45 protein-coding genes and 1 tRNA gene (1 of these 46 cut by a window edge) are annotated in these 57,671 nt (G+C 63.0%); 10 read left to right on the forward strand and 36 right to left on the reverse strand.

Annotation, left to right across the window (positions count from 1 at the left end; translation table 11 throughout):
- The 6 genes in view from lnt to J0W34_RS16610 are tightly spaced (at most 41 nt apart) and all read right to left on the reverse strand, a layout consistent with a single transcriptional unit that may run on beyond the window.
- A protein-coding gene (lnt, locus tag J0W34_RS16585; RefSeq protein WP_321573661.1) for an apolipoprotein N-acyltransferase crosses the window boundary here: on the reverse strand, positions 1-1,304 show its 5' portion. The gene continues 163 nt to the left of window position 1, outside the view; only the first 1,304 of its 1,467 coding nucleotides appear in the window; its start codon is at positions 1,302-1,304; the stop codon falls past the left edge of the window.
- A gap of 5 nt (positions 1,305-1,309) precedes the next feature.
- Entirely contained in the window at positions 1,310-2,161 is an 852-nt protein-coding gene (locus tag J0W34_RS16590; protein WP_227816345.1) for an HlyC/CorC family transporter, read from the reverse strand.
- A 41-nt stretch (positions 2,162-2,202) separates the two neighbouring features.
- A complete protein-coding gene (gene ybeY / locus J0W34_RS16595) occupies positions 2,203-2,934 on the reverse strand; it encodes an rRNA maturation RNase YbeY (RefSeq protein ID WP_227816344.1) in 732 nt (243 codons plus the stop codon).
- Complete coding sequence (locus J0W34_RS16600; RefSeq protein WP_227816343.1) at positions 2,921-3,910, reverse strand: PhoH family protein; 990 nt, start codon at positions 3,908-3,910, stop codon at positions 2,921-2,923. Before J0W34_RS16600 ends, ybeY begins: the two co-directional genes overlap by 14 nt.
- A gap of 1 nt (position 3,911) precedes the next feature.
- On the reverse strand, positions 3,912-5,255 hold the full coding sequence (gene miaB / locus J0W34_RS16605; protein WP_227816342.1) for a tRNA (N6-isopentenyl adenosine(37)-C2)-methylthiotransferase MiaB: 1,344 nt from the start codon (positions 5,253-5,255) through the stop codon (positions 3,912-3,914).
- Between the two features lie 7 nt (positions 5,256-5,262).
- Positions 5,263-5,586, reverse strand: coding sequence for a hypothetical protein (locus J0W34_RS16610; protein ID WP_227816341.1), 324 nt, complete (start codon positions 5,584-5,586; stop codon positions 5,263-5,265).
- A gap of 199 nt (positions 5,587-5,785) precedes the next feature.
- Here J0W34_RS16610 and J0W34_RS16615 point away from each other — a divergent pair.
- Positions 5,786-5,862, forward strand: a tRNA-Met gene (locus tag J0W34_RS16615).
- A 50-nt stretch (positions 5,863-5,912) separates the two neighbouring features.
- Here J0W34_RS16615 and J0W34_RS16620 read toward each other — a convergent pair.
- The gene (locus J0W34_RS16620; protein ID WP_227816340.1) at positions 5,913-6,308 is read right to left on the reverse strand and encodes an HIT family protein; all 396 of its coding nucleotides are present in this window, start codon (positions 6,306-6,308) and stop codon (positions 5,913-5,915) included.
- 89 nt (positions 6,309-6,397) lie between these two features.
- Entirely contained in the window at positions 6,398-7,081 is a 684-nt protein-coding gene (locus J0W34_RS16625; protein ID WP_227816339.1) for a TetR/AcrR family transcriptional regulator, read from the reverse strand.
- Positions 7,082-7,138: 57 nt separating this feature from the next.
- On the opposite strand from J0W34_RS16625, the gene J0W34_RS16630 reads away from it, so the two are divergent.
- From J0W34_RS16630 to adeC, 3 genes are read left to right on the forward strand one after another with little or no spacing between them, the layout of a single operon-like run.
- Entirely contained in the window at positions 7,139-8,362 is a 1,224-nt protein-coding gene (locus J0W34_RS16630) for an efflux RND transporter periplasmic adaptor subunit (protein WP_321573660.1), read from the forward strand.
- A gap of 10 nt (positions 8,363-8,372) precedes the next feature.
- On the forward strand, positions 8,373-11,531 hold the full coding sequence (locus tag J0W34_RS16635) for an efflux RND transporter permease subunit (protein ID WP_230969519.1): 3,159 nt from the start codon (positions 8,373-8,375) through the stop codon (positions 11,529-11,531).
- Positions 11,532-11,544: 13 nt separating this feature from the next.
- On the forward strand, positions 11,545-12,981 hold the full coding sequence (gene adeC, locus J0W34_RS16640; protein ID WP_230969520.1) for an AdeC/AdeK/OprM family multidrug efflux complex outer membrane factor: 1,437 nt from the start codon (positions 11,545-11,547) through the stop codon (positions 12,979-12,981).
- 70 nt (positions 12,982-13,051) lie between these two features.
- Here the strand turns inward: adeC and J0W34_RS16645 are convergent, their stop codons facing one another.
- The 10 genes from J0W34_RS16645 to J0W34_RS16690 all read right to left on the reverse strand — a co-directional run bounded on the left by J0W34_RS16645 (position 13,052) and on the right by J0W34_RS16690 (position 25,059).
- Positions 13,052-15,379: an ATP-binding protein gene (locus tag J0W34_RS16645; protein WP_230969521.1), complete on the reverse strand. Its 2,328-nt coding sequence runs from the start codon at positions 15,377-15,379 to the stop codon at positions 13,052-13,054.
- 61 nt (positions 15,380-15,440) lie between these two features.
- Complete coding sequence (locus J0W34_RS16650; RefSeq protein ID WP_227816335.1) at positions 15,441-16,112, reverse strand: response regulator; 672 nt, start codon at positions 16,110-16,112, stop codon at positions 15,441-15,443.
- A 13-nt stretch (positions 16,113-16,125) separates the two neighbouring features.
- A complete protein-coding gene (locus J0W34_RS16655; protein WP_269144625.1) occupies positions 16,126-16,752 on the reverse strand; it encodes a biliverdin-producing heme oxygenase in 627 nt (208 codons plus the stop codon).
- 393 nt (positions 16,753-17,145) lie between these two features.
- Positions 17,146-18,384 carry a threonine ammonia-lyase gene (ilvA, locus tag J0W34_RS16660; protein ID WP_230969523.1) on the reverse strand — a complete coding sequence of 413 codons (1,239 nt, stop codon included), beginning with the start codon at positions 18,382-18,384 and terminating at the stop codon, positions 17,146-17,148.
- An 84-nt stretch (positions 18,385-18,468) separates the two neighbouring features.
- On the reverse strand, positions 18,469-19,137 hold the full coding sequence (locus tag J0W34_RS16665) for a phytanoyl-CoA dioxygenase family protein (protein WP_230969524.1): 669 nt from the start codon (positions 19,135-19,137) through the stop codon (positions 18,469-18,471).
- The gene (locus tag J0W34_RS16670) at positions 19,134-19,484 is read right to left on the reverse strand and encodes a DMT family protein (RefSeq protein WP_230969525.1); all 351 of its coding nucleotides are present in this window, start codon (positions 19,482-19,484) and stop codon (positions 19,134-19,136) included. Before J0W34_RS16670 ends, J0W34_RS16665 begins: the two co-directional genes overlap by 4 nt.
- Positions 19,485-19,794: 310 nt before the next feature.
- A complete protein-coding gene (locus tag J0W34_RS16675) occupies positions 19,795-20,814 on the reverse strand; it encodes an extracellular solute-binding protein (RefSeq protein WP_230969526.1) in 1,020 nt (339 codons plus the stop codon).
- A gap of 39 nt (positions 20,815-20,853) precedes the next feature.
- On the reverse strand, positions 20,854-21,537 hold the full coding sequence (locus tag J0W34_RS16680) for a Fe2+-dependent dioxygenase (RefSeq protein WP_230969527.1): 684 nt from the start codon (positions 21,535-21,537) through the stop codon (positions 20,854-20,856).
- The gene (locus J0W34_RS16685; protein ID WP_230969528.1) at positions 21,531-22,655 is read right to left on the reverse strand and encodes an alpha-hydroxy acid oxidase; all 1,125 of its coding nucleotides are present in this window, start codon (positions 22,653-22,655) and stop codon (positions 21,531-21,533) included. Before J0W34_RS16685 ends, J0W34_RS16680 begins: the two co-directional genes overlap by 7 nt.
- Before the next feature lie 46 nt (positions 22,656-22,701).
- Positions 22,702-25,059: a TonB-dependent receptor gene (locus J0W34_RS16690; RefSeq protein WP_230969529.1), complete on the reverse strand. Its 2,358-nt coding sequence runs from the start codon at positions 25,057-25,059 to the stop codon at positions 22,702-22,704.
- A gap of 1,421 nt (positions 25,060-26,480) precedes the next feature.
- Here J0W34_RS16690 and J0W34_RS16695 point away from each other — a divergent pair.
- Entirely contained in the window at positions 26,481-30,887 is a 4,407-nt protein-coding gene (locus tag J0W34_RS16695; RefSeq protein WP_230969530.1) for an NACHT domain-containing protein, read from the forward strand.
- Between the two features lie 354 nt (positions 30,888-31,241).
- Here J0W34_RS16695 and J0W34_RS16700 read toward each other — a convergent pair whose 3' ends face one another.
- From J0W34_RS16700 to urtA, 14 genes are all read right to left on the reverse strand, one after another.
- Positions 31,242-31,778 carry an AP2/ERF family transcription factor gene (locus tag J0W34_RS16700; protein ID WP_230969531.1) on the reverse strand — a complete coding sequence of 179 codons (537 nt, stop codon included), beginning with the start codon at positions 31,776-31,778 and terminating at the stop codon, positions 31,242-31,244.
- 19 nt (positions 31,779-31,797) lie between these two features.
- Positions 31,798-32,799: a PoNe immunity protein domain-containing protein gene (locus tag J0W34_RS16705; RefSeq protein ID WP_230969532.1), complete on the reverse strand. Its 1,002-nt coding sequence runs from the start codon at positions 32,797-32,799 to the stop codon at positions 31,798-31,800.
- A 14-nt stretch (positions 32,800-32,813) separates the two neighbouring features.
- A complete protein-coding gene (locus tag J0W34_RS16710) occupies positions 32,814-34,262 on the reverse strand; it encodes a hypothetical protein (RefSeq protein ID WP_230969533.1) in 1,449 nt (482 codons plus the stop codon).
- A complete protein-coding gene (locus J0W34_RS16715) occupies positions 34,262-37,258 on the reverse strand; it encodes a type VI secretion system Vgr family protein (protein WP_230969534.1) in 2,997 nt (998 codons plus the stop codon). Before J0W34_RS16715 ends, J0W34_RS16710 begins: the two co-directional genes overlap by 1 nt.
- A 291-nt stretch (positions 37,259-37,549) precedes the next feature.
- Complete coding sequence (locus J0W34_RS16720) at positions 37,550-38,209, reverse strand: DsbA family oxidoreductase (protein WP_230969535.1); 660 nt, start codon at positions 38,207-38,209, stop codon at positions 37,550-37,552.
- Positions 38,210-38,242: 33 nt separating this feature from the next.
- On the reverse strand, positions 38,243-39,115 hold the full coding sequence (locus J0W34_RS16725) for a DUF6279 family lipoprotein (RefSeq protein WP_230969536.1): 873 nt from the start codon (positions 39,113-39,115) through the stop codon (positions 38,243-38,245).
- An 84-nt stretch (positions 39,116-39,199) separates the two neighbouring features.
- Complete coding sequence (locus tag J0W34_RS16730) at positions 39,200-40,852, reverse strand: ABC-F family ATP-binding cassette domain-containing protein (RefSeq protein ID WP_230969537.1); 1,653 nt, start codon at positions 40,850-40,852, stop codon at positions 39,200-39,202.
- Positions 40,853-40,989: 137 nt separating this feature from the next.
- Positions 40,990-41,337 carry an FmdB family zinc ribbon protein gene (locus J0W34_RS16735; RefSeq protein ID WP_230969538.1) on the reverse strand — a complete coding sequence of 116 codons (348 nt, stop codon included), beginning with the start codon at positions 41,335-41,337 and terminating at the stop codon, positions 40,990-40,992.
- A 50-nt stretch (positions 41,338-41,387) separates the two neighbouring features.
- Positions 41,388-42,617, reverse strand: a complete 1,230-nt coding sequence (fmdA, locus tag J0W34_RS16740) for a formamidase (RefSeq protein ID WP_230969539.1) — start codon at positions 42,615-42,617, stop codon at positions 41,388-41,390.
- A gap of 26 nt (positions 42,618-42,643) precedes the next feature.
- A complete protein-coding gene (gene urtE / locus J0W34_RS16745) occupies positions 42,644-43,333 on the reverse strand; it encodes an urea ABC transporter ATP-binding subunit UrtE (protein ID WP_230969540.1) in 690 nt (229 codons plus the stop codon).
- Between the two features lie 14 nt (positions 43,334-43,347).
- A complete protein-coding gene (gene urtD / locus J0W34_RS16750; RefSeq protein ID WP_227816314.1) occupies positions 43,348-44,091 on the reverse strand; it encodes an urea ABC transporter ATP-binding protein UrtD in 744 nt (247 codons plus the stop codon).
- Between the two features lie 21 nt (positions 44,092-44,112).
- Positions 44,113-45,297 carry an urea ABC transporter permease subunit UrtC gene (gene urtC / locus J0W34_RS16755; protein ID WP_230969541.1) on the reverse strand — a complete coding sequence of 395 codons (1,185 nt, stop codon included), beginning with the start codon at positions 45,295-45,297 and terminating at the stop codon, positions 44,113-44,115.
- A 22-nt stretch (positions 45,298-45,319) separates the two neighbouring features.
- Positions 45,320-46,240, reverse strand: coding sequence for an urea ABC transporter permease subunit UrtB (gene urtB / locus J0W34_RS16760; protein ID WP_230969542.1), 921 nt, complete (start codon positions 46,238-46,240; stop codon positions 45,320-45,322).
- A gap of 92 nt (positions 46,241-46,332) precedes the next feature.
- Positions 46,333-47,586 carry an urea ABC transporter substrate-binding protein gene (gene urtA / locus J0W34_RS16765; protein ID WP_230969543.1) on the reverse strand — a complete coding sequence of 418 codons (1,254 nt, stop codon included), beginning with the start codon at positions 47,584-47,586 and terminating at the stop codon, positions 46,333-46,335.
- Positions 47,587-48,010: 424 nt separating this feature from the next.
- On the opposite strand from urtA, the gene J0W34_RS16770 reads away from it, so the two are divergent.
- The 4 genes from J0W34_RS16770 to J0W34_RS16785 all read left to right on the forward strand — a co-directional run bounded on the left by J0W34_RS16770 (position 48,011) and on the right by J0W34_RS16785 (position 53,047).
- Positions 48,011-51,385 (forward strand): hybrid sensor histidine kinase/response regulator, encoded by a 3,375-nt coding sequence (locus J0W34_RS16770; RefSeq protein WP_230969544.1) that lies wholly within the window; start codon positions 48,011-48,013, stop codon positions 51,383-51,385.
- Position 51,386: 1 nt separating this feature from the next.
- On the forward strand, positions 51,387-52,262 hold the full coding sequence (locus J0W34_RS16775; protein ID WP_230969545.1) for a response regulator transcription factor: 876 nt from the start codon (positions 51,387-51,389) through the stop codon (positions 52,260-52,262).
- A 66-nt stretch (positions 52,263-52,328) separates the two neighbouring features.
- A complete protein-coding gene (locus J0W34_RS16780) occupies positions 52,329-52,820 on the forward strand; it encodes a TIGR00645 family protein (protein WP_227816308.1) in 492 nt (163 codons plus the stop codon).
- Positions 52,820-53,047 (forward strand): oxidoreductase-like domain-containing protein, encoded by a 228-nt coding sequence (locus J0W34_RS16785; RefSeq protein WP_230969546.1) that lies wholly within the window; start codon positions 52,820-52,822, stop codon positions 53,045-53,047. The genes J0W34_RS16780 and J0W34_RS16785 overlap by 1 nt, the downstream gene beginning before the upstream one ends.
- Here the strand turns inward: J0W34_RS16785 and J0W34_RS16790 are convergent.
- Complete coding sequence (locus tag J0W34_RS16790; protein ID WP_230969547.1) at positions 53,031-54,431, reverse strand: FAD-binding oxidoreductase; 1,401 nt, start codon at positions 54,429-54,431, stop codon at positions 53,031-53,033. The two genes, J0W34_RS16785 and J0W34_RS16790, sit on opposite strands and share 17 nt — an antisense overlap.
- Before the next feature lie 122 nt (positions 54,432-54,553).
- Between J0W34_RS16790 and J0W34_RS16795 the strand changes: the two genes are divergently transcribed.
- On the forward strand, positions 54,554-55,027 hold the full coding sequence (locus J0W34_RS16795) for a tetratricopeptide repeat protein (protein ID WP_227816305.1): 474 nt from the start codon (positions 54,554-54,556) through the stop codon (positions 55,025-55,027).
- A gap of 12 nt (positions 55,028-55,039) precedes the next feature.
- Here J0W34_RS16795 and J0W34_RS16800 read toward each other — a convergent pair whose 3' ends face one another.
- From J0W34_RS16800 to fabI, 3 genes are all read right to left on the reverse strand, one after another.
- Positions 55,040-56,089: a GGDEF domain-containing protein gene (locus J0W34_RS16800; protein ID WP_230969548.1), complete on the reverse strand. Its 1,050-nt coding sequence runs from the start codon at positions 56,087-56,089 to the stop codon at positions 55,040-55,042.
- 115 nt (positions 56,090-56,204) lie between these two features.
- A complete protein-coding gene (locus J0W34_RS16805; RefSeq protein ID WP_331001525.1) occupies positions 56,205-56,795 on the reverse strand; it encodes a hypothetical protein in 591 nt (196 codons plus the stop codon).
- A gap of 19 nt (positions 56,796-56,814) precedes the next feature.
- On the reverse strand, positions 56,815-57,594 hold the full coding sequence (gene fabI / locus J0W34_RS16810) for an enoyl-ACP reductase FabI (protein WP_227816302.1): 780 nt from the start codon (positions 57,592-57,594) through the stop codon (positions 56,815-56,817).
- Between the last annotated feature and the right edge of the window lie 77 nt (positions 57,595-57,671).

The following is a 57,671-nucleotide window of genomic DNA, read 5'->3' on the forward strand; positions in this document are numbered from 1 at the left end:
CCATCGGGCGCAATGGCCGCCGTCATGCCGGTATTGGTCGCCCGCAGCATGGGGCGGCCGGTCTCGATGGCGCGCACCCGGGCCATTTGCAAGTGCTGGGGCTGAGCAAAGGAGTCCCCATACCAGGCCAGATTCGACAGATTGACCATGATCGTCGCCTCGCTGGCACGGCGACGAATCTCCTCACCGAACACATCTTCATAGCAGATGTTCAAGGCCAGGCGCTGGTCACCCACCTTCATCATGGGTTGATCCGGCGCCCCGGGCGTCTGGTCGGACAGGGGAATATTGGCCAGCTGATAGAACCAGCCGAAGGCCGGCGGTGAATATTCACCGAAAGGCACCAGATGGTGCTTCGCATACGCTTGCACTTGATCGCCGCCCAGCCCGAGGGCCGTGTTGTAGATGTGGTCACCGTCCCGGGTGAACACGCCGGCAATCACGGTCGCGCCGGGGCCGGCCGCCGCGCTCAGGCGATCGAGATAGTTCTCGGGCAAACGTTCGGCGAGCATGGGCAGGGTGGATTCGGGCAGCACCACCAGTGAGGACGGATGGGTGCGGACCAACTGCAGATTCAGATCCAGCCAGTCGCGCAGGCGCTGTGGCTGCCATTTGAGGTCCTGCTGGATATTGGTCTGCACCAAAGCCACTTGCAGCGGATCACCCGCCGGCGTCGTGAAACTCTGGCCACGCAGCATCGCGCCGGACGCCAACAGGACGAGCGCGGCAAAGCTCCATGGCCCGAGCCGCACCGCCCCTTTGCGCATCATGATGCCGAGCCCGGCGGCCAGCGCGACAAGGAGCGCCCCGGTGCCATAAACGCCCAGGTACGGGAAATAGCCTGCCATGGGGCTGGGTGGGGTTTGCGAATACGCGATGGACAGCCAGGGAAAGCCGGTGAACACCCACCCGCGCAACCACTCGAAGATCGCCCAGACCCCGCCAGCCATGAGCGCATCGCGCCACGCGCGACCACTGCGCAATTTCACGAATGCTGCGCCCGCCATCGCCGGCCAGAGCGCGAGATACAGGGCGAACAGGAAGATGGCCGCCGCCGCGATCGGGCCCGGCATGCCGCCGAAGCGGTTGAGCGCCACGTACAGCCAGGACACCCCCGCCACGAAAAAGCCCAAGCCCCAGGCCAGACCAATCGCAAAGCCCTCGCCCGCGTGACGACGTCCTGCAAGCAAGCCGAAGAGCAGCGCCAGCGACGCCAGCGGCAGGGGGAAGAGCTGAAACGGCGCAAACCCGAGCACTGTCGCAGCCCCGGCCAGCAAGGCCAGTGTGGGGTGACGCAGTCGCACGGAGGTCAGGCGGCTTGTTCGGGTTCGGGCTCGGGCGCCGGCGCCTTGTCCACCAGCAGGGTATGCACCCTGCGGCTGTCGGCACGCAACACCTGGAAGCGCAGCCCGTCGATCAGCACAACCTCGCCTCGCTTGGGCAGGCGCCCGAGCTGGCGTATGACCAGGCCACCGACGGTGTCGTACTCTTCGTCATCGAACTGCTTCTCGAAGGCAGCGTTGAAGTCCTCGATTTCGGTGGTGGCCTTCACCCGATAGCGACCGGCATGGTCGAGGCGGATATTGTCTTCCACCTCATCGAAGTCGAATTCGTCTTCGATGTCACCGACAATCTGTTCGAGCACGTCCTCGATGGTGACCAGACCGGCCACGCCGCCGTACTCGTCCACCACGATGGCCATGTGATTGCGACTGACCCGGAATTCTCGCAGCAACACGTTGAGGCGCTTGGACTCAGGCACGAATACGGCCGGTCGCAGCATGTCGCGCAGGTCGAATTCACGCCCGGCAAAGTAGCGCAGCAAATCCTTCGCCATGAAGATGCCAAGCACATCGTCGCGGTTCTCGCCAACGGCGGGGAAGCGGGAGTGGGCGGCATCGATCACCGCAGCGGCAATCTCTTCCATGGCGTCGTCTACATGGATGACGTCCATCTGGGCGCGGGGCACCATGACATCGCGCACCTGCATCTCGGATACCTGGAGCGCACCTTCGATGATCGACAAGGCGTCGGAATCGAGCAAATTGCGTTCAAAGGCCGAGTGCAACAACTCGATGAGGTCTTCACGGTCTTCCGGCTCGGGTGAAAGCAGGGCGGAGAGCCGGTCAAGCAAACTAGGTCGACTAGGGGAACTATCCATTCAGGGTCAGGCGTCCGGGGGCAAAAACCCACTCGCGCGAATCAATTGTCCTCGTAAGGGTTGGGGATGCCCAGCCGTGCCAGGATATCCACTTCCAGCGCTTCCATCAGCGCTGCTTCTTCATCGTCCTCGTGGTCAAGCCCTTGCAGATGCAACATGCCATGCACCACGAGATGGGCAAAGTGGTCAGCCACCGGCTTGCCCTGATCCTTCGCTTCCTGCATCACCACCGGCAGGCAGATGACCAGATCACCATTGAGCACGCCATCCGTCTCATCGTAGACGAAGGTCAGCACATTGGTAGCGTAATCCTTGTCGCGATATTCGCGGTTGAGGGTCCGTCCCTCTTCCTCGCCCACCAGGCGCACACCCACCACCGCGTCCTGACCGAGCGCGGAGCGCGCCCAGGTTCGGATCTGGCTCTTCTTCGGCCGTGCCGTCTTGTCGTCTTCGTCCTTCGGGACGCAGTTCTCGATGGGCATGTCGAGCGTGGCCGGCGCCGGGGGCGCTTCATCCGCCTCGTCTTCAACCGTATCGTGAATGGTCGCAAGACGCAGGTTGAGCAGATTGCACGACGCCGATTGCATCTGGATGACAGGCGTCCCGTCGGGCGCTTCAGCCATCAATTCCACGTCGCCCCAGGCCCGCAACAACAGGTTCAGGGACAGCACCCGGCCATCGGGCCACTGCACTTCAATCGCCTCTGCCTTCAGTTCGCGACGGCGGCCGCTGGCATCGATGGCAAAAAAAACGGGAGACTCAGTTTGAGCCATGGTTGTGCTTGTCCTCGCGCTTTTGCGCCTCTTCGCGCCGCTTGGCGCTTTGCTCATAGGCGTCGACAATGCGCGCCACCAAGGGATGGCGCACCACGTCCTCGCGCAGGAATTTCGTGAAGGCGATACCGCGCACATTGGACAGGATGTCGACCGCTTCGCGCAGGCCGCTGCGATTGCCCCGGGGCAGATCCACCTGGGTCAGATCGCCGGTCACCACCGCCTTGGCCCCGATGCCGATGCGGGTCAGGAACATCTTCATCTGCTCGGGCGTGGTGTTCTGCGCTTCGTCCAGAATGATAAATGAATGATTCAGCGTGCGCCCGCGCATGAAGGCCAGCGGCGCAATCTCGATGGTGCCACGCTCGAAGAGTTTGCCGACGCGATCAAAGCCGAGCAGCTCGTACAGCGCGTCGTAAAGCGGCCGCAGGTAGGGGTCCACCTTCTGGTTCAAGTCGCCGGGGAGAAAGCCCAGGCGCTCCCCGGCCTCGACGGCCGGTCGGGTCAGTATGATGCGCTCGACGTACTCACGCTCCAGCGCATCGACCGCACTGGCCACCGCAAGAAAGGTCTTGCCCGTGCCCGCCGGTCCGACGCCGAAGGTGATGTCGTGCTCCTGAATCTGTCGCAGATACTGCACCTGCCGCGGCGTGCGCCCATGCAGGTCGCTCTTGCGCGTGAGCAGCGCCGGCGCGCTCGCATTGGCCTGATTCAGATTGGCCAGTTCAACCAGCCCGAGCTGGATGTCATCGACGGTCAGATGATCGTCGGCCTGGTCGTAGAAATGGCGCAAGGCCTTGTGAGCCAATACCGCCTGAGCCGGATGCCCACGCAGGGCGAAGTGCTCGCCACGGCGCGAGATCGAGATATCGTAGGCCGTTTCGATCTGGCGCAGATTCTCGTCCAGCGCACCACACAGGTTGGCCAGACGTTCGTTGTCGGCCGGATCGAGGACGACGTCCAGGGTTTTAGGCAACTCAGATTTCCCGCGTCTGGATCTCGCCGCGCAGGCTGTGCGGCAGAGCCGAGGTGATCACCACGTCCACGAACTGACCGATCAGCCGCGGATTGCCGGCGAAATTCACCACGCGATTGTTCTCGGTGCGCCCCGCCAGCTCTTCGGCGTTCTTCTTGGACGGTCCTTCGACCAGAATGCGCTGGGTGGAACCGACCATCGACTCACTGATGACGGCCACCTGCGCTTCAATGCGCTTTTGCAGGCGCGACAACCACTTGAGCTTGTCCGTCTGCGGCACATCGTCTTCGAGATCCGCCGCTGGCGTTCCCGGTCGGGCGCTGTAGACGAAACTGAAAGAGGCGTCGAAACCCACCTCGTCAATCAGCTTCATGGTTTTATCGAAATCCGCTTCCGTCTCGCCGGGGAAACCGACAATGAAGTCACTCGACAGGGACAGATCCGGCCGCACGGCGCGCAGCTTGCGCACCAGGGATTTGTATTCAAGTGCCGTGTAACCGCGCTTCATGGCTGCCAGCACCCGGTCGGAGCCGGACTGTACCGGCAGGTGCAAGTGGGAGACGAGCTTCGGGATCTTTGCATACGCATCGACAATGCGCTGCGTCATCTCGCGCGGATGCGAGGTGGTATAGCGCAGGCGCTCGATCCCCGGAATCTCGGCCACGCACTCGAGCAGAAAGGCAAAGTCGCCCGTCTCCTCGCCGCCCTTGGTGATGGCGCCGCGCCAGGCATTCACGTTCTGCCCCAGTACGGTCACCTCCTTCACGCCCTGGTCGGCGAGCGTCGCCACCTCGGTGAGGATATCGTCGAGCGGACGAGACACCTCTTCACCACGAGTGTAGGGCACGACACAGAACGTGCAGTACTTCGAACAGCCTTCCATGATCGACACGAAGGCGCTGGCACCTTCGACACGTGCCGGCGGCATGGCGTCGAATTTTTCGATCTCGGGGAAAGAAATATCCACCTGCGAACGGCCAGACGCGCGACGCTCGGCAATCAGCTGGGGCAGCCGATGCAGCGTCTGCGGCCCGAACACGAGATCGACATACGGCGCACGCTGCACGATGGCATCGCCTTCCTGGCTGGCCACGCAACCGCCGACGCCGATGATCAGGTCCGGATTGGTCTGTTTCAGGTGCTTGACGCGCCCGAGGTCGTGAAACACCTTCTCCTGCGCCTTCTCGCGCACGGAACAGGTGTTGAACAGGATGACGTCGGCCTCTTCGGGGTTGTCGGTCTTCACCAGACCTTCCTGCGCCCCGAGCACATCCACCATCTTGTCGGAATCGTACTCGTTCATCTGGCACCCGAAAGTGCGGATGAAAACCTTCTTGTTGCTCATGAACTCATTACTTGGAAGTCAGGGCCGTATATTCGTCGTCGGTGAGGAGCCAGATGCGGTGGACCATGCCCTGGAGATCCTGCTTGAACCCGACGCGATGCTTGCCGTAGAGCGACGCGGGCTGGATGATCAGGTTGTCCTGGCCGCGCACCTGAGCCGCCGGCGACAACTGGACCTGTCTTTCACCCAGCACAACCACGGCGCTGCCATTGGCGGTCATTGTGGTCACCACCAGATCAGCGGGCAAGGGTCGCACCACTTGCGCCACGGCGAGGGAAGACAGCAACAGCGCCAGCACGGTGCTGACGAGCGTGAGTATTCGACGAATCAACTCGAGCCCTGGACTGTTTCGCGCGATGCGAAACCATTGGTTGAGAGGCGCAGATATTCGCCCAAACCCCCTGAAAAGTCAATGCAATAGGGCCATTACCCCCCGCATCGAACCCATTCAGACTGGCGCGAAAAACAACCCGAGGCGCAGGAGGGTATTGACGCAACGCCATAAACCTTCTTATCATGCCGGGCTTCGTGGTGATGTAGCTCAGACGGTTAGAGCGATGGATTCATAACCCATAGGTCGGCGGTTCGATTCCGCCCATCACCACCAGAACACAAAAGGGCCCGTCGCTTGACGGGCCCTTTTCCGTTTCGGAGTGATCATCTGTTCCAGTAGGGCGCCGTTTCCGGCAGCACCCAGCGGACGCCGCCTCTGGGGTCGGGCACATCGCCGGCACGTCTCGGGATGAGGTGCAGATGCACGTGCGGCACTGTCTGGCCCGCCACTTCGCCGTCATTCAGGCCGATGTTGTAGCCGTCCGGGCGGTAACGCTCATCGGCAACGATCTTTGCTTCATTGAGCAGCGCCAGCATGCCGGAACGCTCCTCCGGCACCAGCTCGAAGAATGAAGCCACATGGCGGCGAGGAATGACCAGCGCATGACCGGGCGCACTGGGCGCGATGTCGTGCACCCAGAAAGCGAGTTCGTTCTGGCCGAGCCAGGCCGATTCAGGGATGGCACAAAAAGGGCAGGATGGGGCAGGCGTCGTGCTCATGAACAGACTCCGGAACGAGCCATTTGGCCGGTATCGCGCCCGACGGGGTGCCAACCGAGCCGCTAACGGACTGAACGCGACGGCTCAAGTCAGCGCCAGTCCACAATCAAAAAACGCAACACCTTCTCGAACAGGGACACCAACTCATCACGATGCATGTCCGGGTGCTTGATTCCGCGCACCGTGATGCCGTCAAACAGCGTTGCAATCATATCGCCGAGCGCATCGATCGTCTCGTCGCTGTCATTGTGGCCGAGGTCTCTTCGCAGTGCGCGAACCACTTCCTTGAAGTTGTTCAGCACCTCGCGATCCGCCTGCTGCACGATCATCGCAACGCTGGGGTTGCGACATGCCTCGGCCACGATTTCCAGATCAATGGCAGCAAAGTCCGGATCGAGCTTGTCTGCAATGCCCTCGCCCGCCTTGTCGATGGTTGCATCCAGCACATCCGGGGCGGTGCGCAGCGCTTCGACCCGCTCGAGAATGGTATCGGCCTTGGCACGCACGATGCCTTCGATGATGGCTTCCTTGTTTTCGAAGTAATGATAGACATGTCCCGGACTCATGCCAGCGCGCTTGCATATTTTTGAAATGCTGGCGTTGTGAAATCCGAATTCACGAAAGCAGGCTTCCGCCGCTTCCAGAATCTGGGCCCGGCGGACATCGGCTTTTGTCGATGCGCAGGGAACGGAAGGCTCAGTGCTCATGTCTGTTTGTGAAAAGTTGGGTAAAGCCGGGCCACCGAGTCGTGTCCAGGAGTTGATCTGAAACACACCCTAACATAGAATGAGCGTTCGAACTAGAACGATCGCTCTAAAAAGAATACTGCCATGGCCCCTTACATTGCCGAGAAGAAGACAACGATGATTGCCCGCCCGATCGCCCTCACGCTGACCATCGCCAGCGCCCTCACCCTGGCCGCTTGCAGCGACAACGGCGGAAAGGCCAACGCCCAGGGCGGCGGGGCCCAGAAGCCCGTGGTGACCGTGATCGACACGGTCTCGACTTCGGTCCCCCTGATTTCCGAGCTACCTGGCCGCACAACCCCGTACCTGGTCGCCGAGATCCGCCCCCAGGTCGGGGGCATCGTTCAGAAACGTCTGTTCAAGGAAGGCGGCGAAGTCGAAGCCGGCCAGCCGCTCTACCAGATCGACCCGGCCACTTATAAGGCCAGCTATGACAGCGCCCGTGCCGCACTGGCCCGCGCACAGGCCACGCTCAAGAGCGCCCGCCTGACCGCCAAGCGCTATGCGGAGCTGGTGAAGATCGAAGCGGTCAGCACCCAGGCCAACGATGACGCCCAGGCCGCCCTTGCCCAGGCGGAAGCCGATGTGGCTTCTGCCCGCGCCGCGGTGACGACCGCCAAGGTCAATCTCGACTACACCCGCATCACCAGCCCCATTGCCGGACGCATCGGCCGCTCATCGGTCACGCGTGGCGCCCTCGTCACCGCCAACCAGAGTGCGGCGCTGGCCACGGTGCAGCAGCTCGATCCGATCTATGTGGATCTGACCCAATCGACCGTTGAACTGCTCAACCTGCGCGAACAGATGGCCAAGGGCAAGGTGAAGGCCAAGGACGGCCAGGTGCCCGTCACCCTGCTGTTCGAGAACGGCAGCCAGTATGGACAGACCGGCACCCTCGCCTTTTCGGAAGTCACCGTGGACGAAACCACCGGCAGCGTAACCTTGCGTGCCCAGTTCCCGAACCCTGAAGGCATGCTGCTGCCGGGCATGTACGTGCGCGCCCGCATCGAACAGGGCGAGACCACCAATGCCGTGCTCGTGCCTCACAAGGCGCTGACCCGTAATGCACGCGGCGAAGCGCAAGTACTGATTGTCACTGGCGAAGGCAAGGTCGAGGCGCGAACCGTGACCGCAGACCAGAGCCGTGGTGACCAGTGGGTCGTGACCAACGGCCTGAGCGGTGGCGAAAAACTCATCACCGAAGGCTTGCAGAAGGTGCGCGCCGGTGCCGACGTGACAGCCGTGCCGCCATCGGCCGACGGCGCAGCGCCAGCGGCGGGTCAGAACAACGCTGCTGCGGCCAAGTGAGGCACTGACCATGGCTCGCTTCTTCATTGACCGCCCCATTTTCGCGTGGGTGATCGCCATCGTGATCATGCTGGCCGGCGTACTGGCCATCGAGAACCTGCCGATTTCCCAGTACCCGTCCATTGCCCCGCCGGCCATCCGGATCAGTGCCTCTTACCCGGGCGCCTCGGCCAAGACCGCCGAAGACTCGGTGACCCAGGTCATCGAGCAACGGCTCACGGGCATCGACGGACTCACCTACATCAGCTCCAACACCGACTCGTTCGGTAACGTGGAGATCACGCTCACCTTTGACGCGGACACCGACCCCGACATTGCCCAGGTGCAGACTCAGAACAAGGTGCAGCAAGCCCTGTCCCTGCTGCCCCAGTCCGTGCAGAACCAGGGGGTGACGGTGGCCAAGTCGGCGCGCAACTTCCTGATGGTGGCCGGCTTTGTGTCGGAAGACGGCAGCCTCGACGCGGTCGACCTGTCCGATTTTCTGGTCTCCAGCGTGCAGGACGCCATCTCGCGCGTCGATGGCGTCGGTGAAGTCACGGTGTTCGGCTCCCAGTACGCCATGCGTATCTGGGTCGATCCGGACAAGCTGAACAACTTCAGGCTCACCACCTCGGACGTCACTGCGGCGGTCTCTGCGCAGAACACGCAGATCTCGGCCGGCCAGCTCGGCGGTGCGCCCGCCGTGCCGGGTCAGGGTTTCAGCGCCACCGTGACCGCCCAGAGCCGCCTGCAAACCGTGGAGCAGTTCGAACAGATCCTGCTGCGCAGTGCGGAGGATGGCGGCGAGGTTCGCCTCAAGGACGTGGCCCGCATCGAGATCGGCGCCCAGAGCTACGAGACGGTGGCCCGGTTCAACGGGCAGCCGGCCGCCGGCATGGGTGTTCGCCTGGCCTCGGGTGCGAACGCGCTTGAGACCGCAGACAACATTCGCGCCAAGCTCGACGAGATGCAGCCCTACTTCCCTGCCGGGGTGAAGTACGTGATCCCCTACGACACCACCCCGTTCGTGCGCATCTCCATCGAAGAGGTGGTCAAGACGCTGGTCGAAGCGGTGATCCTGGTGTTCCTGGTGATGTACCTGTTCCTGCAGAACTTCCGCGCCACGCTGATCCCCACCATCGCGGTCCCGGTGGTCTTGCTGGGCACCTTCGCGATCATGGAAGCGGCCGGCTTCTCGATCAACACGCTCACCATGTTCGGCATGGTGCTGGCCATCGGCCTGCTGGTGGATGACGCCATCGTGGTGGTCGAAAACGTCGAACGGGTGATGAGTGAAGAGGGGCTGTCGCCCAAGGAGGCCACCAAGCGCTCCATGGGTCAGATCACCGGCGCCCTGGTCGGTATCGGTCTGGTGCTCTCCGCCGTGTTCGTGCCCATGGCCTTCTTCGGCGGCTCGACCGGCGTGATCTATCGCCAGTTCTCCATCACCATCGTGGCCGCCATGGGCCTGTCGGTGCTGGTCGCCATCGTGTTCACCCCCGCACTGTGCGCCACCATGCTCAAACCGGTCGAAAAGGGCCACAGCATGGCGCGCAAGGGCTTCTTCGGCTGGTTCAACCGCAATTTCGACCGTGCCACCCGAGGTTACGAGGGCATGGTCGGCGGCATGATCAAACGCACCATCCGCTTCATGATCGTGTTCGGCGCCATTGTCGCCCTGCTCGCCTTCCTGTTCGTGCGCCTGCCCTCCTCCTTCCTGCCGGAAGAGGATCAGGGCGTGATGTTCAACCAGGTGGTGCTGCCCGCCGGCGCCACCCAGGAGCGCACGCTCGAAGTGCTGCGCAAGGTGGAGAAGCACTTCCTGGAGGACGAGAAGGACACCGTTCGGGCCCTGTTCACCGTCGCCGGCTTCAGTTTCTCCGGTCGCGGTCAGAACATGGGTATCGGCTTTGTGAACCTCAAGCCCTGGGACGAGCGCACCGCGCCGGGCCAGGACGTGAAGTCCCTGCAGGCCCGCGCCATGGGCGCCTTCTCGCAGATCCGCGAAGCCATGGTCTTTGCCTTCGTGCCCCCAGCGGTGCTCGAACTGGGCACCTCCGGTGGTTTCACCATGGAGTTGCAGGACCTCTCCGGTCTTGGTCACGACGCCTTGCTCAATGCTCGTAACCAGTTGCTCGGCATGGCCGGGCAGGATCAGCGCCTGATGGGCGTACGCCCGAACGGCCAGGAAGACACGCCTCAGTTCAAGCTCGATATCGACCTGCAGAAGGCCGGCGCCCTTGGCGTGGCGGCCAGCGACATCAACAGCACCCTGGCCACCGCCTGGGGCGGCACCTATGTGAACGACTTTGTCGATCGCGGCCGCATCAAGCGGGTCTACGTGCAGGGCGACGCGCCCTCGCGCATGACGCCGGACGACGTGAACAAGTGGTACGTGCGCAACAGCGATGGCGAGATGGTCCCCTTCTCGGCCTTCACGAGCACGCACTGGGTCTATGGCCCGCAGCGTCTGGAGCGCTTCAACGGGCAGCCGTCCATGCAGATCCAGGGCTCGGCAGCCCCCGGCTACTCCTCCGGCGAGGCGATGGACGCCATGGCCGAACTGGTGGGCAAGCTGCCCACCGGCATCGGCTATGCCTGGTCCGGCACGTCCTATCAGGAGCAGCAATCGGGCGATCAGGCCCCGGCGCTGCTGGCGCTGTCCTTGCTGATCGTGTTCCTGTGTCTGGCGGCCCTCTACGAGAGCTGGTCGATTCCGTTTGCGGTCATGCTGGTCGTGCCGCTGGGGGTGCTCGGCGCCGTGGTCGCGGCGTCCACCCGCGGCCTGTCCAACGACATCTACTTTCAGGTGGGTCTGCTGGCGACCATCGGCCTGTCGGCCAAGAACGCCATCCTGATCGTGGAATTCGCCAAGGCCCAGATCGAGGAGGAAGGCAAGTCGCTCCTGGACGCCACCCTCGAAGCGGTGCGCATGCGCTTGCGCCCGATCCTGATGACCTCGCTGGCCTTCGGCTTCGGCGTGCTGCCGCTCGCCCTGGCCAGTGGCGCCGGTGCCGGCAGCCAGAACGCCATCGGCACCGGCGTGCTCGGCGGCGTGATCTTCGCCACCGCGCTGGGCATCTTCTTCGTGCCGCTGTTCTTCGTGGTGATCAACCGCATCTTCTCGCGCAAGAAGCCGACGGACGACACCACACCCCCTGCCGCAAGCACCACGCAGGAGGCCCACTGACATGACACACCCCATGACGTCTCTTCGCATCCTGACCCTGTCCATCGCAACGCTCGGCCTCACCGCCTGCGCCTCGATGGCACCGGACTACGAGCGCCCGCAGGCGCCGGTCCTCAACCAGTGGCCCGCGGGCACCGCCGACCAGGCGAGCACTGAAGTCACACCGGCCTACCAGATGGACTGGCGCGGGTATTTTCCCGACGCGCGCCTGCAGTCGGTGATCGCCCAAGCCCTGGCCAACAACCGCGACCTGCGCATCGCAGCGCTGAACATTGAAGCGGCCCGTGCTCAATACCGGATTCAGCGTGCCGACCGCTTCCCCGAGATCACCGGCAACGCGTCCCAGACCGTGGCGCGCACACCCGGCGACCTGAGCAGTTCGGGCGAGCCCGTCATCAGCCGTCGCTACGAAGTCGGACTGGGCGCTGCGTGGGAGGTCGATTTCTTCGGACGCATCAAGAGCCTGCAAGACCAGGCGCTCGAGAACTATCTGGCCACGGAAGAGGCCCGACGGGCCACGCAGGTGAGCCTGGTGGCCGAGGTGGCCAACGCCTGGCTGACGCTGGCGGCCGACCGGGCACTGCTCGACCTGGCACAACGCACCTTCGATGCACAGACCAAATCGCTGGAACTGACCCAGAAGAGCTTCGATCTGGGCGCCGCCTCCGGCCTGGACCTGAGTCAGCTCAAGACCACGACCGCCCGCGCGCGCGCCGATCTGGCCGCACAACAGGCGCAGGTCATCAAGGATCGCAACGCGCTCAACCTGCTGGTGGGCAACCCGGTGGATGCCATGCTGCTGCCCGCTTCACTCGCGGACGTCAGTCTGCCGGTGGCCGAGCTTCCCGCCGGCGTGCCCTCCGAAGTGCTGGTACGCCGCCCGGACGTGCTCCAGGCCGAGCGTCAGCTGCGCGCCGCCAACGCCAGCATCGGCGCTGCCCGTGCCGCATTCTTCCCGACCATCAGCCTGACCGGCAACTACGGCACGGCCAGTGCCAGCCTAGATGGCCTGTTCGAGTCGGGCAGCCGTGCGTGGAGCTTCGTCCCGAGCATCCGCCTGCCGATTTTCAACGCTGGTGCCCTGCGCGCCAGCCTGGATGTGGCCGAGATCAAGAAGGACATCAACATCGCCACCTACGAGCGGACCATCCAGACCGCCTTCTCGGAAGTGGCCGATGCGTTGGCCGATCGCGCCACCATCAATGAGCGTGTGGCCGCTGTGTCCGAACTGGTCGACGCGTCACGCAAGACCTTCACCCTCAGCGATGCCCGCTACAAGAATGGCATCGACAGCTTCCTCACCCAGCTCGACGCCCAGCGCACGCTGTATTCGGCCGAGCAGGAACTGATCGCCGTACGCCTGGTGGAGGCAAGCAACAAGGTGACGCTCTACAAGGTGATGGGCGGTGGCTGGCAGCCACTCAAGGAAATGACCGACACAGCCCGTTGAATCCGTCTGGCTGAAAGGAAACGGCTCGCCACCGGGCAACGGGGCGAGCCGTTTCCGTTTGATTGAGCGCTCAGATCGACACCGGCAGATAGACCTTGAACTGACTGCCGATACCCAGTTTGCTGCTCACCTGGATGTAACCCTGATGCAGCTCGACCAGTTGCTTGGTAATCGATAAACCGAGTCCGGTCCCGTCCACCTTGCGGTGCTCGCCACTCTCCACCCGGTAGAAACGGCTGAACAGCTTTTCGAGCTGGTCATCACTCATACCGATGCCCGAGTCGTGCACGTCGATGACCGCGTAGCGCCGGCCATCGACGGTTTCCAGATACAGCTTCACCTCGACCCCGCCCTGCGGCTTGTTGTACTTGGCCGCATTGGAGAGCAGATTCACGAACACCTGCTTGAGCCGCTTGCGATCGCCGTGCACCACCAACCCGGTTTCATCGCGGTAGGTCTTGCCCAGCGTCACCTGCTTTTCGTTGAACAGCGGCTGAACGAGCATGAGTGACTCATCCATCACAGCCACCACATTGGTGGGCTCGCGATGCAGGGCCAGGCTGCCGGCCTCGATCTTGGCGATGTCGAGAATGTCGTTGATGATCGAAAGCAGGTGGCGGGCATTGTCCGCCGCATAGTTGATGTAGCGCTGCTGATCTTCGGTGAGCGCGCCGGCCTTGCCGTACTTGAGCAGCTCGGTGTAGCCAATGATCGAATTGAGCGGCGTGCGCACCTCGTGCGACATGTTCGAGATGGCGTCGGTCTTGCGCTGGTTGGCCAGCACCGCATCGTTGCGCGCCTGGACCAGCTCCTGATTGAGCTTTTCGAGCAGGACGCCCTGCTTGAGCGTCATTTCCACGATGGGATTGCGCAGGCTCTTGGCCGTGTGCAGTTCAGCTGCGGTCCACGGCCGGGAGATGCCCGAGCGCACCTCTTTCCATTCATCGAACGACGCCCGCGGCTGCAGCCGGCTCATCTGACCGGCCGGGTCCGCAACCACCGCTTTACGCGGATCACCCGCCCACGATACGGTCTCGACGACGCCCTTGCGGAACCACATGACCGCATCGTTGCGGTCAAAGGACAGAAACAGCACGATCACGCCACTGGCCACATGCTTGAAGCCTTCCGCCGCCGGGTACTCGTGAGGCAGGCGGGTCGAGGTGTAAATCATGTCCGACGGCTTGACCTGCGCCTTCACCCACGCCAGCAGTCGGCTGGCCTCTTCCTTGGTCGGAGCATCCCCGATGGTGAAAACATCCGACGAGAAGAACACCATGGCGCTGTCGGCATTGAGCAACTGGGTGATGTTCGGTTGCGGCCCCACCAGTGCCTCCATGAATCGATCGGTGCGATTCATCTTGCCGATCAGCTGGGTCTGGATTTCGGCAAGCAGATCGAACTGGCGCTCGGACTCATGCTGGATCACGCGGACCAGTTCGCTGGAAACGATGCGGCTGAGGAACTTGGTGCTGTTCAGAAACGCATACGGCGCGGCCTTGGCCGAGTTGTGGTGGCAGGCAATCAGGCCCCAAAGCGCGCCGTCGACAATCAAGGATACGGTCAGGGTCGCCCGCACCCCCATGTTCTTGAGGTACTGGATGTGGATGGGCGACACACTGCGCAAGAAGCTGTGTGAGAGATCGACAGGCCCGGGCTGGTCGGCATTGACCCACAGCGCTTCGCCCACGTCCTCCACGTCGAACACATGGCGCACGCGGTTCGACACATACAAGGCTCGCGCCTGGGCCGGGATATCCGACGCGGGGTAGTGCAAGCCCTTGTATGGCTCCAGGCCGTCCTCCAGCGCCTCGGCGATCACTTCCCCGTTGTGATCCTCATCGAAGCGATAGATCATCACCCGGTCGTAGCCAGAAAAGCGCTTGAACTCGGTGGCCAGCGTGTCGGCGAACCGCTCGATCGAATCGAGCCTGCTGAGTGTATTGAGCATGCGATGGATTTCATGCTGGAGCCACACCGCCTCATTGCGCCGGGCCCCGCTCTCGACCCAGGGCAGGAAATCCACAAGCAACAAGCCCTGCGCATTCTTGCGCAACACCAGCTCATAGCGCGATGCGCGACCTTGCCCGTCGGGCCCGCAATCGCAGAAACCGCAGTACACGCCGGGAGAATCGTCCTGCTCGGCCACATCGGCGCGATGGTCGCGAATCAGTTCGGCCATGTGCTCGGGCAGGTCATCGAGCTGGAGCGGACGCTGCGCCTGTTGCGCAATCCGGCCCACGAGTGCCTCAAGGTTGCCACTGATGGCGACAACGGTTTCGTTTTCGTCGAGCACCAGCACAAAGCCGTGGGACTGCACCTGACCGAGCAAATGGATCGGCTCAGCCTCACATCGCCCCAGATCGAAGCTGGGCGCATGGGCGGGGGAATAGATCATGGTGAGGACCGTCGTTTCTTATCCTGTTGCAATGACGCAGGGCACCCCCACGCATTTTCGGTCATTCGACGCGCTTGGCCACGATGTCGATCATGAACCGGTTCTTGTCACGCAGCACGTCCATCGCCTTCTCCATCTCCAGCAAGGTACGGCGCTGCTTCTCGGTCAGCTGCTCGCTTGAGCTCTTGCTGTGCAGCAAGTAGTAAATGCCGCTCTTGAGAATCGAGATCTGGTTCATCGTGGTATGAGCCAGCTGTTCAACACGCTGGTCCGCCGAAATGGAATGCTCGGCATGGAACGCCAGTGCACGCGAATTGTCGGTGCTGGCCTGTTGAGCACCGGACGCCGGCGCCATCGGCTCCTGTTGGCCGCCGGGCAGAATGAAACCGCGCACCGTGCTGGTGAAACTCAACACGTCAATCGGTTTGTAGATCACGCCGCAACAACCGCATTGAATCGCCCGGTCGGCTTCGCCACTGAGCGCCATCGCGGTGAAGGCCACCACCGGCACATGATGCGTCCTGGCGTCCCGGCCGATCTGGCGAGCGGCCTCGTACCCGTTCATGCCGGGCAGGTTCATGTCGAGCAGAACGATATCCGGCACCTCTTCGCGCAGGGCCTCGAGAGCATCCTCCGCCATCGAGAACTGACGCACACGGGCGCCCTCGTCCTCAAGCAGCTTGACCGCCAGCTCGGCATTGAGCGGGTTGTCTTCAACAATGAAAACATTCATGGAATCAAATTCCTCACGCGGCACGGGGAGTCGATACACCAGTGACGCATTCGTGGATACCGCAAAATGCTTCGACCGCGCCGCTCACCATGTGTTCGAGATTGTGCATCGCATCTTCAAGTTCGAGCACGGAGAGAAAGGCGTGCCATTGGGCCAGACCTCCGCCGTAATACGCCAACGGCACCGCCTCTCCGAGGCTCGCTCGCAGGTGCCGTGCGATCAGTTGCCCCCCCAGACGAGAGCCCTCAAGCACGTAAGCCGCTCCGATGGCAGTCCAGGTGGATGTCGGCAAAAGATGAGACGGCCACACGGCGGGCGCGGGCATCGTCACCGGCTCGCCCAATGCAGCCAGGTCCCGGGCCAGGTCCGCTTGCCGGGGCGCATACCGCCACGCGCAGCCTGCCAGCGCTCGCGCTTCCGCCGCGCTCAGGCATCTCACGATACGCTCCTCCAGCGGGGCAATCACGGCAAACCATGTTGCCAGATGTCCGGCATAGTCACGCGTCGACACATCGGCCGACAGCGGAACCTGAGCAAAGGCGGTCTGCTCGAGCCGAGCATGCCACGGCATCGTGGCTTCGCGAAGACAAGTGCGAGCACTTCGATGCGACACGGAGCAGAGGTTTTCCGACAGGCTCATGCGTGTAGATGCCCGCCAGAGCGGGATTTAAAGACCCAGAACCAGCGCAGTTTAGGTAAGCCCTTTGCGTCACACAAGCGTTTTTGACATACCCCCTCCGCGCGAAGTGACAGGTGGCGACATGCGGGGAAACCGTCCGGATGCAGCCGGTACGCTTTCATCATAGGCAGACGGCATTCATCGACACCGGAATCGAAATTCGCAGGCAACCTCGCGTTTGATTTGTGCGTAGCGCCAAGTCGTTGGGGCACTGACATTCATGACACAACGACTTGCCGTATGAACCGGATATTTCCGCCGGGATCGCTGCCATCTGACGATCGATCCATGCAGCGCGAGTGAGCCGGGCGATGCACCCCTCACCCATCATTCAACGATGTATGGTCGGGCGGATCAGCGCAACATGTTGCGGGCCGCCAGCCCCTGGGCGGCGAAGTGCTGCAGCAGTTCCTGCTGATGCACGGCATCGCGGGTCTCGATTTCCAGAATGACTTCGGTCATGCCGACCGCCACGTGCAGTTCGCCGCGGCGATGCTCCACGTGGCGGATGTTCATGCCCAGCGCCGCCACTTCGCGGATCACGCGCATCAGGTGACCCGGGGTGTCCGACACGGTCACCGCCACGCTCATGAGCCGGCCCGACGAGGCCAGGCCGTAGTCGATGGAACGCCCCACCAGGCTCATGTCGATGTTGCCGCCTGAAATCACGCAGACCACGGTGTCATCCGGGCGAATGGCGATCTTGCCCTGCATGAGCGCGGCCAGCCCCACCACGCCGGCGCCTTCACCGATGGTCCGGGTGCGTTCGAGCAAGGTGACAACGGCCTCGGCAATGGCGTTGTCGTCCACGGTCACGATCTCGTCCACATATCGGGCGATGACCTGCCGGGTGAGCGCGCCCGGCTGTTTCACCTTGATGCCGTCGGCAATGGTGAAGGCGCCCGCCGGGACCGGTTCCAGCACACCGTCGGTGAGGTAACGCCGATACGGCGCCACCGCCTCGGTCTGCACGCCGATGATGCGGATATCGGGTCGCTGCAGCTTGAGCGCCAGCGCAATGCCCGAGATCAACCCACCACCACCGAGTGGCACGACCGCCACCGTCATGTCGGGCGCATCCTCGAGCATTTCCAGCCCGCAACTGCCCTGCCCGGCGATCACATCCCAATCGTCGTAGGGATGCAGAAAGACCCAGTCATGGGCGGCCGCCAGCTCGCGCGCCCGGCGGGCTGCCACCTCCAGCGTGTCGCCTTCCAGCTCAATGGTCGCGCCCAGCCGGCGACAGGCTTCGATCTTGGTCAGCGGCGCGCTGGTTGGCATCACCACTGTCGCCGGGACACCCGCCAGCGCCGCTGCCCGCGCCACGCCCTGGGCATGATTGCCGGCCGAGGCGGCGATGACGCCTTGCGGACGATCCGATTCGAGCAGGCGAGCGAGTTTGTGTGTGGCCCCGCGAATCTTGAAAGAGCCCGTCCGCTGCAGGTTTTCGAGCTTGAACTGCAGGGCAAAGCCCAGATCCTGCGACAGCGGGTCATTGGTCCATTGCGCGGTATGCAAGACGGCCGTACCGATGCGCGCGCGTGCCGACTGCAAGGCCTTCAGATCAAGCGCGATCGGGTCAGGAGCGACCATGAGTGAGAAGGCCTCCGTTCAGCACAGGGGAAAATGGCGCCAGCTGACGCCAAGCATACCGCCACCGTCATGAGGCGCAAGCGCTCATGCCCACTGCAGCGGCGCCGGCAAGGGGGCCAGCGCGAAGTCGACTCTCAGGGTCGCGCGGGCGTCGGCGTCCTGCGCGGCGGGCGATCGATGAAGCGTGTGCATGGCCAGCACCAGCGCGTCGCCGGCCTCGGCGACGGTGGTTTCGACGGGGTATCGTCCGGCGATCCGTGACGCCTCCGCCGCCAGGATGCGGCCCTCCCGATGCGAGCCCACGGCAATCTCCATGCCGCCGTTGGCGCGGGTGTGCTCGTCCAGATGCACCCGCACGAAGAGCATGTTGGACAGCACGGATTCGGGCGGCTCGCAGTGCCAGATGCCCGACTTGAGCGACCAGGCGCCAAAGCCCGGCAGGTCGACACGCCGATCCACGGCAATGACGCGATCCTGATGCCACCCCAGCTGCCAGTTCGACGCGTCGGTCTTGTTGAAGGCCAGCACGCGCACCGGCCTCGCTGCTGGCCAGACCGAGCGCACCGTCTCGGTCACGCGGCCGCCCGCCACCGCGCGGAAAAGCGGATGCTCACGATCTACACGATGCCCCGGATGCGTACCCGGCTCAATGCATTGTTTGAGGTGTTCGATCTCTGGCGTGTCGATGGCCCGCCTGAACCACAGACAGCCGTGTTGCTCGAACCCGGCCCGACCGGTGTCGGCGTCGCTCATCCGAGCTTGCTCCTGAACATGAAGTACACCGCCCCGAGCAGGCACAGCCCTGCCCAGAGGTAATCCAGTTTCAGGGGCTCTTTGAGATAAAAGAGTGAGAACGGCACGAACACGCTCAGGGTGATCACCTCCTGCACGATCTTGAGCTGCCCAACACTCAGCACCGAGTAGCCGATGCGATTGGCCGGCACCTGCAGCAGATATTCGAACAGGGCAATGCCCCAGCTCACCAGTGCAGCCACGAACCAGGGTTTGGCGCTCATTTCCTTGAGGTGGGCATACCACGCGAAGGTCATGAACACGTTACTGAGCGTCAGCAGGCCGATGGTCGAGAGGATGGGGGACATTCGTTTTTGGGCATCCGACAGGCAATGACGCATCGTACTTCGCCGCGCCCTTGCTGACGCACCGGATGCCGAGCAAGGGCAAAAAAACCCGGCCTGCGCCGTAATGCCGTTCAGTTCAGGGATGGTTTCTCCCCCTTCAAGGGGGAGGTCAGGTGGGGGATGGGGTTTGAACTGCCCGATTTCACCCCATCCCCACCCCAACCCTCCCCTTGAAGGGGAGGGGGCACCCCATCCATGAAGCCTGGATTCGCTTAACTCAACGATATTTCGGCATGGGCCGGGCTGTCGGTGCGGCGCAGACCGCCCGGCCCTAGCGGTAACCGGCCCGATCCAGCAGCTTCTGCGCGTCGACCAGATGCAGGGCGATGTCCCACAGGGAACGTGTATCGGCCTTGAAGGCGCCCATCTCGTCGAGGGCCGGGTTGTCGACCGCGACCGAAGGGACCGCCGGCCATTCATTGTTGCCATTGGCAAAGTGCCGCTGAGCGCTGTCGCTGGCGAGGTATTCGAGAAACTTCACGGCGTTTTTCGGGTGGGGCGCGGTCTTGACCAGGCCGCCGCCGGAGATGTTGACATGGGTGCCGCGGTCGGCCTGGTTCGGCCACACGATGCCCACCCGTTGCTCGACCAGATTGCGCTCCTCGACCCTGTCCGAATTGAGCATGCGCGCCACGTAATAGGAGTTGGAGACCGCCACGCCGCAACGCCCGGTGGCCACCTCCTTGATCTGGTCCAGATCACCGCCCTTGGGACTGCGGGCAAAGTTGGCCACCACGCCGCGCGCCCATTGCTCGGTTGCCTCGACACCCAAGGCCTCGACCAGGGAAGCGACCAACGTGAGGTTGTAGGTATCCCCGCCGGAGCGGCTGCACACCAGCCCCTTGAGCTTCGGGTCGGCCAGCGATTCGTAGGTGGGGACGTCTTCGGCCTGGAGCTTGCGCTTGTTGTAGATGATCAGCCGCGCCCGCTGGGAAAAGGCATACCAGGTCTTCGCCCGCAGGTGCGCCGGGATGCGCTCGTCCAGATAGGCCGAACCGGTCTCGGCAAACACGTTGTTGGCTTCGGCCTGGGCAAGACGCGCCACATCGACGGTGATGAACACGTCGGCCGGGCTGTGTTCGCCCTCGCGCAGAATGCGTTCGAGCAACTCCTGCTCGTTGCCCTCGACCCGGTTGATACGAATGCCGGTTGTGGCTTCGAAATCGTCGTAGAGCGCTTCGTCCACCTGGTAGTGACGCGCTGAATACAGGTTGAGCACCTGCTCTTCTTCGGCGTGCGCTGAGGCACTCATCGCCATGGCCGCGAACAGGCCAAGCAGCATGTGTTTCATCAAAGAACTCCGTGGATGTGCGTGACGCATGCGGGCGCCTCAGGGCGTGGCCCAGCGCCGCAACAGGTTGTGATACACGCCCGTCAGCTTGAGGATCTGCGGGTCGTCCGGCGGCAGCGTGTGCTGCAGCGCCTGGATGGACTGGTCCAGGTCGAACAGCAGGCTGCGCTCGCCTTCATCGCGCACCATGCTCTCGATCCAGAAAAAGGCGGCCACCCGCGCGCCGCGGGTCACCGGCGTGACCCGGTGCAGGCTGCTCGACGGATACAGCACCATATCGCCCGCGGCGAGCTTGACCGGCTGGATGCCGAAGGGCCCTTCGATTTCCAGTGCGCCACCGTCGTAGGCCTCCGGGTCGGCCAGGAACAGCGTGGCCGACAGGTCGGTGCGCACCGAAACCTGGGTCCCGGGTACCTGCATGATGGCGCTGTCCACATGCGCGCCATAGGTGCCGCCGTCGGCATAGCGGTTGAACTTGGGCGGGTAGATTTTCCCCGGCAGTGCCGCCGAGATGAACAACGGATGCTCGCCCAGGCGTCGCACGATGGCATTGCCCAGTTCGACGGCCACCGGATCGGCGTCGTCGAGCTGTTCGTTGCACTTCACGTGGCGGGCGACCGTCCCGGCGGTGGCGGTGCCATCCTGCCAGGCTGCCGAATCGAGCCGTTCGCGCAACAGCTGCACCTCGTCCGCCGAGAGTACGCCGTGAATCGGGATCAGCATCGGGGCACCTCCGTGAGCAGATCGGCGGTGATGTCACCCAGGGTGCGGCACCCCGCCAGCGCCATGCACATCTCGAGTTCTTCGCGCATCAGCTTGAGCATGTGGGCGACACCGAGTGCGCCACCGACGGCCAGGGCGTAGATCTGCAGCCGGCCGATCATCACGGCATTCGCCCCCAGGGCGATGGCCTTGAAGGCATCGGCGCCCGAACGCACCCCGCTGTCGAACAGCACCGGGTAGTCCGGCCCCACGGCCTTGCGGATGCCGGGCAGGCAGTCCAGCGCGGCCGGCACCCCATCCAGCCCCCGACCGCCGTGATTCGAGACGATCACGCCATCGACCCCCGACATGCGCAGGCCGAGGGCGTCGTCCGCGCGCAGCACGCCCTTGACGATCACGGGCAGCGACGACATCTTGAGCAGCCACATGAGATCGTCCATGGTCGGGGCGTCACGCATCATGCCGTCGAGGATCACGCTCTGCGACGGGCTCAGGCTCATCTGCGCCGGCGCGGCATAGTTGGCCAGACTGGCGGCCTGAACCGACGCGGGGCGAACGAAGCCGGCCCGCAGCGCGCGCCGCCCCGGCTGCTGGATGGGCGCATCGAGCGTCACCACCAACGCCTCATAGCCGGCGCGCGCGGCACGCCGCACGAGATCGGCCGTGACCTCGCGCGAGGGCTGGAAATAGAGCTGAAACCATTTGGCACCGCTCGACGCGGCACTGACGGTTTCGAGCGAAAACGCCGACAGGGTCGATACCGTCATGAGCGTATCGGTGGCTTCCGCCCCCCGCGCGGTTTCGGTCTCCCCGTGGGGATGGGCCAGGGTCTGAAAGGCCACCGGCGCCAGCATGAGGGGATGCTCCCGTGGGTGCCCCAGCAGCGTGGTGCGCGTATGGCCGCCGCGCACATCCTTCAACAATCTGGGGAGAATGCCCCAACGCGAAAAGGCCTGCCGGTTGGCCGACAGGCTTGTCTCTTCCCCGCTGCCGCCGGCCAGGTACTGGAAGCAGTCGTCCGGGAGATGGTCCGGGGCAAGGCGCTCGTAGTCGGACGCCCCATGGATGTCCGGCGGCAGGCGCATGGCCCGCTCGGGTGGTGTCGTCAGTGCATTCATGGATCTGGCTCGGCAGCCCCGCCGCGCGCGACGGGGCCCGCCTGGCTTAAAAGTCGTAGTTGAAGGTCAGCTGGGCGTTGCGGGCATCACCCAGGTACATGAAAGCGCCGGAGCGATAGGCCGACAGGTAGTAGGTCTCGTCGGTCACGTTGCCCACATTCAGCCGCGCGGAGAGATTGCGGTTGAACCGGTAGCTGGCGAACAGGTCGAGCACGGTGTAATCGGGCACCTTGACGGTCAGCTGCTCGGGCGACTCGGGCGTGCCGGAATACTTCCTGCCCTGGTAGGTCACGTTGCCGCCGAAGGTGAATTTCGGGGTCGCCGCGTAGCTGAGCAACACCGAGGCAGTCGTCTCGGGGAAGTTGGAGAGGCCCGCATCGACACGGCTCTGGTCCTGCGACTTGAGCCACTTGGCGTTCATCACGGCCATGCCGGCCTGCGCGCTGAGCTTTTGGGTCAGGTTACCGGCCATGCCCAGTTCCACACCCTGCACGCGGTACTTGCCGGTGTTGATGGCGCCGATGTCGGTGTAGCTCTGACCGCCGATGATTTCCATCACGTCGCTCTTGGTGACCTGGAACCAGGCCGCGGTCAGCAGCAGCTTGCCGCGGTTCACGTTCCACTTGGTCCCCACTTCGATGTTCTCGGATTTCTCCGGCTCGCTCTGGGCGAACAGTGCCTGGCGCTGCGCCGTGGTCAGCGCCACGCCACCGGCGCCGGTGCTCGGCACGCAGATGCCGCCGTAATCGCACGAGGACACATCCGACTCGCCACCATTGATGTCGCTGGCCGTGCTGTAGGTGACATACACATTGGCGTCCGGCTTGAACTGCCAGGTCAGGCCCAGGTGACCATTCCACAGGCCGTCATCCAGTTCCCACTTGGTCTTGGTGGTAGTGCCGGTGACGGTGCGCAGATCCACATGGTCGTAGCGCAGACCGCCGAACAGGGTCCACTCCTCGGTCAGATCGATGGTATCCATCGCCGAGAGCGAGATGGTCTTCGCGTTCCAGTCGATGTCGGCATCGCCTTTACTGATGCTGCGATCCAGCAGCGAACCGATGTTGTTCACATAGTTGCCACTGGGGTCGACGATACACACCGCATCGCGGGGGCTTCCGCCGCGGCCGCTGACCACGCAGTTGCTGTTGGCCGAATAGTCGTACTGACCGTTCAGGACGCTGTGATCGGAATACTCCAGGCTGAAGATGAACTCATGGTCCATACCCCAGAGATTGCGCTCCGCATACAGGTTGGTCTGGTTGGCGAAGTATTCCACCTCCTGCCAGCCCTGATGGGTACTGAGCGAGACGGTGTTATAGACACCGCCTGGGTTGGTGGCGTGGGTGGCACGGTCGTTGGCGCCGGTGATCACGTAGCCGTTGTCGGTGGTGCCGTAGCGCGTGAGGTTGGTGATGCGGGTCTTGTCATCAAGGTAGTAGCGCGCACGCAAGGTGAAGGTGTCGATCTCCGACTTGAGGAAATCCTCGTCCTGCACGTACACAGGAATGTTCGTTGCCGGCTTGCCCGAATCCAGCGTCCAGGTCCCCAGATCCTGCTGCTCGTCGGTCTTGAGGTGGTAGTAGTCGGCGGTCAGGTCCAGTTTGTCGGTGGCCTGCAGGTTCCATGACAGGGCCACGCCATCGCGGCCACGATTGGCCGGCGAGCGGTCGGGCACGTCCTGGCGGTGATGCAGCAGGTTGATCCGCAAGGCGTTGTCTTCATTGATGACGAAGTTGCTGTCCGCCGTCATGCGCACGTAGCTGTCGGTGCCGAAACCGACCGACAGCTTGGTGAAGTCCACATCGGTCGTGGCCTGCTTGGTGATCGAGTTGATCGCCCCGCCCGTGGCCCCGCGCCCGGCAAAGGTCGAGCTCGGGCCCTTGGTGATCTCGAGCTGCTCGACAGCAAAGCTTTCGCGCACCGTCATGCCCGGATCGCGCAGGCCATCGACGAACACATCGGAACGGGCTTCCTGGCCACGGATGATGTAACGGTCGCCAAAGGCATTGCCGTTCTCGCCCGTGCCCAGCGTGATACCCGGCTGGGCACGCAGGATGTCGCGCAGGTCGGTACGGCCGGTGTCGAGCATCTGCTGTCTGGTCAGCACGGTGATGGTCTGGGGCGTCTCGGCAAGGGGCCGGGTGTGGCGCTCGTCGCCCGAGGTGCGGGCCTTGTACGGCGCACCGGGCTCGGCATTGGGGTTCGGGTCGATCGCTTCACTGACCACTTCCACCGGCGCCAGGGTGGTCGTGCTTTCCGTCGACTGGGCCACGGCCAGCGGGGTGAACATGGTCGTGGTCACCCCAAGGGCCAGGGCTGTGCGCGTCATGGTGCCGGGCACCGGCTTGGCTGCCACGCGGAAACTGGCCGGCAGGGAAATTGCGGATTTTTGCTGTGTCATCTCTCTGAGCTTTCAAACGCACCGAGGCAAAGACACAGTCATCGACGCAGTCGCCCGCGACACCATTTTCAGTGTCGCAGCGCCCTGTCATGGCGACCCGCCCAGCCAACGGTTGGGGAAACAGAACGGTTGGCTGGCGTCTGGCTGGCTACCGGATACCGGTCGATCAGATCGACCAGGAAGCGCACGCTTCTTTATTGCGAATGCGAATCTATCTCATTCCCGGCCGTTACTCAAGCCTCTCCGCACTTTTTTGATCACCCCCTCGCGGCTCGGCGGCGTCCAACCAGCTAGCAAAGCATTGCAAGCCCGCGTTCCGCAGCCCTCGGACACGCGCCATTTAATCGCCCAGCAGTACCCTTGCGATGCCTGCAATGAACAGACGGGTTCGCAAACAAATAGACTGGTTCCGTCGGGTGTGGATGAGAAAACGCGACGTCGGCCTCGCGCCGTTTCGAGCCCGGGCCGATTTTTTTGGGCTGAAAATCGGCCTGAACAGCCATTGATCGATGCGACTACCACTGGCCGCAATGTGCAGACTATCTGACACAGCAATGTTCGGCACAGGGCGACGACCACGCAATAGGGAAGACCAATTGTGGCCCAGCGAGCGTGCGGCTAGTCTGAAAAGCAAAGCTTTGGGCTAATGGATAAGAGAGGCGTTTGCGTGAACTGAGTCCGAAAGTTCATATTGCTCGGCGTACAAGGACTCATAGCGAATACGTAAGTCGAACTGGCGCGTAGTCAACAGGGTAGCCACTGCCAAGTGGCATGCACTCTTATCGGCTTTAGTGGGTGTAAGTAGCGGTACATCCTCTCCAACGCTGATAGCGCTTTCTTCTAGAGGCCACGCGTGGGCAAAGCACTCCGCTTCAAGGCCGAGTTCATCAAGAACTTCTTGCCACCTGCTCTTTCCGAGGCCCTCGAAGCGCTTTGTACCAATGGTGACACTCATGCCTCGCAAAACTGCCGGGCCAAGGCCGTTATTCGTTATGTATAGCCCATTCTTTCCTCCAGGCCCCTCCAAATGCGGAGTGAGGAGTAGTAGCGGCCTTACACTAAGTTGATTGTGGCGCCTACCGACTTCAAGCTGCCACCAGGAGAGCCCGACGGCGACTAGCGAAATGATTACTGCAAAAATCGATAGGTATGTCTCTAGACGTTTCATACACCTTTCCCTAGACGCCCCCGATCACGACGATATTGGCTTGACACGGATAATGTCGTACCACCGCCCAAAAACTAACTATGTGGCTCCATGTTTCGACCTAACCGATTTGGTCGGACGGCGCGTTGAGTTTCAGTCGAAGACAACTCGACCGCCCATGATGTTGTAGTGGGGAGCTTCTATTTAATGCAAGTCGAATAACCCATAAGCTTATATCATCCTGATAATTTCAATTCGCGCAGATCTTCCTTCCATGTCGCCAGCCGAATCACGAATCGAGTCCAAACCCAACGTTCAACGCACCTTCCGTGATCTGTCCAAAGAGAAAGTAGCCGACATCGAGCGCGCCTCAATTCTGGCCCGGATGGGCTGGTCGGATGCCTTTGGCTGGGACAGCCTGCTTGAATCGAAGCGTATCCTGATGATCTCCGAGGCGGGAGCTGGAAAGACCTACGAGTGTCGTGCCCAGCAGCGGGAGTTGTGGGAGCAAGGCGAGCCAGCCTTCTATCTCGATCTGGCACAGCTCGCGACCAACAATGTGCGGGATCTTCTGTCAGCAGACGAGGAGGCAAGACTGGATGCATGGCTGGCGGCGCAATCCGATGTTGCCACCTTCTTTCTCGACTCGATTGACGAGCTAAACCTTACCCTCGGCTCGTTCGAAACTGCACTTAATCGGCTAAGCAAGGCCGTTGTCGGGCAGCTAGGGAGAGTCCGGATCATAATTACGACGCGCCCGATAGCGGTCGATCAGCAGCTGTTCCGGAAATATTTCCCAGTGCCCGATTCGTGGGAGCGTATCGAGGGCGGCCATGCCTTTGCCGACGTTGCGATGGGGCGCCGGCGACAGGGTTCGAACCGGCAAGAGACGGCGGCGCCAATCTGGCGCAATGTCGCGCTGATGCCCTTATCGGACGATCAGATCCGGGTGTTGGCGGCAGTCGAGGGTGTAAACGATGCTGATGCTTTGCTCGCAGATATCCTCAAGCGCAACGCTGAGGATTTCGCACGACGCCCTCAGGATCTCGTTGAGCTTTGTTCAGACTGGCACGAGCACCACCGCATCCGCACTCACCGTGAGCAGGTAGAGCAGAACATCCGCGTCAAGCTTAAGCCGCGAACCGACCGGCGAGAGCCGGCGGAGCTATCACCAGACAAAGCACTCGAAGGAGCAAGCCGCCTTGCGCTCGCTGCAATGCTTACCCGCAAGCTGACAATCCGGCTCAGCGTGGAGGCTGACCGGGGCGGTGAGCCAGGAACGGCGCTTGATCCCGAGGCAGTTTTGCATGATTGGACTTCCGAGGAGCGTGGGACATTGCTTGAGCGCGCGCTCTTCGGGTTCGCGAGCTACGGCCGCGTGAGGTTCCATCACCGCTCGGTGGTCGAGTTCCTCGCAGCTCATCATCTTCACGATCGCTTGTGCCACGGCATGCCGCTCAAGGCGGTTAAGCGTCTGCTATTTACCGAAACGCCGCAAAAAATCAAAGTCGTCCGACCGACAATGCGTCCGGTCGCGGCATGGCTGGCAGCATCGCATTCCAGCGTGTTTTCTGAGGTTCAAGATCGCGAGCCAGAGGCACTGTTAGATTTAGCTGACCCGGAATCACTTCCGCTCCAACAACGCGTCGCTGCACTACAGTCTTATATGCATCATTACGGTAAGGGAGGGTGGCGCGGCCTCCACGTTCCTCAGGTACAGGTTCATCGTTTCGCCTCACCAGACTTGGATGCGCACGTGTCGGAGCTGTGGCGCGCAGGAGTCGAAAACATAGAAAGCCGCGAGCTCTTGATCGAGTTGATCGGTGCCGGACCAATGCCCGGCTGCGCGAATCTGGTTCATGGTGTCGCAATTGATGGATCGGCCACTCAAGGTGAGCGTCACGACGCGATCGACGCTCTGGTCCGCTTAGACGACCCGCGGGTCAAGTCGCTCGCTCAATCAATAGTGGAGGAGCCGGCACTCTGGCCCGATGCCATTGCAAGAGGCGCGATCGTGCAGCTGATCCCGAGGTATATCGCGCCTGACGGGGTTTGCGAGATCTTGAAGCGCGTCCGGGCGTCGAAAAGCTCCGTCGACTCGCTTGAGTGGGTATTGCCTCGAAAAATTGCCGAACTTGTGTTCCCTCCGAAATATCTGGCTCAGATCCGCGCGGGCATGACCGATCTGGTCACCGAGGGGCTCGCTTGGGAGAAACATCGCGCCAGGCTTGTCAGCAAGCGCTCACACCTACTCCCAGCACTTGCTGCTGTTTGCCTAAGGCTACTTCGGGAGGGTGAGACGGACGCCTCGGTCCTACATTCTTCGGTGATCGCGCTGCGCCTTCAAGACGAGGACGCCCCCCATTGCGAAGCTGCGCAGAACCTTCGTGCGATGCTCGCCGAGCAGGCGTCGCCACTCCGCGAAGCGATCTTCTTGGCCGACGATGCATTCAGTGAGAGCGTGCATCCCGAGGTCGATCCGTGGCGGCGTCTTTTCCGCGCATCCTACCGCGGCCCGCTCGTTCTAAATGACGCGCAAGATGGCTGTTGGGTACGGCGCATCCTTGCCGACCCCGACCGCTCACTACCAGTGCGAACAATGATGCTTGAGGCCTTGAGTCGCGTCATATGGGATGGCGCGGGCGATCCACACGATCATATTGAAGGCCTGCGGCAGTACGTTTCCGGTGAACCAGAGCTGACCACGTTGATCGACCGCCATCTCTCGCCCCGAGAGATCGACCCGGAAGAGGCTGAGTTACAGGCGAACATCGAACGGCAAAGAGTTTCCGCCGCGCAGCGTGACGCGAAAAACCACGCGGATTGGGTCGCATTCTGGCGTGAGGTTGCCGAACATCCCGAGACCGCCTTCAGTGCCGATCACGAGGGCAACACCGCCTGGAACCTCTGGCAGGCGATGCGGCAGTCTGGTAAGGAAAGCCGCGCATCGGGCTGGAATCGCCGTTTCATAGAACAGTATTTCGACAAGGAAGTAGCCGACCGGCTACGCGCCAGCATGCGGCCGATCTGGCGCAACGATCGACCAACCCTTCCGAGCGAGAGACCCGAGGACAAGCGGGGGACCATCCTCATACGTTGGCAGCTTGGGCTGGCCGCAATTGCTGCCGAGGCCGAGGATACTGACTGGGCAATTAAGCTTTCGGTCGAGGAGGCTGAACTCGCAGCTCGCTACGCGCCGATCGAATTGAACGGCTTCCCGGCATGGTTCGAAGCACTCGCCCGCGCGCATCCGGATGCGGTCGAGCGCACCCTTGGCCCAGATATTAGCGCCGAACTCGAAGATTACGCAGCGCGGGGTTCATCCTCAATTCTGCTTCAGGATGTGAGCCATGCGCCGACTGCGGTCATCAAGCTGTTCCTACCACGCCTGCGCGCTTGGCTCGATGCTCATCACGACAATCTGCGCGACGGCGAGGTCGAGGCACCCGCGCCCGGGGGACTCGAGCGCGTACTCGAAATTCTTCTTGACCATGGCGGCGATGAAACAAGAGCCCATATCCGCGACTTGGCTGAGGATCATCTAAAGGTCACCGGGTATGGACCATTCAAACAAATTTGGCTGACAACACTGCTACGCCTCGATCCGGCTGCAGGAACAGCCGCCGTCGAACGCGTTTTGGCGCCAGTGGATGCCTCGGTGACAGCTACCGCTATAAATGTCTTCGGGGCCACATTCGGCGAGCGCTACGGAAATCTGCTAGTTAACCTCGGAGATCCGAGCTTCACCCCAAAGCTTCTCCTACGTCTAACCCGGATCGCATATCAGCATGTGCGCCCCTGCGACGACATTACACGCGAGGGTACCTATTCGCCTGGATCCCGCGATTGGGCGCAGGACGGTCGGAACGCCTTGCTCCGAGCGATTATCGACGCCAAGGGCGCGGAAGCTTGGGAGGTCAAGCTCGAGATGCGCAATGACCCGCTATTCGCCCATTTCCGCGATAGGCTTGCTCTGCTTGCCCGGGAAAAGGCGGCCGAAGAGGCCGACGGAGCCATCTTCTCCGAGTCCGAAGTGGCCACATTCAACCGCTATGGTGAAGCGCCGCCGACAACCCGTGATGACATGTTTGCGATGCTCGTCGATCGGCTTGACGACCTTGATGACTTGCTTCTCCAAGATGTGTCGCCACGCGCCGCCTGGGCTGGGATTAGGGACGAGAAGGTGATGCGCCAGCAAATCGCGCTGCAACTCCAGAGCGCCGCCAACCACGCCTACACGGTCGACCAGGAGGCAGTTACTGCCGACGAGAAGGAGACGGATATTCGACTGCGAGTGGCATCGTCAGGCCAGCAAGCCACTATCGAACTCAAAATCGGCGAAAACTGGTCAGGCCGCCAGCTACGTGACACGATCAATGATCAACTCGTCACCAAATACATGGCTGCAGAAACCAGTCGCTCCGGCTGTCTTCTGGTGACCGTTGCCGACATCAACCGAAGTTGGCAGCACCCGGATACAAACGAAATAAACGAAATTTTAGATATCGACGGACTGCGGACCATGCTCGATGTTGAGGCGGCTAGGATCGTCGACTCCTTAGGAGGCGCCTTGCGGATTGCGATAAAAGTGCTTGATCTGAGGCCCCGCCTCGCAGCCGAGTCCAAATTGAATGCTACGAGGAGTGGCGGACAGAGAGGACACTTCTCCGGCCCGTCCTGAATTGATTCAGATGTGTTCCGATGAGTCTCTTGAGTGGCCTAAGGAACATGCGTCGCGTTGGCTCCCGGAACCAGTCGGCAACCCATAGTGAGTAACTGATCGACGATAGCAGCTTTCTAAAGTGAGGCTCGCTTCACAATTGGTAACTGGGAGTTCGGCAGCTTCGCACTCGATTCTGCCGTTCCGAGATGTCGCTAAGACTGGCAGCTACGGCCGAAAACCGGAGATTCGAAAACGTCCCTTTGAAGGCACCTCGGTCAGTGGCGCGTACGCAGGACTCGCTGGCTTCGCGCAATCCTTCGACCGTTCCTAATCAATGAGCCCTTCACCCATATGGCTGGGCATGACCGGGGCTCATTGGGGAATCGTATCTACGATTGTTTTTGGAACGTTTGGCGCATGTACACCGTGGCACAGCGCCTCCAGCTCAAGACGCGCCTCGATAGCACGCTCGAGTGCACCTTTCTCGCCGTACTTCGAAACTGCGAACGAGCGTGAGCCCGCCTTGATACCCCAGGGCGGGTCGGCGACCCAAGAGATGTAGCAGCGCTGCTGGCCCGATTTGTTGGTATAGATGCGCTTGTGTCGGCGAATTCCGGCCTTGCCGGTGGTGTTGTTCTTGCGCAGCTTCGAGACGTATTCGCGTTTCGGCAACATGGCCAGACTGGTGATCATCTCGTCGCGCCATTGCTGTGCCGCGCGTAGGGCGTCCTCAATGCTGCCGTAACCGCGCTTGCCAAACCATCGCTTGTGGGTCTTGCCGCGTCGTCTGAGGCGTGCCTCGTATCCCTCTTTGCCAGGTGTCGCTTGGTACGTAATGCAATACATGGCATTGACGCTTGCAACCTCCTGTGGCTTTGGCGACGGTTGTGCTTTAGAATCGTCCGACATTACCGCGACCGCATGGAAGCTACAGACTCGGCGCCGATTGGTCTGGCGACCACTGCCAGAAAACGGCGCCATAGTCGCCGCCGACATCAGGCATGGTTTCGCCTTGTTTGAAGTAGCGACGGCTGCCCTGCTTGGCCGGAGTGAACCACCAGCCGGTTTCGGGGCACGGTTGGCCGGCGGGAACATTGGGGCGAGACCGGGATGCGCCGCCACCTGTGCCGCCATCGGAAAAGCGCACCGCGTTTTCGCGCGACCAGGCGACCAGATCCTTGGGGTAGTAGAGATACTTGTGCAGGCTCGAATCGTCTTCGATGCCCAGCAGAATGACCGCGGCGCCGGCTTCGAAGCTCCAGTAGCCGTAGTAGCCAGCGCCTGCTTTATGACTGTCGTGCCAGCCGGTGCCCGATAGGTCCTTGTACCAATGCTTGAGGTAGCGGTCCAAATCCTTGATAGCTTCTTCGTTGGTTTCGCTGCTCATGGCGTCGATGAGTGGCTCGTATGGTCTGGTCGCACACACGTGCTCAGTTTCCATACGGTCCAACGGGGCGTAACTCAGAAATTCTTCGACGAGCCAGTCATATCCAACATTGGCGCCATTGTCCCCATCCTGCAGCGCGGCCAAACGCGGCAGTAAATCGCGACGATGTAGCAGGAAGCACAGACCGATGAGTTGCATCAGCAGGCAGTAATCATCAAGGCTGTAATACTTGAAGACTACGTCGTTGCGGTCACTGGCGTACTTCCACAGTTGTTCGCCGTAGCGTTCGTAGGCGGAAATAACCGCTTCAAGTTCGCTCCGCAACAACGCGATCGGTTCGCCAGCAGTGTAGCGGAGTGCCAATAGGTCAAACTTGCCTTCTGCGCTGGATCGACGCGCGAGCATTTCTCTTTGTAGCTCGCTGGACCCGCTGCCGTAAGGGTTCGAGGCAAAATATTCGACCGACTCTTCTACGACGGGGATAGTGCTCCGGTAGTAGGTTTCACCTAAGAATTGCTGGCGTCGTTGTTTGTGGAATTGCATCTTCGGGGTTCCTGTCATCGCACGCGCTTGTCACGACCTGAGCCAATAAAGCCAGCCCGATTGTCAACCACCTTGTCTATATCTCGATCTCCCCATTCTCGCGTCGCCTCATGAGCTGAATGCATTCCGTCGTCGACCGATTGTTGAGCGAGAAGCAGAATCAACGCTTCGGCGTGAGCCACCGCTTGAGGAATAGAGAAAAATAAGACGTGTCGAGTATACCCATCGCGTTCAATGGCCTTCGCGAGCGATATGTTGTCAACGGCTTTGGCTAACCGTTTCCCTTGAATCCAATCGTGCCCCATCTGAGTGACCTTGCCATTGGCCTGGCGGGTTGCCGGCTGCTGGTTTCCAGTGGAGGCTGAACTCTTCGAGCTACGACCCTTTTTCTTGGTCGTCCCCGACTGCACCCCATCCTTCCCTGTCTTGTCCCAAGCTTCGCCAAGCAAGGTCTTGAGCGATTTCGTCGGATCATAACTTGCCTTGGCTTCGACGACGGCGTACGGCTTCAAGCCATTGCTTTTCCATACCGCGTCGATTCCTCGGCCGCGAACGATGGTGGGCCACAGCTGAACCATTCGATGCGCATCGTTTAACTTCGCTTCGTTCAGAGCCCCTGTGTCATGGAGAGCTGGCGCTCCCCAACCCTTGGCGTCCTGACAGTGATAGTCGGCCATGTGTTCGCCCAGCACACCGAGCGCTTTTAGCGAAATCTTCTTGAATCGCTCAGCTCGTTGAGACGAACGAGTCGGTGTATTGGGCTGTGCGTCGTCGGCGTGGTCCCCTTTGGCACCCTTGCCCTCTTTGGCCTGAGTGCCCGGCTTTGCCTCGGGCGAGCCGGGAGCACGTTTGGCCGTGGGCGCATCTGCACTGGTCTTGCGCCCCTTGGTGAGCCAATCGTCCACCTCCTTCTTGAAGGCATCGAACTGCTTGCCAAGACCAGCGCGAATATCGTCGACCTGCTTTCTGAGATTCTTGTCCAGATGCCGAGTCAGATTCGGATTGGCGAGGATGTCGTCGAGCTGTTTGCGTACCTTCGACAGGTCCAGCACCTCGCGCAGCAGTTTTTCCGGATCGCCCTTGTAGAAGCGACGAATCATGGCGAGCAGATCATCAATGTTCGCCGTGCCTGCTTTGACGGCGCGCAAGCTGCGCTTGGCAGCATCGCCTCCTCCGGGGATGAGGCCGATGGTGGCCGTGATGAGGTTGAACCAACCCAATGGGCTGGCGGGTGCCCCGGAAACTTCCACCAATCCCTTGATGATGTCACGGGCATCGACCAGTTGTCCGACGACCGGAATACAGCCAATCACCGTCTCGGCGAGGATGGCCCACGGCGCATTGTTGTCGCCCTTGAAGAAACTGAGCGCTTCGCTCTTGAGCGAATCGAACCAGCCGCCACGATCGTCGTTGGCTGCGCTTGGTTTCGAACGGTATCGGGTGCGAGGATTGACGTTGGCCATCAGGCGTCCTCCCTCAATTTCTCTTCCATGGCTTTCTGTTGGGCGGCGTCCAGGTAGTGCCAGGCGTTTTCACCGTCAGGCTCGTCAACATCGGTATTGAATTCGGCAAAGACATCACGTTGCTCGCTGGTAGCCTCGTTAGCCCAGTAGTCGTCCGAATCGCTGACGTACTGCTGGATACGTGCGATGGCTTCTTCGTTGCTTTCGCTGTTGGCTGCGAAGGTGTTCGCAGCCAACTCGACCCGCGCCTCGGGTGCCGCCGGGTTCTCGCCGTAATAGACGCGCGCCGATTGATTAGGCACGCCTTCGATGCGCGCAAAACCATTGGCATCCAGGCGGCCCTCCATGATGGTTCCATCGTCGAACACCAGGCGGTAGGGCGCATTCGAGACCGGCTGTAACCAGTCATCGTGCAGATTCAGTTCAATGAAGTTGGGCGCCTCGGCGGCAAGACCGGTGGGTAGTGCCTCCGGCGAAGCGCTGCCGCTCCCCGGCCCCACAAACGCATTCCCACTGCCCTTGACCGAGAACGTCCCCGGACACGCGAAGGTGATGTCCCCGCCCTTGAGGGTGACGGAACTCTGCCCGGCCTTGAGCACGATGCTGTCCTTGGCCTGGATGTGGATCTCGTCGTTCGAGCTGGTGATGGTCACCGAGTCGTCGGCGAGGATTTCCATCTCGTCGGTGTGGGCCTGGATGGTGTGGGTGCCGGCGGCGGCGATGGATTTGATGCCGCCCGCGTGGGTGTAGAGGCTGGCCGCTTCGCCGGCGGTGGCGGAGAAGGTCTTGGCGCTGGCGATGTGCAGGTCTTCCTGCGCGGTGGCGTGCAGGTTCTGGCTGGCGAAGAGAATGCTGCTGGCGGGGGTTGAGAGGCCGATGTCGTCCGGCCCTTCGGTGACGATATAGGGCTTGGCGAAGCGCTCGGTGGGCTCGCCCAGGCTGCGGCTGCCGGGTTGGGCTTTCTTTGCTTCCTGCCCGCCGATGCTGCCCTCGAATTTGCCCTCTTTCTGTGGATCGAGCCCGTCGATGAATGCCGTTTGTTGCTTGTTGGCCTTGAGGCCGAGGGCACCGGATGCGCTGGCCGCGTCATTGAGCGATTGGGCGCTCTGCTCGGCCGCGCGCAGTTGGCCGACAGCTTCGGCCACATCCATCTGGGTGCTGGTGGCGTTCTGGCGGGCGGTGGTGCTGATGAGCATGCCTTCGCCGGCACGCACGGCCAGCCAGCCGTCGGTGCGTAGCTCAAAGCCGGTGCCGCGCCAGGGCCCGCGATGGGCGCTGTCCAGGCGCTGATCCACCAGGTGGCCCAGGCCCAGCTGGGCGTCGGTTTCGCTGGTGGCCAGACGGGTGCGCAACTGGCCCGGGGCGTCGTCGGTGAGCCACTGATTGGTGCCGGCGCCCTTGCCTTCGTGGTTGTGGCTGTGCCAGCCCGAGACGGTGCCGGGGTGGTTGGCGCCTGAATCGACGCCGGCCGAGAACGGGGGCAGGTCGGCGCCGTTGTAGCACTGACCGACCACGATGGGCCGGTCGATATCGCCATCGACGAAGTCCACCAGCACTTCGGTGCCGATGCGCGGCAGGAAGTGGCTGCCCCAGTTGGGGCCGGCCAGCCATTCGGCCACCCGCACCCAGGTGCCTGAGGTGGCGTCACCCGGGGCGTTGCCCTCGGTGGCGGCCGGCCCGGTGTCGTTGAGGCCGCCCGCGTTGGGCGCCTCGCCCCGCTGCCAGGGGTACTGTATGAGCACCCGATGGTCCCGATCCGTGGTGATTGCCGCGTCGGGGTGGCCGACCACCAGGGCGATCTGCTGACTCACCTGAGGGTGCGGGATCGGGTGCGGCACCACCGGGGCAGCGGCTGCTTGCAGCACGAAGCGGTTGCGGTAGGTGCCTTGTTCCAGTGCAGTGCTTTTCAGCAGCTCGGCCGCTTCGGCGCCCAGGTTGTTGGTGGCGTGGTGTTCCACGTTCAGGATGCGTAGCCGCGCATCATCGCCCTGGTACTGCTCGTGCTGGGTCAGCGTGAAGAGCGTGCCCTCGGCCATCTGGCGCACGGCCCCTTCGCCCGTCAGGCGCCTATGCGCCGATTCGAAGGCGCTGAGCATGAGGTCGGTGCGCAGTTGTGCCGCGGCGGTGTCTTCGAAGCGGTAGGCCGAGGCGCCGTCATAGATCTCCATCACGGGGACATCGCCCATGTCGATCTGGCTGGTCGCCTGGGCAGCGGTGGCGGTGAGTTTCTTGTAGTCCCGGCTGCTGCGGGTGACGGCGTTGGGCACCACCTGGGTGATGTCGTGCAGGACCTGGATGCTGTCTTCAAGTTCGGGGGCGTCGGCGCGGTGAAAGCGCATGGCGGGCTGGCGACTCTCGGGTGCCTCGGCGTTGCGGTCGAAGATCACCAGGGTGTGGCGGGCGTGGGTGCTCGTTTGCGTCGCCTCGTCGCCCGCGACTGCGCTCTGGTCATGCTCGAAGCGGAAGGACAGGCCTTCTTCCGAGAGCAACTGGCGCAGGAAGTCGAAATCGGATTCGCGGTATTGGGTTTTCCGGCTGTAATTGCGCAGGGGTTGGGTCACTTCTGCGCGCCAGTTCGCTTCGCGGTAGTCGCCGAAGACGGATTCGGCGATGCTCAGCACGTCCTTGTCCTGAAACTGGAAGCAGTCACGGCGCTGGGCGCAGAAGGCCAGCCAGGGTTCGACAACAAGACGATAGCGTGCCAAGCCACCATCGGCGCCCAGGCTCATGGCTTCGGTCACATAGCCGTGCCAGTTTCGCAGCGATCCGTCCGCCTGAAGCAGGCGCAGGGTGACCTCTTCGCCGAGCAGTTGCTTCAGTTCGAAATGGGCATTGCCCGACAGGCAGTCCACTTCGAAGCGGAACAGTTCGCTGACAGCTTCGCGACCGGTGAAACGCTCGACGACCAGGGCGGCTTCGGGCAGGGGGGTCTCGATGTTGATGAGACGGGCGTGCTGGGAGAGGTGCGCGGTGAAGAGGGCTCGGAGGGAGGACATGAACGCAACCCGGCAGCAATGACGTTGAAGTATATCCGCGCAGCCACAAATTATTCAATCTGCATCTACTTCATTGTTGTCGTCTGCGCGCGAAATCAAAGGCATGGGCGCGCATTCGACGACGAAAGTCTTTGGGCGCGGTTGCAGACTACATTGCCCTCGTTTCAGCAGGTACGACAGGACGAGTGCTCATGCTGATCAAATGACATCACCAACCCAACCCTCATTCGCTCCGGCGATAAAAAGAAAAGCCGGGCGAAGCCCGGCTCACTGCTGCCACTTTATTCAGGTTCAAGCCGCGTCGAGCGCCTGTTCCATGGCGGTGAGCAGGTTCCCGGCCGACTGGGCGCCCGAGACAGCGAACTGCTGATTGAAGACGAAAAACGGGACGCCCTGGATGCCCAGCGACTTCACCTGTTTGTAGACCTCCATGACCTCGTCTTCGGCGTCATCGCCTTCGAGCCACTCGGCCAGTTCCTTGTCCTGCACACCCGCCAGTTGCGCAATCATGGCGAGCACCTTCGGGTCACCGATGTTGCGCCCGCCCTCGAAGTAAGCCGAGAAGATGCCGTGCGCCAGCTTGGCGACCAGCACCGGGTCGGCACCCACCGCCTGTAGTTGCAGGATGAGGCGATGGGCCGGCAAGGTGGTCGGGCGCAGTTCGACCTTGTCGAAGTCGAAGCGCGCGCCATCGGGCTCGCCCGCCTCGATGACCTGTTGTTGCACTTCCCTGACCTTTTCGGCGCTGCCGAACTTGCGCTCGAGATAGGACTGGTACTCGTAGCCCTCGGGCGGCGTCGTTTCATCGAGGAAGAAAGGCAGTCGCTGGATTTCGACCTGAACTTCCGGCCGTTTTTCGGCCAGCAGCGCGAGCGCCGAGCGCAGGCGTGCTTCGCCGACGTGGCACCAGGGGCAGACGAAGTCGGCGATCAGGTCGATATGCAGTTTCATTGTGATTCCGGTCGGTGGAGGTAGCCCCTCACCCTAACACGTCGTGCACAGCGCGTCCTGCCCTTGCGCCAGTTTCTCCGGCACTTCCACGCTGGCCAGTTCAGTGGCCCATTCACGCAGCCGACGCTGGACGTGGGCGATCTGCGCGGGCGTGGCGCGATTGAGAAAATCCGTCCAGAAGCGCCGATAAATGACTTCGCGCCGCTGCGTCTCGGCCACCACCGCCGCCGGGCGGCGCTCGCGCCAGTTGGCCACCCAGTCCTCCAGCGCGGCCACATCGTTGCGCTTGATGATGTCGATAAGCTCACCGTGGCGCCGTTCACGCTCGCGCAGCCAGATGTGGCGATCCAGTCGCATGGCTTCATTGCGCACGATGAACACCTGCTGGGCATCGGTCACCTCGCCAAACCAGTCTTCCAGATCGTCCACCAGCTTCTCTGTCCGCTGGAGTGCCTGCTGCTCAAGTGTGTTGTCAGCCAGTTCCTCGGCCAGTTCGGCGCGGCGCGCGGCCAGATGCTGCTCGACGTCAGTCGCCTCGTCGAGGGTCATCGCCGGCCAGCGCCGGGCCAGTTGGGTGGCAAAGACGCGACCGAGTGCGTCGGAGTGACGGTCAAAGGCCTCAAAGGCCCATGCCACGTCGGCCTCGCGGACCGGCCGGTCAAGGCGGTCGGCGGTCTCGCGCATGAGCGCAATCAGTTCGAGTCGAGGGGCACCGACATGCCAGTTCCAGGTCTCGTCGAGCGCGGCGCGCACCGCGTCCGACTGCGCGCCCGGCAGATCGAAGACGTCATCCACCCACAGCGTCGCCAGCAGCGGTGCGTTGCGATAGCCAAGCGAAATCTTGCTGCAGGCTGCCAGGCTGCAGATCGAGGCGATCAGAACAAGAATGATAGTTCGCGCACGCATGTGCCTGTGGCAATCGGGCGGCGAATGAGTTCCACACGCTCGACTCAAGGCGGGCACAGGACAGACCCTGGCGCGGGCTCCGGCTCAAGCCGCCATACGCGCTTTCTTCGCTTCGTCGAGCAAATAGCGCTGGTAGTCGTCCAGGTCGCCGCCGTAGGGCGCAATGCCGCCCTTGGACACCAGCCAGAACTCGTCACATACCGAACGCAGCAGCGCCCGGTCGTGGCTCACCAGCATCACCGTGCCTTCGAACTCGTTGAGTGCCACCGCCAGCGCCTCGCGGGTGTTGAGGTCGAGGTGGTTGGTCGGCTCGTCGAGCAAGAGCAGATTGGGCCGCTGCCAGACGATCATGCACAGCACCAGCCGCGCCTTCTCGCCACCGCTCATGGTGCCCACCGGCTGCTTGACCATCTCGCCGCTGAAATTGAAGGTCCCGAGGAAGTTGCGCAACTCCTGCTCGCGCCCCGGCACATTGCTGCGCCCGGCGGCGATGGCCTCCTTGGCGAGGCGCACCATGTGTTCGAGCGGATTGTCAGCCGGTCGCAGCACGTCCAGTTCCTGCTGGGCAAAGTAGCCGATGTTCAGCCCCTTCCCCTCGGTGACCTCGCCCGCCAGCACGTCCAGATCGCGGGCAATGGTCTTGACCAGCGTGGACTTGCCCTGCCCGTTCGCCCCCAGGATGCCGATGCGCTGGCCCGCCATCACCGATCGGGTGATGCCGCGCACAATGGTGGTCGGCGGCGTGCCGGCCGGGGCCTCGGGCGGCGGCGGATATCCAATCTCGACGCCCACCATGGAGAGCATCGGGTCGGGCAGGTTCTGCGGCGGCTGGAATTCGAAGCTGAATTCGGCGTCGGCCAGCACCGGGGCGATCTTCTCCATGCGTTCGAGGGCCTTGACCCGGCTCTGCGCCTGCTTGGCCTTGCTGGCCTTGGCCTTGAAACGGTTGATGAAGGACTGGAGGTGGGCGATCTTTTCCGCCTGCTTGGCCACGGTGGCCTGCTGCAGCAGCATCTGCTCGGCGCGCATATCCTCGAACTTGCTGTAGTTGCCGCCGTAGCGCACCAGCCGGGCGTTATCAATATGCAGGGTGACGCCGGTGATGGCGTCCAGAAACTCCCGGTCGTGGCTGATCATGATCAGCGTGCCCGGGTAGCGTTTGAGCCAGGCCTCGAGCCACACCAGTGCATCCAGATCCAGGTGGTTGGTGGGCTCATCCAGCAGCAGGATGTCCGACGGGCACATGAGCGCGCGGGCCAGTTGCAGACGCATGCGCCAGCCGCCGGAGAAGCTGTCCACCGGGTTGTTCAGCTCCGACACCTTGAAGCCCAGGCCGAGGATGAGCGACTGGGCGCGCGACACCGCATCATGCTCACCGGCGTCGTTGAGCGCCATGTAGGCCTCGGCCATGCGCATGCCGTCGTCGCTGGCTTCGGCCTCGGCCACTTCCTTGCGTGCGGCCAGCAGCGGAATGTCGCCGTCGATGACGAAGTCGGTGGCGCTCTGGTCGGTCTCGGGCATCTCCTGCGCCACCTGCCCCATGCGCCACTGCTTGGGGATCGAATAGTCCCCGCTGTCTTCATGCAGGGTGCCGTTGAGCAGCGCGAACAGGGTGGACTTGCCGGCCCCGTTGCGCCCGACCAGACCGACCTTCTCGCCCGGATTGATGGTGGCGGAGGCCTTGTCGAGCAGCACTTTCGAGCCGCGGCGCAGGGTGACGTTCTTGAGCGTGATCATGGGCAGAACCTTGAGGCAGGACGCGCATGATAGCCACCCGAACGCCTGCGCAGTGGGATCGCGCCAAAAAAAGAGGGCCCGCCGAGGCGAACCCAAGGTCGCGGGGTCACCGCGTCCAGGCTAAACAGTCGGTGGCCTCAGTGGCTGATCATCCACGGGCGCTTGGTCGGGAAGGCCTTGGCGCCGTTGGGTGCGGTGACGGTGGCTTTCGAGATACCGCCCCCGCAGCAGCCGCAACCCGGGCCGTGCTTGTGGGTGGCCTTGTACTCCTCGCTGGTCTTGGGCAGGTGGCGTGCCTTCTCGTTGGTGGCGTGCGCCTTGCGGTCGCTCGCCGACATGGACCACATGGTCGGGGCGGTGAGCACCACGCGCACGGCTTCACCGCCGCAGCTGGGGCAGGCCATCGGGTCGTTGCGCTCGGCGATGCGGCGCATGGCGACGAAGTCGTCACCGCAGTGGGTGCAGCCGAATTCATAGGTGGGCATGGTCGTGTCCTCTCGGGTCGGGGCGCCCGGCGGCGCCCCGAGGTCAATGCTCAGAGATCGGGCGAGAGCGGAATGTCGATGCCGCCGAATTCCTGGACCACCGGCCCGTCCACGTTCGGCTTGATGTCGAACTCGAAGATCTCGGTCGGCAGCCACAGGGTGGCGCAGGCGTTGGGGATATCGACGACGCCACTGATATGCCCCTGGACCGGCGCCGTGCCCAGGATGGCGTAGGCCTGTGCGCCCGAGTAGCCGAACTTCTTCAGGTATTCGATGGCGTTCAGACACGCCTGCCGATAGGCCACGTGCACGTCCAGGTAGTGCTGCTTGCCGTACTCGTCCACCGAGATGCCTTCAAAGATCAGGTAGTCGTTGTAGTTCGGGGTGATCGTGCTGGGCTGGAAGATCGGGTTCTTGACGCCGTACTTGGCCATGCCGCCCTTGATGAGGCTGACGCGCATGTGCACCCAGCCGGCCATCTCGATGGCCCCGCAGAAGGTGATCTCGCCATCGCCCTGGGAGAAGTGCAGGTCCCCCACCGACAGGCCGGCGCCATCCACATAGACCGGGAAGAAGACCTTGGAGCCGCGCGACAGATCCTTGATGTCACAGTTGCCGCCGTGCTCGCGCGGCGGCACGGTGCGGGCGCCCTCGGCCGCGATCTTCTCCTTCACGTCGCCGGCGGCCTTGCCGCAGTGGGCAGTCTTGGCGAAGGGCGGGTTGGCCAGCGGCGGCACGCGGTCGGGCTCGGTGGCGATGAAGTCCACCTCGCGCTCGTTCCACATGTCGAGCATCTTCTGGTCGGGCAGGCAGCCGATCAGCCCCGGGTGGATCAGGCCGGCAAAGCGCACGCCCGGCACATGGCGGGACTTGGTGAACATGCCCTCGAAGTCCCAGATGGACTTCTGTGCCTCAGGGAAATGCTCGGTCAGGAAGCCGCCGCCGTTCTTCTTGGAGAAGAAGCCGTTGAAGCCCCACAGGCTGTCGTCCTTGGCGCCGATGTCGAGCAGATCGACCACCAGCAGGTCGCCCGGCTCGGCGCCCTTGACGCCCACCGGCCCGGACAGGAAGTGCACCGTGGACAGATCCACATCGCGCACGTCATCGGCCGAGTCGTTGTTCTTGATGTAGCCGCCGGTCCAGTCGTAGGTCTCGAGGATGAAGTCGTCCCCCGGATTGACCCAGCAGGCCATCGGAATGTCCGGATGCCAGCGGTTGTGGATGAGTTCGTTGTCGTACGGCGATTGCTGCAGATCAACCTTGATCAGTGTTTCAGGCATGACAGATCTCCTCGATGGATTCGGAATCAGACAGAAAGGAACTGCTTGATGTGCGCCTCGTCGGTCTGGGCGCGGGCGCTTTCGTGCACCAACCGGCCGCCTTCGATGACGAACAGCCGGTCGGCCACATCCATGGCGAACGAGAGCACCTGCTCGGAGACCACCACGGTGATCTCGCGCAGCTTGCGAATCTCGTTCAGGGCTTTGGCGATGTCCTTGATGATCGAGGGCTGGATGCCTTCGGTCGGCTCGTCGAGCAGGAGCACCTTGGGGTTGGTGACCAGTGCGCGGGCGATGGCCAGCTGTTGCTGCTGACCGCCGGAGAGGTTGCCGCCCTTGCGGCCACGCATCTCCCACAGCACCGGAAACAGGGCGTAGATGTCCTCGGGCACGGTCTTGACCTTGGCATTCTCGAGCCCGGTCTTAATGTTCTCTTCCACGGTGAGCGTCGGGAAGATCATGCGGCCCTGGGGCACATAGGCGATGCCCTTGGCGACGCGCTTGAAGCTCTCGTCGCCGGTCACATCGTTCTCGCCCACCACGATCTTGCCGGCCTTGCTCGGCAGGATGCCCATGAGCGACTTGAACAGCGTGGTCTTGCCCATGCCGTTGCGGCCCATGATGGCCACCGCCTCGTTCTTCCCGGCGGCGAAGCTGATGCCGTGCAGGGCTTCGCTCTGGCCGTAACTCACATGCAGATCGGTCACATTCAGCATTGCGTGTTCTCCTGTCAGTGACCCAGATACACGTCGATGACGCGCGGATCGTTCTTCACCTTGTCCATGGCGCCCTCGGCGAGGATCTTGCCCTGGTGCATGACGGTGACCTTGTGGGCGATGCGGGCAACGAAATCCATGTCGTGCTCGATCACGATCACCGAGCGGTTCTGGCAGATGCGCTCGAGCAGTTCGGCGGTCAGTTCGCGCTCGCGCACGCTCATGCCGGCGATGGGCTCGTCGAGCATGAGCAGCTCCGGGTCCTGCATGAGCAACATGCCGATCTCCAGCCACTGCTTCTGCCCGTGGGAGAGCAGCGCCGCCTCGGTATGCAGCATCTCGGTCAGGCCGATCTCGCCGGCGATCTCGTGCACCTTGGCCTTGACCGTGTCGTCGCACTTGAAGGCCAGCGCGCCGAACACGCCCCGACCGCGCGGGAAGGACACCTCCAGGTTCTTGAACACCGAGAGGTTTTCGTAGATGGACGGGGTCTGGAATTTGCGGCCGATGCCCGAGCGCACGATCATGTGCTCGGAAAGCCGGGTCATTTCCTGGTTTTTGAACTTGATGCTGCCGGCCGAAGCACGCGTCTTGCCGCAAATGAGGTCGAGCAGCGTGGTCTTGCCGGCACCGTTGGGGCCGATCACCACCCGCAGCTCCCCCTTGTCCACATAGAGGTTGAGGCTGTCGATGGCCTTGAAGCCATCGAATGAGACCGTCAGGTCTTCCACGGCCAGCACGAAATCGGTATTGCTCATGGTTGTGGCTCCTTCGCTGGATCAGGCGGACTGACTGCTGATGCCCTTGGGCAGGTCGCCGCTTGGGGCCGGTTTGGTGGGCAGCGCGGTGCTCGGCGGTGACGGCGGCGTGTCGGGCTGGCGTTCCCTGGCCTTGCCGCGCAGGCGCGGCACCACGTATTTCTCCCAGACGCCGGCCAGCCCGTTGGGGAAGGCCATGGTCACGCCGATGAACAGCGCCGCCATGAGGAACAGCCACAGGTCGGGGAAGCTCTCCGAGAAGTAGGTCTTGCCGAAATTGACCAGCAAGGCGCCATACACCGCGCCGACCAGACTCATCCGCCCACCCACGGCGGCGAAGATGACCATCTCGATCGACGGCACGATGCCGACGAAAGACGGGCTCATGAAGCCCACCTGGAGGGTGAACATCGCTCCACCGATGGCCGAGATGCCGGCCGCCAGGCAGAACACGAAGACCTTGAACATGGAGACGTCGTAGCCGGAGAAGCGCACCCGGTCTTCCTTGTCGCGCATGGCCAGCAGCAAGGTGCCCAGTTTGGAGACCTGCACCCAGCGACACAGGGCGATCACCCCGAGCAGCAGCACGGCATTGACGAAGTACAGCACCAGCTTGGCGCCGTCTTCACGGATGTCCCAGCCGAGCATGGTGCGCAGGTCGGTAATGCCGTTGACCCCGCCGGTGTAGCCCTGCTGGCCGATGATGAGCACGGTCAGGATCAGCGCCACGGCCTGGGTGATGATGGCGAAATACACCCCGCCCACCCGGCGCTTGAACATGGCGAAGCCGATGATGAAGGCCAGCAGCATGGGCACCGCCACCACCGCGATCAGCGCGAAGGGCAAGTGATTGAACGGCTCCCACCAGAAGGGCAACTCGGTGAGCTGGTTCCAGTCCATGAAGTCCGGGATGCCCGGGGTGGACTGGATGGCGGTGTTCTCCGGGGAGGACGCCTCGAGCTTGAGGAACATGGCCATGGCGTAGCCGCCCAGACCGAAGAACACGCCCTGCCCCAGGCTGAGCACACCGCCCCAGCCCCACAGCATCACCAGGCCGACGGCCACGAAACCGTAGGTGAGGTACTTGCCCACCAGATTGAGGCGGAAGGCGTCGAGGGCCAGCGGGAAGACCACCAGGATCACGGCCGCGAGGACCACGAAGCTGTAGCCGCCGCCGGAGAACCAGTTCGAGAGTTTTTTCATCATCTTGCTCCGATGGATCGGGAAATCAGCGACGGACCTTGGCGGCGAACAGGCCTTGCGGACGCAGCATCAGGATGGTGACGATGGTCAGCAGGGTGAGCACCTTGGCCATGGACCCGCTCAGGAAGAACTCGGTGATCGACTGGGTCTGCGCGATGCCGAAGGCCGAGACCACCGTGCCCCACAGGCTGGCCGCGCCGCCGAAGGTGACCACCAGGAAGGCATCGACGATGTAGAGCGAGCCCGAGGTGGGCCCGGTCGAGCCGATGGTGGTGAAGGCGGCACCGGCCACACCCGCAATGCCACAGCCGATGGCGAAGGTGACCCGATCGGTCTTCTTTGTGTTGATGCCGGTGGCGTTGGCCATGGTGCGGTTGGACACCGTGGCGCGCACCCGCAGCCCCCAGCGGGACTTGTACAGCGCCAGCAGCACACCGCCGGTGACCAGGATGGTCAGCGCCAGCACGAACATGCCGTTGATGGGGATGTCGACACCCTCGGTGGGCATCCACGAACCCATCAGCCAGTCCGGCAGGGTCGGGCTCACTTCCTTCGGACCGAAGGTGGAGCGGAAGATCTGCTGCATGCCCAGGGACAGGCCCCAGGTGGCCAGCAAGGTGTCGAGCGGCCGGGCATACAAGTGCCGTATCAGGCCCCACTCGACCAGCCACCCCACCGCAAAGGCGATAAAGAAGGCGAAGACGATGGCCACCGGGAAGTAGGCGTTCATGAGCCCCGGGGCGAAGGATTCGGTCAGCGTGGAGAACAGGTAGATGGTGTAGGCGCCGATGGTCATGAACTCGCCATGGGCCATGTTGATGACCCCCATCTGCCCGAAGATGATCGCCAGGCCGAGCCCCATCAGCAGCAGCACTGCAAACAGGCTGAGGCCAGCGAAGCCCTGCATGAGGGCGATGTTGTACATGTCGGAAAGTGAATATTCCATGGGAACACTCCCGGGGTCGTGATGCAGGGGAAGAACCCGGCCACCGCGTCATGCGCGGCACGGCAACCGGGGGGCGACTCACCGTTGGGGACTTACTGGTAGCCTTCCGGGAACGGGTCCGGCTTGATCACGTCGGACTCGAACACGATCTTGGCCTGGCCATCCTTCTGCCATTCGCCGATGCGGGTGCGCATCCACAGGTGATGGTTGGGGTCGAGCTTCAGCTCGCCATGGGGGGATTCGTTCCACTCCAGGCCCGGCGAGGCGGCCACGACCTTGTCCACATCGAAGCTGCCGGCCTTCTCGACGGCCATCTTCCACAGCCACGGACCCAGGTAGCCGGATTCGGTCACGTCGCCGATCACCGCCTTCGGGCCGTAGGCCTTCTTGAAGGCATCGACGAACTTCTTGTTGCCCGGCAGATCGAGGCTCTGGAAGTACTTCATGGAGGAGTACAGACCCTCGACGTTCTCGCCACCGATCCCGAGCACTTCGTCCTCGGTCACCGAGATGGTGAGCATCGGCTGCTTCTTGAAGGTCAGACCCGCGGCGTTGAGCTGCTTGAACCAGGCCACGTTGGAGCCACCGACCACGGCACCGAAGACCAGATCCGGCTTCTTGAGCTTGATCTTGTTGATCAGCGAACCGAACTGAGTGGAACCGAGCGGGTAGTACTCCTCGCCCACCACCTTGCCCTTGAGCACGTTCTCGATGTGCTTGCGGGCGATCTTCATGGAGGTGCGCGGCCAGATGTAGTCGGAACCGACCAGGTAGAAGGTCTTGGCGCCGAGGGTCTTGTGGGCCCAGTCGAGGCCGGCGAGGATCTGCTGGGTGGCTTCCTGGCCGGTGTAGATCACGTTCTTGGACTGCTCCAGGCCCTCGTAGAAGGTCGGGTAGTACAGCAGGCCGTTCTCTTTTTCGAAGATCGGCAGCACGGCCTTGCGGGAGGCGGAGGTCCAGCAACCGAACACGGTGGCGACCTTGTCATTGACCAGCAGCTTCTTGGACTTCTCGGCGAAGGTCGGCCAGTCGGAGGCGCCGTCTTCCTTGATGACCTTGATGGTCCGGCCCAGCACACCGCCCATGGCGTTGATCTGGTCGATGGCCAGTTGCTCGGCCTGGATCGAGCCGGTCTCGGAGATGGCCATGGTGCCGGTGGCCGAGTGCAGTTGCCCCACCGTCACCTCGGTATCGGTGACGGCCAGGCCGGTGGTATTGACAGCCGAGGTAGCCGGGCCGGCGCCAAAAGCGTAGCGGGACACGGGCAGGCTCAGCAGCGGCAAGGCTGCGGCCCCGAACATCAACTTCCGGCGGGTGGGATTGAAGGGGCGATTCTTGTCGGACATCTCGATCTCCTGCGTCAAATGGGCGAAGCATGGGAAAGTCTTTTTCCGGGCGCCGTTTCAGTCGGATACCGGCCGAAACGTTTGCCGTCGTTGCGGTGCACAATCTATTGATCGAGACGGGAAAACCGAATACGTCAAATAACGTATTCAGATACGTACGCAGGTCGGGGAGACTGATCGTCCAGCGTGCGGCAGTGCATCAGGGCATTGCCGCGCACCAAACGGGTGCATGACAGGTCGCTCGCGGCGCCGCGCTCGCGCGCGCGAGCGCGGAGACCGCGCCGCCCCCTTCCGGACAGGCGGCGCCATTCGCACCGGGGACGGGGATACGAGAGGGATCATGGTTCGCTCGCACGCGGAACGCGCCTTTGGGAATGGTTTTTGCAAGATCCACGATGAATCCATGGCCGGAGCAAGGGCGTCCGTGAACACCACCGCCACCCAGCGCATCATCAAGATCCGACGCGACTACAACGCCTGGGTCGCCAACGAAACCCTTGAAGACTACGCCCTCCGGTTCGCCCCCCGCAGCTTCCGCAAGTGGTCCTTTTTCCGCATCGCCAATACCGCGCTGGGGGCCGTCTCCTTTCTGGCCCTCGACGCCATCGGCGCCGCGTTGATGATGAACTGGGGGTTCGCCAATGCCGCCTGGGCGCTGGCGATCGTGGCCCTGGTCATCCTGCTCACCGGCCTGCCCATCAGCTACTACGCCGCGCGCCACGGCATCGACATGGACCTGCTCACCCGTGGCGCCGGTTTCGGCTACATCGGCTCGACGATCACCTCGCTGATCTACGCCAGCTTCACCTTCATCTTCTTTGCCATCGAAGCGGCCATCATGGCGCTGGCCATCCAGCTGCTGTTCGATGTCTCGCTCTTCTGGGGCTATCTGATCAGCGCCATCGTGATCGTTCCAATCGTCTCCCACGGCATCACCTGGATCAGCCGGCTGCAGGCGTGGACCCAACCGTTCTGGCTGATCCTGCAGATCACCCCCTTCCTGGCGGTGTTGCTGCTGATGCCGGACGTGACCGAACAGTTCACCAGCTTTCGCGGCTACCACGGGGACTCGGTCAATCTGCTGGCCATCGGCGCGGGCATGACCGTGGCCTTCTCGCTGATCGCCCAGATCGGCGAGCAGGTGGACTTCCTGCGCTTCCTGCCGCCCAAGACGCCCGCCAATGACCGCGCCTGGTGGGCCGCCGTGCTGGCCGCGGGACCGGGCTGGATCCTGCCCGGCGTGGCCAAGATGTTCGGTGGCGGCCTGCTCGCCTTTCTGGCGCTTCAGCAGATGATTCCGCCGGAGCGCGCGGTCGAGCCCACCCAGATGTATCTGGTGGCCTTCCAGCAAATGCTCGGCGATCCGGGCACGGCGCTGGTGGTGGCCGCCATCTTCGTCATCATCTGCCAGGTGAAGATCAACGTCACCAATGCCTATGCCGGTTCGCTGGCCTGGTCGAACTTCTTCTCGCGGCTCACCCACAGCCACCCCGGGCGCGTGGTTTGGCTGGTGTTCAACGTGGCCATTGCCTTCGCGCTCATGGTGCTCGGCGTGTTCGAAGCGCTCGAACACGTGCTCGGCATCTACTCGAACGTGGCGGTTGCGTGGATTGGCGCGGTGGTGGCCGATCTGGTGGTCAACAAACCCCTCGGGCTCTCGCCCAAGGGCATTGAGTTCCGCCGGGCGTATCTGTACAACGTCAATCCGGTGGGCGTGGTGGCCATGCTGGCCGGCTCGATTCTCGCCATGGTGGCCTACGGCGGGCAGTTTGGCCCCCTGCCCCAGGCCTTCGCCCCGCTGATCGCGCTGACCACCGCCTTCTGCCTGGCCCCGCTCATCGCCTGGGCCACCCGCGGCCGCTACTACATCGCCCGCCCGGTCACGACCCACTGGCGCCCGGGCGAGTCGGTCACCTGCGTGGTATGCAGCAACACCTTCGAGTCGGAAGACATGGCCGGCTGCCCCGCCTACGGCGGGCCGATCTGCTCCCTGTGCTGCACGCTCGAAGCGCGCTGCGCGGATCGCTGCAAACCCACCCCGCCGCTGCTCGACCGTCTGCGCCAGCGCCTGGAGAACATCCTCCCGGAGGCTGTCCCGGGCAGCTACGTGCGACGGCTGGGGATGTTCGCCATGGTGTTCACCGTCGGCACGCTGATCATCTCCGCGCTGGTCGGTCTGGTGTATCAGCAGGAGCTGCTGGCCGCCCGCAATGGCGACACCGACATCGCCACGGCTTTTTCACGGATCTACTGGATCCTGCTGCTGATCCTCGCCGTCACCGCCTGGTGGATGGTGCTCACCCAGGAGAGCCGCAAGGTGGCGCAGCTCGAAAGCGAACGCCAGACCCATCTGCTGCTGCAGGAGATCAGCGCCCACGAGCGCACCGACGCCGAGCTGCAGCGGGCCAAGGACGTGGCCGAGCGGGCCAATGCGGCCAAAAGCCGCTATGTGCGCGGCATCAGTCATGAGCTGCGCACGCCGCTCAACACCATTCTCGGTTACGCCCAGATCCTGCTCAATGCGCCGCCCGATGCCCGCCCGCGACGCGACGCCCTGGGCACCATCCAGCGCAGCGGCGAACACCTCATGGCCCTGATCGATGGCCTGGTGGACATCGCGCGCATCGAAGCAGGGCGACTCACCATCGAGCGCCGCGAGCTGCGTTTCTCGGAGTTCCTCGCGCATGTGGACAACATGTTCCGGCTCGAGGCGGGGCGCAAGAATCTCGGCTTCAGCCTGACGCTCAGCCCCCATCTGCCCGAGGTGGTGCTCGCTGACGAAAGCCGCCTGCGCCAGATCCTGATCAACCTGCTGTCGAACGCCGTGCGCTACACCCGCGAGGGTGAAGTCCGCCTGTCCGTGAGCTATCACGCCGAGATGGCGCGCTTCGAGATTGCCGATACCGGCTGCGGCATTCCGGCCGATGCCCTGTCGACCATCTTCCTGCCCTTCGAGCGCGGCGCGCAGACTGCGGACACCCCGGGCACCGGCCTCGGCCTGCCCATCACCCAGTTGCTCGTCGAACTCATGGGCGGCCAGATATCGGTGGACAGCACGCCCGGGCAGGGCAGCGTGTTCACCGTCAAGCTCTACCTGCCCCGCGTCGTGGCGCCCACCATCGCCCGCCGGCCAGAGCGTGAGATCGACGGCTATGAAGGCCCGAGACGCCATCTGCTGGTCGTCGACGACCAGCCCGACCAGCGTCAACTCCTGGTGGATCTGCTCGAGCCGAAGGGCTTTCTGATCGATGAAGCGAACGGCGGCGAGCAGGCATTGCAGATGACCTCGATCGTCCGCTACGACGCCGTCCTGCTCGACGTGAACATGCCCGATCTGGACGGCTGGTCGGTCAGTCGCCGGCTGCGCGAGCAGGGCTTTGGCCAGGGCATCATCATGGTCTCGGCAGAAGCCCACGAGAACACCCCCCAGCACCGCAAGGCGGCCGGCTGCAACGACTTCGTGGTCAAACCCGTGCTCGAGAGCAGCCTGTGCGCGGCCCTGCAAAAACACCTCCAACTCAGCTGGACCTTCACCCCGGCCGCGCCCCCGGCACCCACGCCCGCAGTCGAGGCGCCGGCCCCCGAGCCCGTTCGCGCCGCCGACCCGCCCATTGGCGCGGAGCACATCGACCAACTGCAACAGCTGGCGCGGATCGGGCACCTCAAAGGCATCGAAGATCATTTCGACCGCCTGGGCGCATCGCGTCCGGAACTGAAGGATTTCATTGATAACCTGAGGCCCTTGATTCATGCATTCCGTTTCGACGACCTCATCGACCGGCTCGAGGCCGCTCGCTGACATGCCCACCGACACTGAGCGCCGCGATGTGGTCCTGCTTGTTGACGATGCGCCGGACAGCCTGCGCATGCTGGCCGCCGCGCTCGAAGATGAAGGCTTCACCGTGCTAGTGGCCACCGACGGCCAGCGCGCGCTCGAGCGTCTGGACCACGTGATTCCCAACGTCGTCCTGCTCGACGCCCGCATGCCCGGCATGGACGGATTCGAAACCTGCCGGCGCCTGCGCGAGCACCCCGACATGGCAGCGGTGCCCATCCTGTTCATGACCGGTATGGGGGACACCGACAGTGTGGTCGAGGGCCTGGATGCGGGTGGCAACGATTATCTGGTCAAACCCGTGCTGCCGGCCGAACTGTCGGCCCGGATTCGCGCCCATCTGCGCGTGGCGCGCAAGACCACGTCCGCCTTCGCGGCACTGGACGCCACCGGCATGGCGCTGGCCAGCTTCGACCAGAACGGCCGGCTCGAATGGGCCACGCCCAGCGCGCGGGCCTTGCTGGACCAGCCCTCGGTCGATATCACCGAGGCGGTGCGTCAATGGCTCGCCGGACCCAGCCATCATCCCCTCGAAGTCCAGGTGGGCTGCGGTCGCCTGGCCTGCCGAAGCCTTGGTCGCAGCAGCCGCGGCCTGACCCTGACCCAGCTCGACCCGATGGCGGATGAGTCCCGCCCGCGGGCGGCGGAACTCACCCCGCGCGAGACCGATGTGCTCGAATGGGTGGCCAAGGGCAAGACCAATCGCGACATCGGCGACATCCTCGGTATGAGCCCGCGAACGGTCAACAAACACCTGGAACACATCTACGCCAAGCTCGGGGTCGAGACCCGCACGGCCGCCGTCGCCCAGTTCGATCGCCTGCAGCAGAACCGCCAATAAGACAGCGCAAGCGAAACCGAAAAGCCCTAAAATCGGGCCACTCAAAAATCCGGATTCAGGTGTTCCATGATTGAAAAACTGCTTGAGCGCGCCATGTATGCCTCCCGATGGCTACTCGCGCCGCTCTATTTCGGCCTGAGCCTCACCGTGCTCGCGCTGGTGCTCAAATTCTTCCAGGAGCTGGCCCACATCCTGCCCCACGTGTTCGAAATTGCCGAGACGGATTTGATCCTGACCATCCTGTCGCTGATCGACATGGCACTGGTCGGTGGTCTGCTGGTGATGGTGATGCTCTCCAGCTACGAGAACTTCGTCTCCCAGCTGGATATTGATGAAGGTAGCGAAAAGCTCAGCTGGCTCGGGAAAATGGATTCGTCCAGCCTCAAGAACAAGGTCGCGGCATCCATTGTGGCAATCTCGTCGATTCATCTGCTCAAGATTTTCATGAACGCGCAGAACATCGATTATGTTCACTTGAAATGGTACGTCATCATTCACATGACTTTCGTGGCCTCAGCCTTCGCCATGGGCCTCCTCGACAAACTCACCAAGCACTGATGGCCGACGCCTTCACCCGCCGCCTCGCCTCGCACCCCGAGGCCGAAGCGGCGATCGAAGAAATCCTCCAGGCCCTCGGTCCCCGTGCCGAGGGCTTTCGCCCGCCGCCCCCGGCGCCCACCACCTGTTGCGGCCGCGGCTGCAACGGCTGCGTGTGGGAGGGCTATTTCACCGCGCTGGCCTTCTGGCGCGAAGACGCCCACGCCCGCCTCACGGCGGGGGAATGACCCGGCCCGGGTTGAGAATGCCTTTCGGATCGAGCGCCTGCTTGAGCGTGCGCATCAGGTCCAGCTCGGCGGCCGTGCGGCAGCGGTTCAGCCAGCCCTGCTTTTCCAGTCCGATCCCATGCTCGGCGGACACCGAGCCATGGCGCGTGGTCAGGGGTGCATAGACCAGCGCATCCGATGCGGCATGGGTGGCGTTGTCGTCCTGCGGCTGGATGAACAGGTGCAGGTTGCCATCGGCCAGATGGCCGAAGATGATGGTGCGCCCATCCGGCCACGTGCCGGCGGTCGAGGCCTGCACCTCGGCCGCATAGCCCGCCATCTCGCGGATGGGCAGGCTCACGTCGTACAGATAGGTGGTGCGATTGGCCATCATGAACTCGAAGTTCTCGCGGATATCCCACAGCGCGCGGCGCTCGCTCTCTGATTGCGGAATCACGGCATCAAGGATGAGCCCCTGCTCCATGGCCGCCTCAAGCACCTGCTCGAAGCGCACCGCATCGGCCGCCGGGTCGGCGCCTTCGGCTTCCATCAACACATAGAACGGGTAATCGCGCGCCAGCGGCGGGCGATGCCCGCCCGGCTCGGTGGCGGCCAGATAGTAGTTGTCCCACATCACTTCGAAGGCACTGAGCGTACCGGCCATCTCGCGCTGCATGCGCCCGAGCAAGGTTGTGACTTCCTCGAAGGTCTGAAGCGCCACCATGGCCGTGTTGCGACTGGAGGGCAGCGGGTGCAGTCGCACCACCACCCGGGTAACCACGCCCAGCGCACCCTCGGTCCCGATCATCAGCTGCTTGATGTCGAATCCCGCGTTGTTCTTGAGCATGTGATTCATGCTCGAGACCACGGTGCCATCGGCCAGCACTGCTTCGAGCCCCAGCACCTGGGCGCGCATCATGCCGTAGCGCAGCACATTGATGCCTCCGGCGTTGGTCGCCACATTACCGCCAATGGTGCAACTGCCCCGGGCGCCCAGATCGACGGCATACAGCAGCCCATGCTCGCGGGCCGCTTCCTGGAGGCTCTGCATGGTGACCCCGGCCTGCACGGTAGCCGTCGCGCCGATCGGGTCGATGGCCTCGATCGCGCGCATGCGCTCGGTGGACAGGGCAATCTCGCCGGTCTGGGCATCCGCGCCCATGGAGCAACCGGTCACCCCGCCCTGCGTCACCACCGGGTGGCCCGCCGCATGACATGCCGCCAGCACCCGGGAGACCTCCCCGGTCGTGCGTGGGCGCACGATGGCGCGCGCCTGGTGCGGCCGGGCGTCCCAGAAACTGGTCGCCCGCTGCGCCACCTCAGCGCCTTCGATCACGCCTCCGTCGCCCAGCAGGGCCTTGAGTTCTTCGAGCAGTGCGTGCACCCGGTCTCTCCGTCGATCCATGGCAAATGTGATCAATCTATGAGGACGTTCGCCCAAATGCAATCGGGACTCACCCGCAGCGGTTTGCGCCCCACAGCCTTTGCGGCACAATGGACCGTATCGATGCCACGAGGAACCCCTGCATGCCTGAAAAGAGCGCGCACCACTTGCTCGACGCAGCACGCGCTGCTGCCTCGGCCGACGATCACACCACGTCCATGCAGCAGCTGAAGGCAGCGGCGGAAACCTTTCCGGATGACGCCGAAGTGGCTTACGCCCTGGGCGCCGAATTTGGCTATGTGGAACTGTTCGACGCGGCAGAGACGCAAATGCAGCGCGCACTGGCGCTTGACGGCCAGCTGCACGCCGCGCGCTTTCACCTGGGCTTGCTGATGATCACGCGCAGCCGCTTCGAAGAGGCCATGCATACCTGGATGGCGCTGGAGACACTGCCGGACACGAGCGCACTCAAGCAGTACAAACGAGCCTTCGATGCCCTCGCCCAGGATGATTTCGCCCCCGCCCGAACGCATATCGACACCGGTTTGAAGGCCGAGGGCAGCACCCCGGAGATCGACGAGCAGATGCACCGGCTGCGCGCCAGTCTGCCCGCCTGAGACCGGCATCGCTCAGGCGAAGCACACCCGGTTCTTGCCCCGGCGCTTGGCCTCGTACATGGCGCGATCGGACGACTTGAGCAGGCGCTCGCCATCGACCGGGTGATCGCCACTCCATGTCACGACGCCCACGCTGGCGCCAATGCCGGCCGGATCCGAAGGGCCCAGCTGAATCAGCCCGACCCGCTCGATGATGTGCCGAGCCACGGTTTCGCTGTGCGCCGAGTCCTCACCCTCGACGAGCACGGCAAATTCGTCACCACCGAGCCGCCCCACCACGTCGGTGGAACGCACCGCGGCCTGCAAGGCCTCGGCCACCTCCACCAGCAGTCGGTCGCCGGCATCATGACCGCGCTGGTCGTTTACGGTCTTGAAGTCGTCCAGATCGATGAACATGAGACAGCCACTGGAGCCACTGGCCAGCACCGCATCGAGGGTCAGCAGAAAGCCGTGGCGGTTGAGCACACCGGTCAGATGGTCGACGCGGGAGAACAGCTCGAACTGATGGGCGCGCAACTCGGCCGCGCGCTCGCGTGCGCGCATGGCGGAGGCCAGTTTGAGGGCGTATGCCGGCAGGATCGAATTACAGGCAAGCACGCCAATCGCCATGTAGGGGTGCTTCGACCAGTAGGCGCTGGCGATCATTGCCATGGACTGGAACAGCACGGCAGCCGAGATCGAGCGCAGCGCATAGCGGTTGCCGAAGCGCAGCCCGTACCCGAGCGTGGCAAAGACCGGGCCCCAGAAGAACAGGCCATAGAGCTCGCCCACGGCGTAGCACATCCACGCGTTGAACCCGTGATCTGCGAACAGGGCCAGATGGCGGCGGCCATCGGCCGACAACCAGCCGGGTCGGGCGGTCACGAACAGCCACCACAGCGCACTGAACGCGAGAAACGCACCGGCCGGCAACACCCCGGCCGCCGCCTGCCGGTGTTCGGTGAACAGCATTAGCGCCAGGATGATCAGCAGCACGCACAGTGCCGCCAGGCTGCGGGTTCGCACCTGATCGAGTTCCTTGCGGAATCCGGCATGAGGGAGATCGAGCGTGGCGGCAGACATGGCTCTGGCGTTCGGACAAAAACTGAAACGGGAGTTTAGGGAGAAGGCGTCGCAGCCGCCCGAGACTCAGGTAACGACCGTGACGCGCGCAACGACGCCATCCGACGGACGGTGTCTATCCGAGGAAGACCGGATCGGAAAACACCAATGTGCCATCCCCACGCGCCATCAGATTGCCCGCACTCAGAATGTCGGGTCGTACTTGATAGTTCTCGATGAAGTTCGACAAGGCCACCAGCGCACTGATCACCGAGGGCGGCAGGGCCGGCGGCGGATTGTCGATGAGGTGATACAGCGCCATGCGTCCCATCTCATCCCCCAGACGGGCAAACTGCTGGCAGCCCGACCAGTAGGCGGACATCATGCACTCGGCGTCACGGGCAGCCGCACTCCCGGGGGCCAGCGGCTCCAGCCGCTCCAGTTCCACCAGATGCATGACATAGCCGGTCGAAGCGCGACCGAGCACGCCATGATCCGCGTACACACGCGGAAAGTGGGGGCCATCGGGGCGGTCGTCGGCCGTGAGGAAGAAATGGTCGGCCGGCGAACTTACCACCTTGAACACGCGTTCGGGCACAGGCCCGTGCAGGACGATGCTGTACTCCCCACGTGCGATTTCCGGCCGCCCGACCAATAAGGGATGGTCGGGCACCGGATCCGGAAAGACCAGCTCACTGCGGCCGAATCGCTCCCGGGAATACGCCATGGTCTCCATGGCAGACAGCTTAGCCGATGATGTTGTAGCCGGCGTCGACGAAATGGACACCTCCCGTGATCAGACGACCGGCATCGGAGACCAGAAAGGCCGTCAGCGCGCCGATGTCCTCAGGCGTCACCAAAGCGTGCATGGGCGAGCGCTCGACGGCAGAGGCCATGAGATCGTCGAATCGGGCAATACCGGACGCGGCGCGGGTCATGAGCGGACCCGGCGAGACCGCATTCACGCGAATCCCCTTCTGCCCCAGCTCGCACGCCATGTAGCGGGTGGCCGCTTCGAGCGCCGCCTTGCACAGGCCCATCACGCCGTAGTTGGGGATGACCTTCTCGGAGCCCAGGTAGGTCATGGTGATCAAGGAACCACCCCCCGCCTTCTCCATCAAGGGCTCGACGGCCTTGGCCAGACGCACGAAGGAATGCGTGGAGACGTCCATGGCGAGGGCAAAACCGTCGGCCGACGTATCGACCACCCGGCCGTGGAGATCGTCGCGCTTGGCAAAGGCCATGCTGTGGATCGCGAAGTCGAGCTTGCCGAACGCGCTTTCGATGTGACTCATGGTCTCGGCCACCGTTTCGGGCTTGGTGACATCCATCAGGCAGACGTGCTCCAGGCCCAGTCGGTGCACGATGGGTTCGATGAATGCCAGCGTCTTCTCGTTCTGGTAGGTGATCACCACCTTCGCACCGGCGTCCACGCAGGACTCGGCGACCCCGGTGGAAATGGACTTCTCATTGGCAATACCGGTAATCAGGCCGACTTTGCCGCTCAAATCGACGATGGGTTCCATCAATCCACTCCTTGACTGCAACATTACTGCAATGCAACAGCATCAAATATTCTTAAAGGAGTTCCAATCTACGACGT

Origin of the sequence: Nitrogeniibacter aestuarii (assembly GCF_017309585.1) — a bacterium.
Lineage (GTDB): Bacteria > Pseudomonadota > Gammaproteobacteria > Burkholderiales > Rhodocyclaceae > Nitrogeniibacter > Nitrogeniibacter aestuarii.

Bases quoted from the DNA above. Each gene is read 5' to 3' on its own strand.
- J0W34_RS16590 (WP_227816345.1), bottom strand. From the start codon at position 2,161: ATGGATAGTTCCCCTAGTCGACCTAGTTTGCTTGACCGGCTCTCCGCC.
- ybeY (WP_227816344.1), bottom strand. From the start codon at position 2,934: ATGGCTCAAACTGAGTCTCCCGTTTTTTTTGCCATCGATGCCAGCGGC.
- miaB (WP_227816342.1), bottom strand. From the start codon at position 5,255: ATGAGCAACAAGAAGGTTTTCATCCGCACTTTCGGGTGCCAGATGAAC.
- J0W34_RS16620 (WP_227816340.1), bottom strand. From the start codon at position 6,308: ATGAGCACGACGCCTGCCCCATCCTGCCCTTTTTGTGCCATCCCTGAA.
- J0W34_RS16630 (WP_321573660.1), top strand. From the start codon at position 7,139: ATGGCCCCTTACATTGCCGAGAAGAAGACAACGATGATTGCCCGCCCG.
- J0W34_RS16635 (WP_230969519.1), top strand. From the start codon at position 8,373: ATGGCTCGCTTCTTCATTGACCGCCCCATTTTCGCGTGGGTGATCGCC.
- adeC (WP_230969520.1), top strand. From the start codon at position 11,545: ATGACGTCTCTTCGCATCCTGACCCTGTCCATCGCAACGCTCGGCCTC.
- J0W34_RS16645 (WP_230969521.1), bottom strand. From the start codon at position 15,379: ATGATCTATTCCCCCGCCCATGCGCCCAGCTTCGATCTGGGGCGATGT.
- J0W34_RS16650 (WP_227816335.1), bottom strand. From the start codon at position 16,112: ATGAATGTTTTCATTGTTGAAGACAACCCGCTCAATGCCGAGCTGGCG.
- J0W34_RS16655 (WP_269144625.1), bottom strand. From the start codon at position 16,752: ATGAGCCTGTCGGAAAACCTCTGCTCCGTGTCGCATCGAAGTGCTCGC.
- ilvA (WP_230969523.1), bottom strand. From the start codon at position 18,384: ATGGTCGCTCCTGACCCGATCGCGCTTGATCTGAAGGCCTTGCAGTCG.
- J0W34_RS16665 (WP_230969524.1), bottom strand. From the start codon at position 19,137: ATGAGCGACGCCGACACCGGTCGGGCCGGGTTCGAGCAACACGGCTGT.
- J0W34_RS16670 (WP_230969525.1), bottom strand. From the start codon at position 19,484: ATGTCCCCCATCCTCTCGACCATCGGCCTGCTGACGCTCAGTAACGTG.
- J0W34_RS16675 (WP_230969526.1), bottom strand. From the start codon at position 20,814: ATGAAACACATGCTGCTTGGCCTGTTCGCGGCCATGGCGATGAGTGCC.
- J0W34_RS16680 (WP_230969527.1), bottom strand. From the start codon at position 21,537: ATGCTGATCCCGATTCACGGCGTACTCTCGGCGGACGAGGTGCAGCTG.
- J0W34_RS16685 (WP_230969528.1), bottom strand. From the start codon at position 22,655: ATGAATGCACTGACGACACCACCCGAGCGGGCCATGCGCCTGCCGCCG.
- J0W34_RS16690 (WP_230969529.1), bottom strand. From the start codon at position 25,059: ATGACACAGCAAAAATCCGCAATTTCCCTGCCGGCCAGTTTCCGCGTG.
- J0W34_RS16695 (WP_230969530.1), top strand. From the start codon at position 26,481: ATGTCGCCAGCCGAATCACGAATCGAGTCCAAACCCAACGTTCAACGC.
- J0W34_RS16700 (WP_230969531.1), bottom strand. From the start codon at position 31,778: ATGTCGGACGATTCTAAAGCACAACCGTCGCCAAAGCCACAGGAGGTT.
- J0W34_RS16705 (WP_230969532.1), bottom strand. From the start codon at position 32,799: ATGCAATTCCACAAACAACGACGCCAGCAATTCTTAGGTGAAACCTAC.
- J0W34_RS16710 (WP_230969533.1), bottom strand. From the start codon at position 34,262: ATGGCCAACGTCAATCCTCGCACCCGATACCGTTCGAAACCAAGCGCA.
- J0W34_RS16715 (WP_230969534.1), bottom strand. From the start codon at position 37,258: ATGTCCTCCCTCCGAGCCCTCTTCACCGCGCACCTCTCCCAGCACGCC.
- J0W34_RS16720 (WP_230969535.1), bottom strand. From the start codon at position 38,209: ATGAAACTGCATATCGACCTGATCGCCGACTTCGTCTGCCCCTGGTGC.
- J0W34_RS16725 (WP_230969536.1), bottom strand. From the start codon at position 39,115: ATGCGTGCGCGAACTATCATTCTTGTTCTGATCGCCTCGATCTGCAGC.
- J0W34_RS16730 (WP_230969537.1), bottom strand. From the start codon at position 40,852: ATGATCACGCTCAAGAACGTCACCCTGCGCCGCGGCTCGAAAGTGCTG.
- J0W34_RS16735 (WP_230969538.1), bottom strand. From the start codon at position 41,337: ATGCCCACCTATGAATTCGGCTGCACCCACTGCGGTGACGACTTCGTC.
- fmdA (WP_230969539.1), bottom strand. From the start codon at position 42,617: ATGCCTGAAACACTGATCAAGGTTGATCTGCAGCAATCGCCGTACGAC.
- urtE (WP_230969540.1), bottom strand. From the start codon at position 43,333: ATGCTGAATGTGACCGATCTGCATGTGAGTTACGGCCAGAGCGAAGCC.
- urtD (WP_227816314.1), bottom strand. From the start codon at position 44,091: ATGAGCAATACCGATTTCGTGCTGGCCGTGGAAGACCTGACGGTCTCA.
- urtC (WP_230969541.1), bottom strand. From the start codon at position 45,297: ATGATGAAAAAACTCTCGAACTGGTTCTCCGGCGGCGGCTACAGCTTC.
- urtB (WP_230969542.1), bottom strand. From the start codon at position 46,240: ATGGAATATTCACTTTCCGACATGTACAACATCGCCCTCATGCAGGGC.
- urtA (WP_230969543.1), bottom strand. From the start codon at position 47,586: ATGTCCGACAAGAATCGCCCCTTCAATCCCACCCGCCGGAAGTTGATG.
- J0W34_RS16775 (WP_230969545.1), top strand. From the start codon at position 51,387: ATGCCCACCGACACTGAGCGCCGCGATGTGGTCCTGCTTGTTGACGAT.
- J0W34_RS16780 (WP_227816308.1), top strand. From the start codon at position 52,329: ATGATTGAAAAACTGCTTGAGCGCGCCATGTATGCCTCCCGATGGCTA.
- J0W34_RS16785 (WP_230969546.1), top strand. From the start codon at position 52,820: ATGGCCGACGCCTTCACCCGCCGCCTCGCCTCGCACCCCGAGGCCGAA.
- J0W34_RS16790 (WP_230969547.1), bottom strand. From the start codon at position 54,431: ATGGATCGACGGAGAGACCGGGTGCACGCACTGCTCGAAGAACTCAAG.
- J0W34_RS16795 (WP_227816305.1), top strand. From the start codon at position 54,554: ATGCCTGAAAAGAGCGCGCACCACTTGCTCGACGCAGCACGCGCTGCT.
- J0W34_RS16800 (WP_230969548.1), bottom strand. From the start codon at position 56,089: ATGTCTGCCGCCACGCTCGATCTCCCTCATGCCGGATTCCGCAAGGAA.
- J0W34_RS16805 (WP_331001525.1), bottom strand. From the start codon at position 56,795: ATGGCGTATTCCCGGGAGCGATTCGGCCGCAGTGAGCTGGTCTTTCCG.
- fabI (WP_227816302.1), bottom strand. From the start codon at position 57,594: ATGGAACCCATCGTCGATTTGAGCGGCAAAGTCGGCCTGATTACCGGT.